Annotated in this window: 53 protein-coding genes and 1 other RNA gene (2 of these 54 only partly in view); 24 read left to right on the top strand and 30 right to left on the bottom strand. The window is 67.9% G+C overall.

Translation table 11 applies throughout. The features are described 5' to 3' along the window. Together ABIC66_RS16695 and ABIC66_RS16690 are read right to left on the bottom strand one after the other, a co-directional pair. On the bottom strand, positions 1 to 845 hold the 5' portion of the coding sequence (locus tag ABIC66_RS16695) for a metal-dependent hydrolase family protein (protein WP_354071404.1). It extends 442 nt beyond the left edge of the window; only the first 845 of its 1,287 coding nucleotides appear in the window; it begins with the start codon at positions 843 to 845; its stop codon lies beyond the left edge, outside the window. A gap of 8 nt (positions 846 to 853) precedes the next feature. Beyond that, positions 854 to 1,936 carry a phosphotransferase family protein gene (locus tag ABIC66_RS16690; protein ID WP_354071403.1) on the bottom strand — a complete coding sequence of 361 codons (1,083 nt, stop codon included), beginning with the start codon at positions 1,934 to 1,936 and terminating at the stop codon, positions 854 to 856. Between the two features lie 226 nt (positions 1,937 to 2,162). Between ABIC66_RS16690 and ABIC66_RS16685 the strand changes: the two genes are divergently transcribed. Next, positions 2,163 to 2,570 (top strand): VOC family protein, encoded by a 408-nt coding sequence (locus ABIC66_RS16685; RefSeq protein WP_354071402.1) that lies wholly within the window; start codon positions 2,163 to 2,165, stop codon positions 2,568 to 2,570. Positions 2,571 to 2,681: 111 nt separating this feature from the next. Here ABIC66_RS16685 and purD read toward each other — a convergent pair whose 3' ends face one another. The 8 genes from purD to ABIC66_RS16645 form a co-directional block, all read right to left on the bottom strand. After that, positions 2,682 to 3,965: a phosphoribosylamine--glycine ligase gene (gene purD / locus ABIC66_RS16680; protein WP_354071401.1), complete on the bottom strand. Its 1,284-nt coding sequence runs from the start codon at positions 3,963 to 3,965 to the stop codon at positions 2,682 to 2,684. A gap of 66 nt (positions 3,966 to 4,031) precedes the next feature. Next, complete coding sequence (locus tag ABIC66_RS16675; RefSeq protein WP_354071400.1) at positions 4,032 to 5,942, bottom strand: HAMP domain-containing methyl-accepting chemotaxis protein; 1,911 nt, start codon at positions 5,940 to 5,942, stop codon at positions 4,032 to 4,034. Positions 5,943 to 6,378: 436 nt separating this feature from the next. Then, a complete protein-coding gene (gene phoB / locus ABIC66_RS16670; protein WP_354071399.1) occupies positions 6,379 to 7,071 on the bottom strand; it encodes a phosphate regulon transcriptional regulator PhoB in 693 nt (230 codons plus the stop codon). A gap of 18 nt (positions 7,072 to 7,089) precedes the next feature. Then, on the bottom strand, positions 7,090 to 7,782 hold the full coding sequence (gene phoU, locus ABIC66_RS16665; RefSeq protein WP_354071398.1) for a phosphate signaling complex protein PhoU: 693 nt from the start codon (positions 7,780 to 7,782) through the stop codon (positions 7,090 to 7,092). A gap of 22 nt (positions 7,783 to 7,804) precedes the next feature. Next, a complete protein-coding gene (gene pstB / locus ABIC66_RS16660; RefSeq protein WP_502910372.1) occupies positions 7,805 to 8,647 on the bottom strand; it encodes a phosphate ABC transporter ATP-binding protein PstB in 843 nt (280 codons plus the stop codon). 59 nt (positions 8,648 to 8,706) lie between these two features. After that, complete coding sequence (pstA, locus tag ABIC66_RS16655) at positions 8,707 to 10,005, bottom strand: phosphate ABC transporter permease PstA (protein WP_354071397.1); 1,299 nt, start codon at positions 10,003 to 10,005, stop codon at positions 8,707 to 8,709. After that, positions 9,998 to 11,431 (bottom strand): phosphate ABC transporter permease subunit PstC, encoded by a 1,434-nt coding sequence (gene pstC, locus ABIC66_RS16650; RefSeq protein WP_354071396.1) that lies wholly within the window; start codon positions 11,429 to 11,431, stop codon positions 9,998 to 10,000. The genes pstA and pstC overlap by 8 nt, the downstream gene beginning before the upstream one ends. Before the next feature lie 156 nt (positions 11,432 to 11,587). Further along, complete coding sequence (locus ABIC66_RS16645; protein WP_354071395.1) at positions 11,588 to 12,997, bottom strand: sensor histidine kinase; 1,410 nt, start codon at positions 12,995 to 12,997, stop codon at positions 11,588 to 11,590. A 164-nt stretch (positions 12,998 to 13,161) separates the two neighbouring features. On the opposite strand from ABIC66_RS16645, the gene ABIC66_RS16640 reads away from it, so the two are divergent. The 9 genes from ABIC66_RS16640 to dapD all read left to right on the top strand — a co-directional run bounded on the left by ABIC66_RS16640 (position 13,162) and on the right by dapD (position 23,895). Continuing rightward, positions 13,162 to 16,419, top strand: coding sequence for an autotransporter outer membrane beta-barrel domain-containing protein (locus ABIC66_RS16640; protein ID WP_354071992.1), 3,258 nt, complete (start codon positions 13,162 to 13,164; stop codon positions 16,417 to 16,419). Between the two features lie 258 nt (positions 16,420 to 16,677). Then, a complete protein-coding gene (locus ABIC66_RS16635) occupies positions 16,678 to 18,135 on the top strand; it encodes an OprO/OprP family phosphate-selective porin (protein ID WP_354071394.1) in 1,458 nt (485 codons plus the stop codon). A gap of 117 nt (positions 18,136 to 18,252) precedes the next feature. Then, positions 18,253 to 19,305, top strand: coding sequence for a sulfate ABC transporter substrate-binding protein (locus ABIC66_RS16630; RefSeq protein WP_354071393.1), 1,053 nt, complete (start codon positions 18,253 to 18,255; stop codon positions 19,303 to 19,305). Positions 19,306 to 19,523: 218 nt separating this feature from the next. Next, positions 19,524 to 20,627, top strand: coding sequence for a photosensory histidine protein kinase LovK (gene lovK, locus ABIC66_RS16625; RefSeq protein WP_354071392.1), 1,104 nt, complete (start codon positions 19,524 to 19,526; stop codon positions 20,625 to 20,627). Between the two features lie 18 nt (positions 20,628 to 20,645). Beyond that, positions 20,646 to 21,113, top strand: a complete 468-nt coding sequence (locus ABIC66_RS16620; RefSeq protein ID WP_354071391.1) for a response regulator — start codon at positions 20,646 to 20,648, stop codon at positions 21,111 to 21,113. Positions 21,114 to 21,126: 13 nt separating this feature from the next. Further along, positions 21,127 to 21,402 (top strand): SemiSWEET family sugar transporter, encoded by a 276-nt coding sequence (locus tag ABIC66_RS16615; RefSeq protein ID WP_354071390.1) that lies wholly within the window; start codon positions 21,127 to 21,129, stop codon positions 21,400 to 21,402. Between the two features lie 71 nt (positions 21,403 to 21,473). Continuing rightward, complete coding sequence (gene argB / locus ABIC66_RS16610; RefSeq protein WP_354071389.1) at positions 21,474 to 22,388, top strand: acetylglutamate kinase; 915 nt, start codon at positions 21,474 to 21,476, stop codon at positions 22,386 to 22,388. Then, complete coding sequence (locus ABIC66_RS16605) at positions 22,385 to 23,050, top strand: pyrimidine 5'-nucleotidase (protein ID WP_354071388.1); 666 nt, start codon at positions 22,385 to 22,387, stop codon at positions 23,048 to 23,050. Before argB ends, ABIC66_RS16605 begins: the two co-directional genes overlap by 4 nt. Beyond that, positions 23,047 to 23,895: a 2,3,4,5-tetrahydropyridine-2,6-dicarboxylate N-succinyltransferase gene (gene dapD, locus ABIC66_RS16600; RefSeq protein WP_354071387.1), complete on the top strand. Its 849-nt coding sequence runs from the start codon at positions 23,047 to 23,049 to the stop codon at positions 23,893 to 23,895. Before ABIC66_RS16605 ends, dapD begins: the two co-directional genes overlap by 4 nt. Positions 23,896 to 24,165: 270 nt before the next feature. Here the strand turns inward: dapD and ABIC66_RS16595 are convergent, their stop codons facing one another. After that, positions 24,166 to 24,720, bottom strand: coding sequence for a Panacea domain-containing protein (locus ABIC66_RS16595; RefSeq protein WP_354071386.1), 555 nt, complete (start codon positions 24,718 to 24,720; stop codon positions 24,166 to 24,168). Positions 24,721 to 24,841: 121 nt separating this feature from the next. Next, the gene (locus ABIC66_RS16590; RefSeq protein WP_354071385.1) at positions 24,842 to 25,198 is read right to left on the bottom strand and encodes a cell surface protein; all 357 of its coding nucleotides are present in this window, start codon (positions 25,196 to 25,198) and stop codon (positions 24,842 to 24,844) included. 98 nt (positions 25,199 to 25,296) lie between these two features. Between ABIC66_RS16590 and fmt the strand changes: the two genes are divergently transcribed. Together fmt and truA are read left to right on the top strand one after the other, a co-directional pair. Next, on the top strand, positions 25,297 to 26,223 hold the full coding sequence (gene fmt / locus ABIC66_RS16585) for a methionyl-tRNA formyltransferase (RefSeq protein WP_354071384.1): 927 nt from the start codon (positions 25,297 to 25,299) through the stop codon (positions 26,221 to 26,223). After that, the gene (gene truA / locus ABIC66_RS16580; protein WP_354071383.1) at positions 26,223 to 26,966 is read left to right on the top strand and encodes a tRNA pseudouridine(38-40) synthase TruA; all 744 of its coding nucleotides are present in this window, start codon (positions 26,223 to 26,225) and stop codon (positions 26,964 to 26,966) included. The genes fmt and truA overlap by 1 nt, the downstream gene beginning before the upstream one ends. A 12-nt stretch (positions 26,967 to 26,978) precedes the next feature. Here the strand turns inward: truA and ABIC66_RS16575 are convergent, their stop codons facing one another. Genes ABIC66_RS16575 through dapE form a run of 3 tightly spaced genes read right to left on the bottom strand, consistent with a single transcriptional unit; the run spans position 26,979 to position 29,521 of the window. Then, the gene (locus ABIC66_RS16575; protein ID WP_354071382.1) at positions 26,979 to 27,374 is read right to left on the bottom strand and encodes a DUF3597 domain-containing protein; all 396 of its coding nucleotides are present in this window, start codon (positions 27,372 to 27,374) and stop codon (positions 26,979 to 26,981) included. A gap of 56 nt (positions 27,375 to 27,430) precedes the next feature. Continuing rightward, the gene (locus ABIC66_RS16570) at positions 27,431 to 28,351 is read right to left on the bottom strand and encodes a glutaminase (protein WP_354071381.1); all 921 of its coding nucleotides are present in this window, start codon (positions 28,349 to 28,351) and stop codon (positions 27,431 to 27,433) included. Positions 28,352 to 28,366: 15 nt separating this feature from the next. After that, a complete protein-coding gene (dapE, locus tag ABIC66_RS16565) occupies positions 28,367 to 29,521 on the bottom strand; it encodes a succinyl-diaminopimelate desuccinylase (RefSeq protein WP_354071380.1) in 1,155 nt (384 codons plus the stop codon). A 106-nt stretch (positions 29,522 to 29,627) separates the two neighbouring features. Here dapE and ABIC66_RS16560 point away from each other — a divergent pair, with 106 nt between their 5' ends. After that, entirely contained in the window at positions 29,628 to 31,208 is a 1,581-nt protein-coding gene (locus tag ABIC66_RS16560) for a peroxidase family protein (RefSeq protein WP_354071379.1), read from the top strand. Between the two features lie 56 nt (positions 31,209 to 31,264). Then, positions 31,265 to 31,744 carry a cupin domain-containing protein gene (locus ABIC66_RS16555; RefSeq protein ID WP_354071378.1) on the top strand — a complete coding sequence of 160 codons (480 nt, stop codon included), beginning with the start codon at positions 31,265 to 31,267 and terminating at the stop codon, positions 31,742 to 31,744. Here ABIC66_RS16555 and ABIC66_RS16550 read toward each other — a convergent pair. Further along, the gene (locus ABIC66_RS16550; protein ID WP_354071377.1) at positions 31,741 to 32,637 is read right to left on the bottom strand and encodes a LysR substrate-binding domain-containing protein; all 897 of its coding nucleotides are present in this window, start codon (positions 32,635 to 32,637) and stop codon (positions 31,741 to 31,743) included. The two genes, ABIC66_RS16555 and ABIC66_RS16550, sit on opposite strands and share 4 nt — an antisense overlap. Before the next feature lie 86 nt (positions 32,638 to 32,723). On the opposite strand from ABIC66_RS16550, the gene ABIC66_RS16545 reads away from it, so the two are divergent. Beyond that, positions 32,724 to 33,422 (top strand): FMN-dependent NADH-azoreductase, encoded by a 699-nt coding sequence (locus ABIC66_RS16545; RefSeq protein ID WP_354071376.1) that lies wholly within the window; start codon positions 32,724 to 32,726, stop codon positions 33,420 to 33,422. A 31-nt stretch (positions 33,423 to 33,453) separates the two neighbouring features. Here ABIC66_RS16545 and def read toward each other — a convergent pair whose 3' ends face one another. The 7 genes from def to ffs form a co-directional block, all read right to left on the bottom strand. Beyond that, on the bottom strand, positions 33,454 to 33,975 hold the full coding sequence (gene def, locus ABIC66_RS16540; RefSeq protein WP_354071375.1) for a peptide deformylase: 522 nt from the start codon (positions 33,973 to 33,975) through the stop codon (positions 33,454 to 33,456). A gap of 8 nt (positions 33,976 to 33,983) precedes the next feature. Beyond that, positions 33,984 to 35,285, bottom strand: coding sequence for a DNA recombination protein RmuC (locus ABIC66_RS16535; RefSeq protein WP_354071374.1), 1,302 nt, complete (start codon positions 35,283 to 35,285; stop codon positions 33,984 to 33,986). Between the two features lie 69 nt (positions 35,286 to 35,354). Next, entirely contained in the window at positions 35,355 to 35,507 is a 153-nt protein-coding gene (locus ABIC66_RS16530) for a hypothetical protein (RefSeq protein WP_082009170.1), read from the bottom strand. 113 nt (positions 35,508 to 35,620) lie between these two features. Further along, on the bottom strand, positions 35,621 to 36,235 hold the full coding sequence (recR, locus tag ABIC66_RS16525) for a recombination mediator RecR (protein WP_354071373.1): 615 nt from the start codon (positions 36,233 to 36,235) through the stop codon (positions 35,621 to 35,623). Positions 36,236 to 36,275: 40 nt separating this feature from the next. Further along, positions 36,276 to 36,605 (bottom strand): YbaB/EbfC family nucleoid-associated protein, encoded by a 330-nt coding sequence (locus tag ABIC66_RS16520; protein ID WP_354071372.1) that lies wholly within the window; start codon positions 36,603 to 36,605, stop codon positions 36,276 to 36,278. Positions 36,606 to 36,755: 150 nt separating this feature from the next. After that, on the bottom strand, positions 36,756 to 38,609 hold the full coding sequence (locus ABIC66_RS16515) for a DNA polymerase III subunit gamma/tau (RefSeq protein WP_354071371.1): 1,854 nt from the start codon (positions 38,607 to 38,609) through the stop codon (positions 36,756 to 36,758). A gap of 105 nt (positions 38,610 to 38,714) precedes the next feature. Further along, an RNA gene (ffs, locus tag ABIC66_RS16510) (signal recognition particle sRNA small type) lies at positions 38,715 to 38,812 on the bottom strand. A 93-nt stretch (positions 38,813 to 38,905) separates the two neighbouring features. Between ffs and nudC the strand changes: the two genes are divergently transcribed. Next, a complete protein-coding gene (nudC, locus tag ABIC66_RS16505; RefSeq protein ID WP_354071370.1) occupies positions 38,906 to 39,847 on the top strand; it encodes an NAD(+) diphosphatase in 942 nt (313 codons plus the stop codon). Between the two features lie 129 nt (positions 39,848 to 39,976). Here the strand turns inward: nudC and ABIC66_RS16500 are convergent, their stop codons facing one another. Then, entirely contained in the window at positions 39,977 to 41,431 is a 1,455-nt protein-coding gene (locus tag ABIC66_RS16500; protein ID WP_354071369.1) for an AMP nucleosidase, read from the bottom strand. Between the two features lie 315 nt (positions 41,432 to 41,746). On the opposite strand from ABIC66_RS16500, the gene ABIC66_RS16495 reads away from it, so the two are divergent. Further along, positions 41,747 to 42,997, top strand: a complete 1,251-nt coding sequence (locus ABIC66_RS16495) for a dicarboxylate/amino acid:cation symporter (RefSeq protein WP_354071368.1) — start codon at positions 41,747 to 41,749, stop codon at positions 42,995 to 42,997. 162 nt (positions 42,998 to 43,159) lie between these two features. Beyond that, positions 43,160 to 43,585 (top strand): DUF6491 family protein, encoded by a 426-nt coding sequence (locus ABIC66_RS16490; protein WP_354071367.1) that lies wholly within the window; start codon positions 43,160 to 43,162, stop codon positions 43,583 to 43,585. Here ABIC66_RS16490 and ABIC66_RS16485 read toward each other — a convergent pair. The 3 genes from ABIC66_RS16485 to ABIC66_RS16475 form a co-directional block, all read right to left on the bottom strand. After that, positions 43,582 to 44,454 carry a 2-dehydropantoate 2-reductase gene (locus tag ABIC66_RS16485; RefSeq protein WP_354071366.1) on the bottom strand — a complete coding sequence of 291 codons (873 nt, stop codon included), beginning with the start codon at positions 44,452 to 44,454 and terminating at the stop codon, positions 43,582 to 43,584. The two genes, ABIC66_RS16490 and ABIC66_RS16485, sit on opposite strands and share 4 nt — an antisense overlap. 53 nt (positions 44,455 to 44,507) lie before the next feature. Next, positions 44,508 to 45,209, bottom strand: coding sequence for a hypothetical protein (locus tag ABIC66_RS16480; protein WP_354071365.1), 702 nt, complete (start codon positions 45,207 to 45,209; stop codon positions 44,508 to 44,510). 167 nt (positions 45,210 to 45,376) lie between these two features. Beyond that, positions 45,377 to 46,414: a ribonucleotide-diphosphate reductase subunit beta gene (locus ABIC66_RS16475; protein ID WP_354071364.1), complete on the bottom strand. Its 1,038-nt coding sequence runs from the start codon at positions 46,412 to 46,414 to the stop codon at positions 45,377 to 45,379. Between the two features lie 141 nt (positions 46,415 to 46,555). Here ABIC66_RS16475 and ABIC66_RS16470 point away from each other — a divergent pair, with 141 nt between their 5' ends. Then, positions 46,556 to 47,224 (top strand): glutathione S-transferase family protein, encoded by a 669-nt coding sequence (locus tag ABIC66_RS16470; RefSeq protein ID WP_354071363.1) that lies wholly within the window; start codon positions 46,556 to 46,558, stop codon positions 47,222 to 47,224. Positions 47,225 to 47,310: 86 nt separating this feature from the next. Here ABIC66_RS16470 and ABIC66_RS16465 read toward each other — a convergent pair whose 3' ends face one another. Beyond that, a complete protein-coding gene (locus ABIC66_RS16465; RefSeq protein WP_354071362.1) occupies positions 47,311 to 48,159 on the bottom strand; it encodes a hypothetical protein in 849 nt (282 codons plus the stop codon). A gap of 441 nt (positions 48,160 to 48,600) precedes the next feature. Then, positions 48,601 to 49,251 (bottom strand): glutathione S-transferase family protein, encoded by a 651-nt coding sequence (locus ABIC66_RS16460; protein WP_354071361.1) that lies wholly within the window; start codon positions 49,249 to 49,251, stop codon positions 48,601 to 48,603. A 330-nt stretch (positions 49,252 to 49,581) separates the two neighbouring features. On the opposite strand from ABIC66_RS16460, the gene ABIC66_RS16455 reads away from it, so the two are divergent. Continuing rightward, entirely contained in the window at positions 49,582 to 50,628 is a 1,047-nt protein-coding gene (locus tag ABIC66_RS16455) for an aspartate-semialdehyde dehydrogenase (protein WP_354071360.1), read from the top strand. A 107-nt stretch (positions 50,629 to 50,735) separates the two neighbouring features. Here the strand turns inward: ABIC66_RS16455 and ABIC66_RS16450 are convergent, their stop codons facing one another. Next, on the bottom strand, positions 50,736 to 51,677 hold the full coding sequence (locus tag ABIC66_RS16450; protein ID WP_354071359.1) for a LysR family transcriptional regulator: 942 nt from the start codon (positions 51,675 to 51,677) through the stop codon (positions 50,736 to 50,738). 97 nt (positions 51,678 to 51,774) lie between these two features. On the opposite strand from ABIC66_RS16450, the gene ABIC66_RS16445 reads away from it, so the two are divergent. The 4 genes from ABIC66_RS16445 to ABIC66_RS16430 form a co-directional block, all read left to right on the top strand. Further along, on the top strand, positions 51,775 to 52,941 hold the full coding sequence (locus ABIC66_RS16445; protein ID WP_354071358.1) for an MFS transporter: 1,167 nt from the start codon (positions 51,775 to 51,777) through the stop codon (positions 52,939 to 52,941). Positions 52,942 to 52,956: 15 nt separating this feature from the next. After that, complete coding sequence (locus tag ABIC66_RS16440; protein ID WP_354071357.1) at positions 52,957 to 53,991, top strand: aldo/keto reductase; 1,035 nt, start codon at positions 52,957 to 52,959, stop codon at positions 53,989 to 53,991. A gap of 92 nt (positions 53,992 to 54,083) precedes the next feature. Then, a complete protein-coding gene (gene rarD / locus ABIC66_RS16435; protein WP_354071356.1) occupies positions 54,084 to 54,989 on the top strand; it encodes an EamA family transporter RarD in 906 nt (301 codons plus the stop codon). Between the two features lie 17 nt (positions 54,990 to 55,006). Beyond that, positions 55,007 to 55,518, top strand: the beginning of a protein-coding gene (locus ABIC66_RS16430) for a serine hydrolase domain-containing protein (protein ID WP_354071355.1). Its footprint extends 775 nt past the window's final position; the window shows 512 of its 1,287 coding nt (coding positions 1-512); its start codon is at positions 55,007 to 55,009; the stop codon falls past the right edge of the window.

The following is a 55,518-nucleotide window of genomic DNA, read 5'->3' as shown; positions in this document are numbered from 1 at the left end:
AGGGCGATGCTGTCGGCGTCCAGATAGGTGCCGTGCTCGATCGAATCGCCGCCGGCCTTCAGGAAGCTGTTGATGCCGTCGACGCCGTGAGCGTGGGCGGTGACCTTGCGGCCCATGCGGTGGGCGGTTTCGACGATCGCCTGCAGCTCACCGTCCGAGAACTGCTGGTTCAGGCCGGCGGCGGTGTTGGACAGCACCCCGCCGGTCGCGGTGATCTTGATGATGTCGGCGCCCAGCCAGACCTGCTCGCGCACGGCGCGGCGGCAGTCGTCCGGACCCGAGCACACCGAGGTCGGCCGCAGCACGTGCATGACCTCCTCGCTGTAGCCGTTGACGTCGCCGTGGCCGCCGTGGACCGACACGGCCGAGCCGGCGGCGATGATCCGCGGGCCCGGCACGTCGCCGCGCTTGATCCCGTCACGGAGGGCGAAGATCGCCTTGTTGTCGGCCCCGAGGTCCGCGACCGTCGTGAAGCCGGCCATCAGGGTCTTGCGGGCGAACCCCGCCCCGACCAGCGCCTCGTCGGCGGACGAACGGGTCACCGCCTGCAACCGGCCGTTCGGATTCTGCTCGTGGGTCAGATGGACGTGGCTGTCGATCAGGCCCGGCAGGACGAAACTGTCCTTCAGGTCGACGACCGTCCCGCCCGGCTCGGCGACATAGCCGTCGACGATGCGCGCGACCTTGCCGTTCTCCAGCACCAGGGTCTTGGCGGTCTCGACCTTGCCGGTGGCGGGATCGGCCAGCAGCCGGCCGGCCTGGACGAACACCGTCTCGGCGCGCGCCGCGCCGCAGAGCGCCCCGGCGATCGCCAGGGCGCAGACGCCCGACAGCAGTTTCCGCATGTCGTTTCCTACGCCCCCGCCTTCTGCGCGAACGCCCAGGCTCCCTTGGCCAGGACCGGCACGCGCGCCTCCATCAGCTGCGCATGGGCGCTGGCGGCGGTGCCGTCACGGACGCGGCCGACGATGCCCTGGCAGATGCCGGCCAGTCTGAAGAGGTTGTAGCTGAAATACCAGTCCAGCTCGGGCAGGCCGTCGCGGCCGGTGGCCTTGCAGTAGCGCGCGACCGCCTGCGGGATGGTCGGCACGCCATAGGCCTCCAGGTCCTTGATCTCGGCGAGCCCCCCGCGCTGGTCGGACGGCATCACCCAGTTCATCAGGAAATAGCTGAAGTCGGCCAGCGGGTTGCCCAGGGTCGACAGCTCCCAGTCCAGCACCGCGACCACGCGCGGTTCGGTGGCGTGCAGGATCATGTTGTCGAGGCGGTAGTCGCCATGGACGATCGAGGTCTGGTCGTCGGCCGGCACGGTCTTGGCCAGCCAGTCGATCAAGAGGTCCATCTCGGCGATCGGCTTGGTCTCGCTGGCCTTGTACTGCTTGGTCCAGCGGTCGATCTGGCGGGCGAAATAGTTCCCGGGCTTGCCATAGTCGGCCAGGCCCACGGCCGCGTAGTCGACATTGTGCAGCGCCGCCAGGGTGTCGATCTCGGCCTCGTAGATCGCCCGGCGTTCGGCCGGCGCGTAGTCGGGCAGGGTCCCGTCCCACAGGATCCGGCCTTCGACATTGTCCATCACGTAGAAGATGGTGCCGATGACCTCTTCGTCCATGCACAGGGCGTAGGCCTTGGCGACCGGGAAGCCAGCCTTGTTCAAACCCGAGATCACCTTGAACTCGCGGTCGACGGCGTGGGCGGACGGCAGCAGCTTACCCGGCGGCTTGCGGCGCAGGACGTACTTCTTGGCCGGCGTGACCAGCTGGTAGGTCGGGTTCGACTGGCCGCCCTTGAACTGGCGCACCTCCAGCGGCCCCGCATAGCCTTCGACATTGGCCTCCAGCCAGGCGGCCAGTTTGCCTTCGTCGATCGCGTGGCGCGGGTCGACCGGCTTGGTGCCCGAGTTCAGGTCCTGGGCGGACTGTTCGGCGGCTTCGGCCATGGCGCTTCTCCCCAACGCTTGTTTGAACCGGGAGTTTAGAGGGAGACGCACCGGAGGCAACCCGCTACAACGGCGGCGTCGAAAAAGGGCCAAGGACCGGAACCAACCTAGGTAAGCCCGGTCGCTCCGCATCGCGGAGAACCTGTACCCCGCCTCCGGGCAGGGACCCGCGACGAGACGGCGGCGCAATTCCGCGCCGTTGGCTCGGCGCGCGTGGATCCTGTCGATGTCTCGAAGCCTTTCGTGCGCCGCGCCCCTCATCAAGGAGAGCGCCATGCGCCTGAACCACCTCGACCTGCCCGTTCCTGACGTCGCCGCGACGCGGGACTTCTTCGAAACCTGGCTGGGCTTCACCCACGAGCGGACCTTGGGCCAGAACGGCCTTTCGATCCTGCGCGACGGCGCCGGCCTGGTTCTGGTCCTCAGCCGGCTACAGAGCCAGGGCGCCCAGAGCTGGCCCTACCCGTTTCACATCGGCTTTCATCTGGAGAGCGAAGCGGCGGTCAGCGACCTGCATCGGCGCATGACCGAAGGCGGCGTCGCGGTCGGCGAGGCCTCGATCCAGCGCGGGGCATTCAGCTTCTACGTCACCGCGCCGGGCGACATCCTGGTGGAGATCGCCCACCGCGCATAGGTCACACCTTGTCATCCCGGCCATAGCGCAGGGGAGAGCCGGGACCACGACAAGCGCGGTGCTTTCGGCGGTCCCGGATAGCCTCTGCGAGGCTTCCGGGATGACAGGGATTTAGCGCGACTGCAGCGCCCGCCAGCCGATGTCGGTGCGGTAGAAACCGCCTTCCAGGCTGATCGTCCCCAGCGCCGCATAGGCGACGTCGCGGGCTTCGTGCAGGGTCGCGCCCAGAGCGCAGACGTTCAGCACCCGGCCGCCCGCCGCGCGCAGGTTCCCCGCCGCGTCGCGGGTCGTACCGGCGTGGAAGACCACCGCCTCGCCGCCGAAATCGGCGTCGGCGTCCTGGATCAGGCCGCCGGTCTTGGGCGCGTCGGGATAGCCCTCGGCGGCCAGCACCACGCAGATCGCCGCCTCCTCGCGCCACTTCGGCGGCGCGACCGAGGCCAGCTCACCCTTGGCCGCCGCCAGCAGGATCGGGACGATGTCGCTGTCCAGGCGCAGCATCAGGGTCTGGCATTCGGGATCGCCGAAGCGGGCGTTGTATTCCACGAGCTTCGGACCGGCTTTCGTCAACATGAGCCCAGCATAGAGTACGCCGACATAGGGATTGCCCTCGGCGGCCATGCCCTCGACGGTCGGGACGATCAGCTCGCGCCAGGCCTGGTCGATCAGGGCCTCCGTCAGGACCGGCGGCGGCGAATAGGTGCCCATGCCGCCGGTGTTGGGGCCCTCGTCGCCGTCATAGGCGCGCTTGTGGTCCTGGGCCGCGCCGAACAGCATGGCGGTCTTGCCGTCGGAAAGGGCGAACAGCGAAGCCTCCTCGCCGTGCATGAACTCCTCGATCACCACCCGCGCGCCAGCCGAGCCGAAGCGGCCGCCCAGCATGTCGACCACGGCGGCGGCGGCCTCGGCCCGCGTCGCGGCGATCACCACGCCCTTGCCGGCCGCCAGGCCGTCGGCCTTGATCACGAAGGGGGCCTCCAAGGTGTCGAGGAAGGCCCCGGCCGAAGCCGCGTCCTCGAACACGCCATAGGCCGCCGTCGGCAGGCCGTGACGCTGGCAAAAGTCCTTGGTGAAGGCCTTGGAAGTCTCCAGCTGGGCGGCGCGCTGGCTGCCGCCGAAGCAGGGGACGCCGACCTCGGCCAGCTTGTCGGCGAGGCCGACCTCCAGCGCCGATTCCGGGCCGACCACGACCAGATCCGCGCCGATCTCCTGGGCCAGGGTGACCAGGCCGTCGGCGTCGGTGACCTTGACGTTGCGCAGCTCGGCGACGGCTTCGATGCCGGGATTGCCCGGGGCGGCCACGAGACGGCCGCACAGCGGCGACTGGGCGATCTTCCAGGCCAGGGCGTGCTCGCGCCCGCCGGACCCGACGAGGAGGATGGTCAGCTTTTCCATGAGCGCGGGGTGTGGCGTGGGCGGCGGGACCGGTCAAGACCGGATACGCGCCGCCCCGCCGCCGCGTCAGGCATATTCGCGGAAGTCGGCGTCGTCGGCGTCCGGGCCGCCGCGGCTCAAGTCCAGGGCGAAACCATTGGCGCGGGCCTGCTGGGCGGCGACGGCGCGGGCTGGGGCTTTGCGATTGATCGCCCCGGCGGCCGGACGCTTGGCGGCGGCCGGCCGAGCCTTGCGTGCCGGCCCGCGCCCATCGTCCGCGATACTAAAGAACGCGATCGACGCCTGGAGTTCGGTGGCTTGGGCGGCCAGCTCCTCGGACGTCGCCGACATCTCCTCGGAGGCCGAGGCGTTCTGCTGGGTGACCTTGTCGAGCTGCTGAATGGCCTCGTTGATCTGCGAAGCCCCGATATCTTGTTCGCGACAGGCGGCGCTGATTTCGGCCACCAGCTCGGCGGTGCGGCGGATATTCGGCACCAGGCTGGTCAGCATGTCGCCGGCCGACTGGGCGGCCTTGACCGTGTCGGACGACACCGCGCTGATCTCGGCGGCGGCGGTTTGGCTGCGCTCAGCCAGCTTGCGCACTTCCGAGGCGACGACGGCGAAGCCGCGGCCGTGCTCGCCGGCCCGGGCGGCTTCGACAGCGGCGTTCAGGGCCAGCAGGTCGGTCTGGCGGGCGATTTCCTGGACGATGGTGATTCTCTCGGCGATCGTCTGCATCGCGTCGACGGCCTTGGCCACGGCCCGGCCCGAGGTTTCCGCGTCGACCGCCGACTGGCGCGCGATCGTCTCGGTCTGGGCGGCGTTGTCGGCGTTCTGCTTGATGTTGGCGGCCATCTGTTCCATCGAGGCCGAGGCCTCTTCGGCCGACGAGGCCTGTTCGGTGGCGCCCTGACTGACCTGCTCCGAGGCCGACGACAGTTCCTGGCTACCGGCCGAGACGTTTTCCGACGCCGAGATCGCGTCGGAGACCACGCCGCGCAGGCGGTCGATCATCCGCTCGAGCGCCAAGCCCATCACGTCCTTGTCCGACAGCGGCTTGGCCTGGACCGTCAGATCGCCGTCGGCGACACTGTCGGCCACATTGGCCGTCGCGCGCAGATTGACGACCATGCCCCTCAAGGACTGACCCAAGACGTCCTTGTCCGACAACGGCTTGATCTCGACCGTCAGGTCACCGGCCGCCACCTGGTCGGCCAGGGCCGCCGTGGCGCGCAGATTGGCGGTCATGCGGTTGACCGTCTCGACCAGATCCTTGATCTCGTCATTGGTCTTGACGGTGACGTTCTGGTCCAGGTCGCCGAGCGCCACGGCCTCGGCCAGGCCGCCGACCTTGGCGAAGCCCTGGGCGATGGTGCGCGCGATCCAGACGGCGGCGGCGGCGGCCAGCAGCATCGAGACGACGATCACCGCGATCAGCGTGTTGCGCGAGGCGGCGTAGGCGCGGTCGCTGGTCGCCTCCGCGGCGACCATGCGACGCTCCTGCACATCCACCAGGTCGTCCACCGTGGCGGTGATGCGGTTGGTCACCTGGCGCTGGCTGGTGCGCATCTGTTCGATCGCCTGCTCGCGACGGCCGGCCAACAGGTCGCGGCGCATGGCTTCGTCGCTCTCGGCGAACAGCGCCCAGTCGCGGGTCAGGGCCTCCCATTTCGGCTTGCCCTCGGCGGAGGCATGGGCAAGGCCGGCTTCCAGCAGCGTGGCGATCTTTTCCTTGCTGGCGTCGGCCTTGGCGTTCTGGCTTTTCAGCTCCTCGGCGTCGTCGGCCAGCGCCATGTTCTTCTGGGCGCGGATTAGCTGCAGCAGCGCCATGCCAAGGCCCTGGCTCCGCTGCAACTGGGCCACTGGCCCGCTGACCATCGCCTTCTGACCGGTGTTCAACGTCCCGAGCTGGCTTACGCCAAACAGGGTGGCGGCGGCCATCATCAGGATAAGCGCCCCGAAGGTCAGGGCGAGTTTGAGCTTGATCGTCATGCGCATGGGAAGGCTCCGGCCCGCGTTCGGCCCTGGACGAGGAATGAAGTAACGACGGAAGGAGGTCCGCTCGCGCCTTGCCGGAACACGACGATTAACCCCCGAGGCATCGCGAACAAGGCGGCGATTACCTGGGAAAATTCGGTGACGGCACCAAATCCTGCACGGACAATCGTCGACTGCTCGAGATCGTACGTATTTCTACGTACGAATACCGTCGCTGACCCGGTCACATGAGCAATACCTTGACCGAAGACCACGACGAATACTATCGAGAGCCTCGTCTGGCACGCTTAATGGGTGGTAAATTTAGCAACCGCTAGGATAGCGACATTCTGTCTCACCACCATCAAGTGAAGTCTCAAAAACGCAAAAGCGCGCGCCGGCGGCGCGCGCTTGAGTCCTCGTGGAAAAGAAGGGCCCTGCGTGGCGACCCGTTTCCTCAGGCCGCGTCCAGGTCCAGAGAGTAGCCGGCCGAGCGGACGGTGCGGATCGGGTCGCCGTCCGTCGCGCCGTTCAGCGCCTTGCGCAGCCGGCCGATGTGGACGTCGACGGTGCGGGCCTCGACATAGACGTCCGAGCCCCAGACGGCGTCCAACAGCTGTTCGCGGCTGAACACCCGGCCCGGATGCTGCATCAGATAGTCCAGCAGGCGGAACTCGGTCGGGCCCAGGTGGATCTCCTTGCCGCTGCGCTTCACGCGGTGGGCGACCCGGTCGATGATGATGTCGCCGACCGTGATGCGGTCGTCGGCCAGGCCCGGGCGGATGCGACGCAGCACCGCGCGGACGCGGGCGGTCAGCTCGACCATCGAGAACGGCTTGACCACATAGTCGTCGGCCCCGGTGTCGAGGCCGCGGATCCGGTCCGTCTCCTCGCCGCGCGCCGTCAGCATGATGATCGGCACGTTGCGGGTCTCGGCCCGACCACGCAGGCGGCGGCAGACCTCGATGCCCGAGACCTTGGGCAGCATCCAGTCGAGGATGACCAGATCCGGGGCCCGCTCGTTGGCCATGATCAGGGCTTCCTCGCCATCTCCGGCCACGCCGACGCGGTAGCCTTCCTTGTCGAGGTTGTAGTGCAGCAGGGTGGCCAGGGCGTCTTCGTCTTCCACCACCAGAACGTAGGGAGTCACTTCTAGGCGCCTCTTGGATTACTGCGACACGACGTCGAGCTTGGGACGTTGGGAGATCAGTTCGTCGCCAGTCAGCTCGAAGTGGATGATCTCGGCGATGTTGGTGGCGTGATCCCCGATCCGCTCGAGGTTCTTGGCCACGAACAGCAGATGAGCGCAGGCGTTGATCGTGCGCGGATCGCCCATCATGTAGGTCAGCAGTTCGCGAAAGATCGAATTGTAGTGCTCGTCGACTTCCTCGTCGCGGCTCCACACGCCGATGGCGCGCTGCAGATCCTTGGTGGTGTAGGCGTCCAGGACGTCCTTCAGGCGGCTCTGCACCAGACGGCCCATGCGCTCGATCGAGCGGGTCAGGGCCGTCATCGGGTCGGCTTCGGTCAGGATCAGCGCCCGCTTGGCGATGTTCTTGGCCATGTCGCCGCAGCGCTCGAGGCTCATCGAGATCTTCAGGGCGGCGACGGCGTGGCGAAGGTCGACGGCCATCGGTTGGCGCAGGGCGATCAGGCGGAACGCCTTGCGCTCGATCTCGGCCTGCAGCGTGTCGAGGCGCTCGTCGCCGGCGACGACGACCTGAGCCAGCGGCCCGTCGCGGCGGGCGATGGCGGCGATGCAGTCGGCGACTTGCGACTCGGCGAGACCGCCCATGCGGGTGACCTCGGCCGTGAGGTGGGCCAACTCTTCGCCGTAGGATTTGACGGTGTGTTCGGTCATCTCGTGTTCCTCCCGCTTCTCGTTAGCCGAAGCGGCCGGTGATGTAGTCTTGGGTGCGGCTGTCGCGAGGATTGGTGAACATCTCCTCGGTCGGGCCGCTCTCGACCAGCTTGCCGAGGTGGAAGAAGGCGGTGCGTTGCGAGACGCGAGCGGCCTGGGCCATCGAGTGGGTGACGATCACGATGCAGAACTGGGTGCGCAGCTCGTCGATCAGCTCCTCGATCTTGGCGGTGGCGATCGGGTCGAGCGCCGAGCAGGGCTCGTCCATCAGGATCACTTCCGGCGACACCGCGATCGCGCGGGCGATCACCAGGCGCTGCTGCTGGCCGCCCGAGAGGCCGGTGCCCGGCTGGTGCAGGCGGTCGGCCACCTCGTTCCAGAGCCCCGCCTTCTTCAGGCTGCTCTCGACGACGGCTTCCAGCTCTGCCTTGGACGAGGCCAGGCCGTGGATGCGCGGACCGTAGGCGACGTTCTCGAAGATCGTCTTCGGGAAGGGGTTCGGCTTCTGGAACACCATGCCGACGCGCGAGCGCAGCACCACCGGGTCGACGCTCTTGGCGTTGACGTCCGAACCGTCGATCTCGATCACGCCGTCGACGCGCGCCGAGGGGATGGTGTCGTTCATGCGGTTGATGCAGCGCAGGAAGGTCGACTTGCCGCAGCCCGACGGGCCGATGAAGGCGGTGACCGACTTGGCGGGGATGTCGATGTTGACGTCGAACAGCGCCTGTTTCTCGCCGTAGAACACCTTGACGTCGCGCGCCTTGATCTTGGGCTCGCCGACCGGAGCGGCGGCGTGGGCGTGCGGCACGGTGGTGTGGATCATCGGCGTGTGGGCGGTGTCGTCTGGGCTTTGGACGGCCATGGCGTGTCCCTTCAGAAGGGGCGAAGCGAGAGGGTTCAGGATCTGGGTCATGGGGGGTCTCACCAGCGGCGCTCGAAGCGGCGGCGCAGGATCACGGCCGCGGCGTTCATGACGATCATGAAGACGAGAAGAACGATGATGGCGGCGGCCGTGCGCTCATGGAAGGCCCGCTCGGAAGCGTTCTCCCAGATGAACACCTGGACCGGCAGCACGGTGGCCGCGCCGGTGAAGCCTTCCGGCACGCCGGGCACGAACGAGACCATGCCGATCATCAGCAGCGGCGCGGTCTCGCCCAGGGCGTGGGCCAACGACAGGATGGCGCCGGTCATCACGCCGGGCATGGCCAGCGGCAGCACGTGGTGGAAGACGGTCTGGGTCTTGCTCGCGCCGACGCCCAGGGCCGCCTCGCGGATCGAGGGCGGCACGGCCTTGAGGGCCGAGCGGGTGGCGATGATCACGGTCGGCAGGGCCATCAAGGCCAGCACCAGACCGCCGACCAGCGGCGAGGACCGCGGCACGTTCAGCCAGTTGATGAACAAAGCCAGGCCCAGCAGGCCGTAGACGATCGACGGCACGGCCGCGAGGTTGTTGATGTTGACCTCGATGATGTCCGTCCAGCGGTTCTTCGGAGCGAACTCTTCCAGATAGGTCGCGGCCATCACGCCGACCGGCACGGCGATCAGGGCGGTGATGATCAGCATCATGGCCGAGCCGACCACCGCGCCCAGCACGCCGGCCTGTTCGGGCTCGGTCGAGTCTGAATTGGTGAAGAAGGCGAAGTTGAAGCCCGACTTGATCGCGCCCGACTTCTTCAGCTGGTCCAGCCAGTCGAGCTGCTGGTTGTCCAGCTTGCGGTCGCCCTCGGCGGTCGAGCGCTTGATCTCGCCCTTGAAGTAGAGATCGGCGTCGGCCTTCAGCGAGCCGGAGACGGTGATCGTCTTGCCGATCAGCGACTTGTCGGCCTTGATCTTGTTCAGCAGCTGGAAGCCGAAGTCGCGCGACACCAGATCCTGGACCTTGGTCGAGACGGTGCCCAGGTCGTCGTCCTGCACGCCCAGCTTCTTCATCACCGCCTCGGCGACGATGTAGTCGTAGTTGACGCCGGTGAGGTCGGACGTGTCGATGCGGTCCGGGTTCAGATAGACCGGCACGCTGAGCGTGTGGGCTTCGAAGGTCGTGTAGCCTTGGCTGACGATCCGGCCGACCAGCACGACCAGGAACACCAGGGCCACGATGATCGCGGCCAGGCCTTGGGCTTTGAAGGTCCGCTCGGCGGCGTGACGCTTCTTCAGCCGGGCTTGCATCGCCGTCGCGGCGGCGGAGCGCGGGGCGGCCGCGCCGAAGGTCGCGTCAGTCATATTGTTCCCGGTACTTCTGGACGATCCGCAGGGCGATGATGTTCAGGCAGAGGGTCACGACGAACAGGGTCAGGCCCAGGCCGAAGGCGGACAGGGTCTTGGGGCTGTCGAACTCCTGGTCGCCTGTCAGCAGGGTGACGATCTGGACGGTCACGGTGGTGACGGTGTCCAGCGGGTTGACGGTCATCTTGGCCTGCAGGCCGGCGGCCATGGTCACGATCATGGTCTCGCCGACGGCGCGGGACACGGCCAGCAGCATGGCGGCCATGATGCCCGGCAGGGCGGCCGGCAGAACGACTTTCTTGACCGTCTCCGACTTGGTGGCGCCCATCGCGTAGCTGCCATCGCGCAGCGATTGCGGCACCGCGTTGATGATGTCGTCCGACAGCGAGGAGACGAACGGGATCAGCATGATCCCCATCACCACCCCGGCCACCAGGGCCATCTGGTTCTGGACTTCCATCAGATAGGTGGCGATCGGACCGGCGGGCAGGGCCGCGCCCAAGGCGTTGAAGCCGGCGCGGAAGATCGGCCCCACGGTCAAGGCGGCGAAGAAGCCGTAGACCACGGTCGGCACGCCGGCCAGAATCTCCAGCAGCGGCTTGACCACGCCGCGCACGGTGCGATTGGCGTATTCCGAGAGATAGATCGCCGAGTAGAGGCCGACCGGCGCGGCGACCAGCATGGCGATCAGCATGATCAGGAAGGTGCCGGCGAACAGCGGCACGGCCCCGAAAGCGCCCGCCGAGGCGACCTGGTCGGCGCGCATGGCGATCTGCGGGCTCCACTCGGTCCCGAACAGGAACGAGATGGGATTGACGCTCTGGAAGAAGCGCCAGCTTTCCCAGACCAGCGACAGCACGATGCCCAGGGTGGTCAGCACGGCCGCGACCGAGCAGCCGATCAGCAGGATGCCGATCCAGCCCTCGACCCGGTTGCGGGCGCGGAATTCAGTGGAGATGCGCGGGAAGGCCAGCAGGAACCCGGCCAGGGCCAGCACCGCGGCGGCGGCCAGCATGCCGACGTTCAGCCAGGTCCCGACGCGCTTGGCCTCGGCCACCTTGGCGTCCAGGGCGACCTTGATGTCGCCTTCATAGGTCACTTCGCTGGGCGCCTGCCCGGCGGCGATCGCGTGGGCGTCGCTGTAGAACACGGCCTGACGGTCCGGCTCCAGGGCCTGGACGGCCGCCGGACGCGTGGACTGCAGGATCGTATCCTCGAGGCGACCGCCGAACATGGCGCCCAGCAGCAGCAGCAGCGCGGCCGGCACGCCTGCCCATAGGGCCGCGTAGGTCCCGTAGTAGTCCGGCAGGGAGTGGAGGACGCGCTTGCGGCCTCCGGTGGCGGCCACGGCGCGACGGCGGCCGGCCACGAAGGCCGCGCCGGAGAACAGCGCCAGGACAAGGAGCGAGAGCCAGGTCAGCATGCGTGAGGCTAATCTTGCGCGAAGGTTGTCGAAGGCGCCGCAGGATCGCGCGCCCTCCCCCGCCCCGATCTATGCCGGGCCGGCGCTGTGCTTATGCGACGGATTGATGACAGTTTGACGACAGCGCCCAGAGCGCCGCCGAAACCTTTGAAAAAATCAGGCCTCGGCCACGATCGGCGGCGGCGAGACGGGTTCGCCGCCGGCCTTGGCCATCGGCAGATAGACGCCGAATGTGGCGCCTTCGCCCTGGACGCTCTCGACCGTCAGCCCGCCCCGGTGGCGGTTCATGATGTGCTTGACGATGGCCAGGCCCAGACCGGTGCCGGACCGCTCGCCGCTCTTCTGACCCTCGACGCGATAGAAGCGCTCGGTCAGACGCGGCAGGTGCTCGCGCGCCAGGCCGGGACCGCGGTCGGTGACCCGCAGGACGGCGTAGCGCTCGGCGGTGTCGTGATCGGGCGTCAGCAGCGACATCCGCGCGGCGGCGGCGTCGCGCGGCGCGCCGGCCGCCTCGGCGGACAGGCCGGGGAAGATCTCGACCCGCACCACCCCGCCCTTGGGGGTATATTTGATGGCGTTGTCGATCAGGTTCTGGATCACCTGGATGATCTGGTCGCGATCGCCGTCGACCACCGCGCCGCCGCGCGGCGGCAGGACGGGATCGAAGCCGACGGACTTCTCGCGGGCCTGGGGCGCCAGGGCGTCGATCACATCGACGGCGGCCATGGCCAGGTCCACGCGGCCCAGCGGCGCGATGTGCTCGTTCAGCTCGATGCGCGACAGGCTCATCAGGTCGTCGATCAGGCGCGACATCCGCTCGGCCTGGGCCAGCATGATCCCCAGAAACCGGTCGCGCGCGCCCGGATCGTCCTTGGCGTGGCCGCGCAGGGTCTCGATGAAGCCCGACAGCGAGGCCAGCGGCGTGCGCAGTTCATGGCTGGCGTTGGCCAGGAAGTCGGCGCGCGTGCGTTCGCTGCGCCGGGCGTCGGTTTCGTCGCGCAGAGCCAGCAGAGCCAGCCGCGAGCGGCCGGGCGCATCCTTCAGCGGCCGGGCGTGGGCCAGCCAGGCCCGGCCCTGGGCGCCGCCGGTCTCGAACTCGACCACGCCCTCGACGCCGCCGAACAGCGCCTCGTCCACCGCCTCCAGCACGCGCGGATTGCGCACGGCGGTGACCAGCAGCGCGCCCTGGTGCTGGATCTTGAACAGCTCGCGCGCGGCGGCGTTGGCGAACAGGAAACGACGGCCCGTCAGGTCGTCGGCCTCCTCGGCGGCGATCACCATCAGGGGATCGGGCAGGCGGTCCAGGATCGCGGCGAACGGCGGGACGTCCTCGACGGCGGCGACCGGGGCCAAGCCGGCGACGGGCCGCTCGACCGGCCGGGCCAGGCGTCGCGACAGCCACCAGCCCGCGCCGCCGGTCGCCAGGGCCGCCACCACGGCCGGCCCCGGCTGCGCCATGCCCACGACCGCCAGGCCCAGAATGACGCCCGGTCCGATCATGGAAGGCCAGAATGCGCGCGCGCCATGGCTTTCGGTTCCGTCCGGGGGCGTGTTCGCCAGCGGCATGGGGAGGCTCACCGATTTAAGCGAGAGGCGATTCGTCGAACCAGATATGGCGCCCCGCCAAGCCATGCGATAGACGGTTGACGCCTTAGTACGTGTCGCGAGCGGAACTCACCGCATTTTCGCCGCATCGTGACCGGAATTAAGTGCCCGGGGTTTCTATCGAGGTGTCGTTCGTAATGCAGCGCAAGGTCCTGGTCGCGACGGTCGCGGCCGCTCCTCTCTTGGCCATGGGTTTCGCCGCCTCGGCGGAAACCTCGGTCTCCACCGCGCGCACGACGCCGATCGCGACCAGCACCGCGACGGGGACGGCGGCGGACGACATCCGCATCACCGCCGACGGCTCGATCAAGCCGACCACGTCGGGCGCGATCGTCACGATCGACAGCAACAACAAGGTCACCAATCTGGGGACCATCGGCACGACGGGCGTCAGCGACGGCGTCGGCGTGCTGATCATCGGCGGCCGGACGGGCTCGCTGAGCAATACGGGCACGATCTCGCTGCTCGAGGACTACACGGCCACCGACACCGACTCGGACGGCGACCTGGACGGCGTGTTCGCCCAGGGCTCGAACCGAATCGGCGTCCGCCTGACCAACGCCGGGACGTTCACCGGCGACATCGTCAACGAGGCGGCCGGCGCGATCAGCATCGAGGGCAACAATTCGGCGGGGATCCTGCTGGAAGGCCCCGTGATCGGCAACGTCACCAATCTGGGAAACATCAGCGTCACCGGCGACAACGCCTATGGCGTACGGATCGCCGCGCCGGTCACCGGCAAGGTGACCATGGGCGGCGCGATCAACGTCCAGGGCCTGGGCGCCGTCGCCCAGGCCGTCGACGCGAACGTCAACGGCGCCCTGGTCCTGCAAGGCGCGACCAGCGCCACCGGCTATCGCTATACCGCGCGCCCGACCACGGTCGACGCGCTGAAGAAGCTGGACGCCGACGACCTGCTGCAAGGCGGCCCGGCCGTGCGCATCGCCGGCGACGTGACCGGCGGGATGCTGCTGCAAGGCGTCAACTACTCGACCAAGATCGGCGCGGACGGCGTCACCACCAACACGACGATCACGTCCAGCACCAGTGGCTCGTCCAGCATCAGCGTCTACGGCTCGGCGCCGGCCCTGCAGATCGGCTCGGCCAGCCAGGACGTCACCCTGGGCGCGGTCGGAACGGCGGACAACGCCTACGGCCTGGTCGCCAAGGGCACGATCGGCGCCAGCGGCGTCTATAATGGCGTCTCCGCCACGGGCGTTTCGATCGGCGGCGGCGGCGGCCGCACGACGACGCTGACGGGCGGCCTGCGCAATGACGGCCAGATCACGGCCACGACCTATGAAGCCAACGCCACCGGCCTGATCCTGAACTCCGGCGCGGTCGTGGGCGAGATCCTGAACCGCGGCACGATCGTCTCCAGCGCCTCGTCCTACGCGGCGTCCGGCGTCACCGCGAGCGCGCGCGGCATCGTGCTTGACGCGGGCTCGACCAACACCAGCATCCGCAACATCGGCGGGATCAGCGCCCAGCGCACCGGCGAGACCGGCGACGCCGTGGCGATCCTCGACCAGGCCGGCACGCTGAAGACCATCACCAACACCGGCACGATCCGCGCCACCCTGGCCGCGCCCACCTTCAAGAGCGACGGGACCGCCGCGACGGTCACGGCCACCGGCCAGACGATCGCCCTGGACCTGCGGGCCAACAATTCGGGCGTGACCTACACCCAGTCGGGCCCGGTCGACTTCACCTCGACCACCACCTATCCCTCGACCGACACCGTCACCAGCGCCGACAGCAGCGCCACCACCGTGGCGCCCAGCACCATCGGCGACGTGCTGTTCGGCGGCGGCAATGACACCCTGAACCTCTGGAGCGGCAGCCTGCTGGGCGCGATGTCGTTCGGCGCGGGCCAGGATCGGCTGTCGATCGACGGCGGCGCCGTGGCCCTGGGCAAGCTGTCCGACAGCGACGGCAAGCTCGACATCGCCGTGGCCAACGGCAGCCTGGGCATCGTCAACACCGACACGATCAACGTCTCCAGCCTGACGCTCGGCAGCAAGGCCAAGCTGCTGTTCTCGGCCGACCCGGCGGCCGGCGCGAACACTAAGCTGGTGGTCTCCGGCGCCACCAACATCGCGACCGGCGCCGAGCTGGGCATCCGCCTGGCCAACCTGGTCAAGCAGCCGACCACCTTCACGGTGATCCAGGGCGGCAACATCAATGTCGGCACGATCGGCAACGGTCTGCTGGCCGAGTCGCCCTACCTGTACGTGGCCACCAGCCGCGCCGACGCCAACAACGTCTATATCGACGTCCGTCGCCGCTCGGCCGCCGAGATCGGCTTCAACAAGTCCGAGACCTCGGCCTATGACGCGGTGTTCGCGGCGCTGGGGGCGGACACCACCCTGGCCGCGAACTTCCTGGGCCAGAACACCCGCGACGGCTTCCGCGACCTCTACGACCAGATGCTGCCCGACCAGGGCGAGGGCCTGTTCGCGGCCCTGCAGTCGGTCAACCAGCAGGTCTCGGCCGCCACGATGATGCGCCCCGACCCGGGCGATCGCTACGGCCCCGACAGCGTGTGGGTGCAGGAGATCAACTCCCTGACCCGCCGCGACACCGACCAGACGCTGGGTTCGGACACTCAGGCCTTCGGCTTCGTGGCCGGCTATGAGGCCATGGGCGACGCGGGCGGCGCCCTGGGCCTGACCCTGGCCTATGTCAGCGTCGAGGAACACGACACCGTCGCCAAGGTCGGCGAGCAGACCACCGCCTCGTTCGTCCAGACAGGCGCGTACTGGCGTCGTTCGGCCGGCGGCTGGCGCTTCAACACCGGCGGCGGCCTGGGCTACGGCTTCTTCAAGGGCGATCGCCGCTTCATCGCGCCGGACAGCAACGGCGACGGCGTGGCCGACCTGCTCCTGAAGAACACCGCCGACTGGAAGGGGCTCACCGCCAACGCCTATGCCGGCGTCGCCTACGAGCAAAAGTTCGGCCGCTTCTTCGCCCGTCCCGAAGGTCGCCTGGACTATGTCTGGCTGCGGGAAGGCAAGCGCGCGGAGAAGGGCGGCGGCGACGGCTTCGACCTGACCGTCGACAAGCGCACCTCCAACAATCTCAGCGGCGAGCTCGGCGTGGTGTTCGGCGCGGATTTCGGCAAGAACGTCTGGTGGCGCCCCGAAGTGCGGGTCGGCTACCGCCAGACCCTGGCCGGCTCGGTCGGCGATACGGTCGCCCGCTTCAAGAACGGCAATCCGTTCACCCTGGCCGCGATGGACGACAAGGACGGCGCCCTGACCGCCGGCTTCGCCCTGCGGGCCGGCACCCCGATGTCGTACCTGGCCATTGAAGGCGGCGTCGAAGCCGCCAAGAAGCAGAAGCGCTACAATCTGCGCCTGGCGGGCCGCGCGATGTTCTAGGGGCCAAAGCCCCTTCGGTTAGCGCTGGAAATACGAAGGCCGCCTCGGGAAACCGGGGCGGCCTTTTCCGTGCACGGATCTTTAATCGTTTAAGCGTCTGATTTGATGGAAGTTTCGCTGCGTTTTTCGCGACATTTCGCCGCGCCTCCAGAAAAACTCAAGGCCGGTTTCCCTAATCTCTATTTCGGAGCTAGGAATAATCGTTTTCCCTAGCTCGGCAGGTCGGCCCCGCACAGCGGCGCCGAGAGGGGACTAAACATGATCAAGACCAAGACCGCCTTCCGCGCCGTGCTGATCGCCGGCGTCTCCCTGCTGGCCACGGCCGGGGCCGCCTCGGCCCAGACCGCGAGTTCGCCTGAAGAGGCCGCCGCGCGCATCGCCGCGCTGGAAGCCCAGCTCAACGCCCTGCAGCAGCAGGTCAATGACCTGAAGGCCGCCACGGCCGCCAGCTTCAAGGATGTCCGCGCCACCCAGAGCGCCACCACCGTCAGCATCGCCGGCGCCAAGCCGACCATCGCCTCGGGCGACGGGGCCTACAGCGCGACGCTGCACGGCGTGATGCAGCTGGACGCCGCCCAATACTACCAGGACAAGGGCCTGCCGGCCGTGATCGGCAACGCCCGCGACCTGAACAACGGCACCAACTTCCGCCGCGCCCGCCTGGGCGTCGATGGCAAGTTCGCCAAGAACTTCGACTACTCGATCCTGCTGGACTTCGGCGGCGCGGGCACGGACGGCGCCGGCCAGCTGCAGGAGCTGTTCGTCCAGTACAACTACGCCCCGTTCAAGATCCGGGTCGGCGCCTACGCCCCGAACCTCGGCCTGGAGGACGCGGCCTCGACCAACGGCTCGCTGTTCCCCGAACGTCCATCCTCGGCCGAAGCCGCGCGCAGCCTGGCCGGCGCCGATCGGCGCATCGCGCTGCAGGGCCAGGTCGTCCGCGAGCGCTGGCTGCTGTCGGCCGCGGTCACGGGCGCCAAGGCCGGCGACGGCCAGACCTTCGACGAGCAGCTGGGCTATCTCGGCCGCTTCGCCTTCATTCCGGCCAAGGGCCAGGACTGGCTGGTCCACGTCGGCGCCAACGCGAGCATCGTGGCCACCCCGGCCCAGAGCGCGGCCCTGACCGGCGCCTATAACGTCACCTTGCAGGACCGTCCGGAACTGCGCGTCGACGGCCAGCAACTAGTCACGACCGGCGCCATCGACGCCGAAGGCGCCCGCCACTACGGCCTGGAACTGGCCGCCCAGAAGAAGAACCTGCTGATCCAGGGCGAGTACTTCGACTACAAGATCGATCGTCGCAACCCGGCCGCCGGGGTCAGCGATCCCAAGTTCACCGGCTGGTACGTCGAAGGCGGCTGGGTGCTGACCGGCGAGGCCCGCAAGTACAACGCCAACAACTTCGCGTTCGACGCCCCGGCCATCGCCCATCCGTTCGATCCCAAGGCCCGTAAATGGGGCGCCTGGGAACTGGCCGGCCGCTACTCGGTTCTGGACCTTAACCACCACGAGAACGCGGCCGTGGCCGGCGATCGCGTGCGTGGCGGCGAGCAGACGATCTGGACGGTCGGCCTGAACTGGTTCCCCAATTCGGTGACCAAGTTCTCGATCGACTATCTGGACGTCGACATCGATCGCAAGGACCCGGCCGGCGGCCTGCTGCCGCTGAGCCAGAGCTATCAGGCCGTCAACTTCCGCAGTCAGTTCGCGTTCTAGTTTCCGGCGCCGCCCGGTCCGAAGCCGAAGCCAAGGACCGGGCGGCTCCCTACATGTCCAAGACCGCCGCGCGCCCGACGCGCCGCTTTGAAAAGACCCTCCAGAAAGGATCGTCCCATGAGCGACATCATCAAGGCTCCGACCCGCCGTGGCCTGCTGGCCGGCGCAGGCGCCGGCGCCGCGGCCCTGAGCGTTCCGACCCTGATGGCGGGGGCGGCCCATGCCCAGGCCGGCAAGACCATCACCCTGCTCAACGTCAGCTACGACCCGACGCGGGAGCTCTACAAGGACGTCAACGCCGCCTACGCCAAGTACTGGAAGGAAAAGGTCGGTCAGACCCTGGTGATCAACCAGAGCCACGGCGGTTCGGGCAAGCAGGCCCGCTCGGTGATCGACGGCCTGCAGGCCGACGTCGTCACCCTGGCCCTGGCCTACGACATCGACGAGATCGCCGCCCGGGCCAAGCTGCTGCCGGCCAACTGGCAGTCGCGCCTGCCGCAGAACTCCACGCCCTACACCTCGACGATCGTGTTCCTGGTCCGCAAGGGCAACCCGTGGAAGATCAAGGACTGGGGTGACCTGGTGAAGCCGGGCATCGACGTGATCACCCCCAATCCGAAGACCTCGGGCGGGGCGCGCTGGAACTATCTGGCCGCCTGGGCCTGGGCTCTGAAGCAGCCGGGCGGCAACCCCGCCAAGGCCGAGGCCTATGTGAAGACCCTGTTCGAGCACGTCCCCGTGCTGGACACCGGCGCTCGCGGGGCCACCACCAGCTTCACTCAGCGCGGTCTGGGCGATGTGCTGCTGGCCTGGGAGAACGAAGCCTACCTCGCCCAGGAGGAGCTGCCGGGCAAGTTCGACATCGTCTATCCGTCGCTGTCGATCCTGGCCGAGCCGCCGGTGGCCCTGGTCGACAAGAACGTCGACCGCCACAAGACCCGCACCGTCGCCGAGGGCTATCTGAACTTCCTGTACAGCCCGCTGGCCCAGGAGCTGATCGCCAAGAACCACTACCGTCCGCGCAACGCGCAGGTGGCGGCCAAATACGCCTCCAGCTTCAAGCAGATCCCACTGGTGACGATCGACGACACCTTCGGCGGCTGGAAGAAGGCCCAGGCCACGCACTTCGCCGACGGCGGCCTGTTCGACAAGATCTATCAGCCGAAATGACGCGCTTCCGGGGTCCGCCCGTTCCGGGAAGTCCGAGCGGATCCTGAAGACAACGCGGCCGCCGCGGTAACGGCCATCTCTCTGGCGCGTCGCGTTCTGCGGCGGGAGTCCCAGCCGGGCTCCCGCCGTTTTCCATGTCCGCAACTCAGCTGTGTTGGGAACCCGACATCATCGGGTACGTTGAGCGTCCACGGGGTGGTGGGAGCTTGGCCATAGGCATGGATGACTATTCGGAATCACGACGCGCCGGCGACCGACTGGCCGCCGGTCACGGGGTCGACGACCCTTTCGCCGCCGCGATCCGCGCCACACGCATGGCGATGCTGGTCACCGACGCCGCCCAGGCCGACAATCCGATCATCTTCGCCAACGACGCCTTCCTGAAGCTGACCGGCTATGACCGCGATGAGGTCATCGGCCGCAATTGCCGCTTTCTGCAGGGCCCCGACACCGATCCCCGGGCGGTGCAGGCCCTGCACGAGGCCGTGGCCGCCGGCCAGGACATCACGGTCGAACTGCTGAACTACCGCAAGGACGGCTCGACCTTCTGGAACGTCCTGTCTTTCTCGCCCGTGCGCAACGACGCCTGCGAGGTCGTCTATTTCTTCGCCCAGCTCGACCCCGCCGACGAGCGGACCGCCGAGACGCGGAGCCAGCAGCGCCGCGACGACCTGGAGCAGCTGATCGAGGATCGCACCCACGCCCTGACCCTGGCGCTCGAGCAGAAGACCGCCCTGCTTCACGAGGTGGACCACCGGGTGAAGAACAACCTGCAGCTCATCTCCAGCCTATTGCTGCTGCAGAACCGGCGGGTGACCGATCCCACGCTGAAGGCCTCGCTGAAGGGCATGCTGGGCCGGGTCAACGCCATCGCCACGGTCCATCGCCGCCTGTTCCAGAGCGAGGATGTCGAGCGCTTCGACGTCTCGGCCTTCATCCGCGACATGGTGGCCGATCTGATGGGCTCGGCCATGCGCGACGATATCGCGGTGCAACTGGACCTGGAGCGGGTCGACATCCCGGCCGCCAAGGCCGCGCCGTTCGCCCTGGTGGTCAGCGAATTGCTGACCAACGCCCTGCGGCACGGCTTCCCGGAAGGTCACGGCGGGCGGATTCTGGTCAGCGTCACTCGCCATGACGGCGAGTTCCGGATCGAAATCACCGACAACGGCGTTGGACTAGACAAGGACACTAACGCGTCGGGTTTCGGTCTCACCATTGTTCAGCTGCTCTGCCAGCAGTTGAAGGCCAAGTGGGAGACCACCGACGCGGAACCTGGCACTCGCGTAGTCGTTCTGCTGCCTGTGAACGGTTCGCACTAGAAAGGTAGAGTTTTCGGTATGAGTGGGCGCGCCCTCGAGGTTCTGATCGTGGAGGATGAGATGCTCCTCGCGATCGAACTCGAATATCTGGTCGAGGAGGTGGGTTGCCATTCTCTCGGCTGCGCCATGAGCTCGGACGAAGCCGTCGACCTCGCCGAAAAGCTCCACCCCGACCTCGCCCTGGTCGACGTCCATCTCAGCGACGGTCCGACCGGCGTCGAGGTGGCCCGCAAGATCTCGCAGGATTGCGGCGGCGTGGCGCTGTTCATGACCGCCAACGTCAAGCGCCTGCCCGACGACTTCGCCGGCGCGTGCGGCGTGATCGGCAAGCCCTATTCCGAGCACGGCGTGAGAACCGCCCTGTCCTACCTGACCCATTGCCTGCAGGAGGGTCACGTTCCCGGCCCGGTTCCGGTGGGCCTGACCCTGGCTCCAGCCTATGCCGAGCTCTGGGGCCTGAACGACATCTTTCCCAAGATCGCTTGATGGGGATCGCCTGATGGCCGTCCCGCCGGTCGCTGCGGTGATCGGAACCGCCGCCGCCCTGCTGTCGATCACCAGCTTCGCCCCGCAGATCGTCAAGATCTGGAAGGAGCAGGACGCCTCGTCCGTCTCGCTGCGAACCTATGTCGTCACCGTCACCGGCTTTTCGTGCTGGATCGTCTACGGCCTGCTGATCCGCGCCTGGCCGGTGGTGGCGTCCAACATCGCCTGCCTGCTGATGTCCGGCGCGGTCCTGGTTCTGAAGTGGCGCCTCGACCGGGGCGCTGGCTGACCCTTTTAGGTGACAGGGGGGACGGGGTCCGCTATCGAGGCGCCGCCTAATTCTGTTGAGGAACAGCCGCCTTGAACGACGCCGCCGAGGAAGCGGGCTGGGCCACCGCCAAGACCCTGGCCGAGGCCCTGCCCTACATCCAGATCTACGACCGTGAGACGGTCGTGATCAAATACGGCGGCCACGCCATGGGCCAGGAAGAGGTGGCCAAGGTGTTCGCCGCTGACGCGGTGCTGCTGAAGCTCTTGGGCGTCCATCCGGTGGTCGTGCACGGCGGCGGCCCGCAGATCAGCCGCATGCTGGACAAGGCGGGCGTCAAGTCGACCTTCGTGGACGGCCTGCGCGTCACCGACGAAGCCACCATGGAAGTGGCCGAGATGGTCCTGTCGGGCGCGATCAACAAGGAAATCGCCAACTGGATCACGCTGGCCGGCGCGGAAGCCGACGTGCGCGGCGTGGGCCTCTCCGGCAAGGACGCTCGGATGATCACCGCCGAGAAGGTGACCCGGACCAAGAAGGACCCCGACAGCAATATCGAGCAGGTCGTCGACCTGGGCTTCGTGGGCGAGCCGACCAAGATCGACCCGCATATCATCCAGGCCCTGCTGACCTCGGAAACCGACTACATCCCGGTCATCGCCCCGATCGGCGTCTCGACCGAGGGCCAGACCTACAACATCAACGCCGACACCGTGGCGGGCGCGCTCGCGGGCGCCTTGAAGGCCAAGCGGATGCTGATGCTGACCGACATCGCCGGCGTGCTGGACGGCGACGGCCAGCTGATCCGCCAGATGACCATCGACGAAGCCCGCGGCCTGATCGCCAGCGGCGTGGCCAGCGGCGGCATGATCCCCAAGCTGGAGAACGCCATCCACGCGGTGGAATCGGGTGTCGAGGCCGTGGTCATCCTGGACGGCCGCCGTCCGCACGCCATGCTGGTCGAGCTGTTCAGCGAACACGGCGCGGGCACGCTCATCTCCCGATGAGCGCTGACCTTTCTCACGTCGACACCTGGCTGTTCGACCTCGACAACACCCTCTACCCGCTGGAAAGCGAGTTCATGGGTCTGATCGAGGCCAAGATGACCGACTTCGTGGCGCGCGAGACCGGCTTGCCCCGCGACGAGGCCCGAGCGCTGCAGCACAGTTATTTCCAGGAACACGGCACCACCCTGGCCGGCCTGATGGCCAACCACGGGATCGAGCCCCAGGCGTTCCTGGACGAGGTGCACGACGTCTCGATGGATCGTCTGGTTCCGGACGAGGCCTTGCGCGCGGCGATCGCCCGCCTGCCCGGTCGGCGGCTGATCTTCACCAACGGTTCGCTGGGTCACGCCGAGCGGGTGCTGACGCACCTGAACCTGCGCGACCTGTTCACCGAGGTGTTCGCGATCGAAACGGCCGACTACCTGCCCAAGCCGGCGCTGGCGACCTTCGACAAGATCTGCAAGCTGCACGCCATCGACCCGCCGATGACCACTTTCTTCGAGGATAGCGAGAAGAACCTGGTCCCAGCCGCGCGCCTGGGCATGACCACCATTCTCGTCGGGCCGCACGCGGCGGCCTCGACCTCCGAACACGTCCATTTCCGCACCAACGACCTGCCCGGGTTCCTGAACTCGGCCCGCCTGCAAGGAAGCCCGCAATGACCGCCGCCGTGAGCCTTTCAGATCTGCGAACCGAGATCGAAGCCGCCTGGGAAGCCCGCGCCGACGTCTCGGCCGCCACCACCGGCCCGGTTCGCACGGCGGTGGAAGAGGCGCTGCTGCTGCTCGACAGCGGCAAGGCCCGCGTCTCCGAGAAGATCGACGGCGAGTGGACCACCCATCAGTGGCTGAAGAAGGCCGTGCTGCTGTCGTTCCGCCTGAACCCCAACACCGTCATGCGCGCCGGCTCGCTCGGTGGCGGCGTCGGCCCGTGGTGGGACAAGGTGGCCAACAAGTTCGACGGCTGGGACGCCCCGCAGTTCGAGGCCGGCGGCTTCCGCGCGGTGCCCGGGGCCATCGTCCGCCGTGGCGCCCACATCGGCAAGAACGTCATCCTGATGCCGTCGTTCGTGAACATCGGCGGCTATGTCGACGAAGGCACGATGGTCGACACCTGGGTGACGGTCGGCTCGTGCGCCCAGATCGGCAAGAACGTCCACCTGTCGGGCGGCGTCGGCATCGGCGGCGTGCTCGAGCCGCTACAGGCCAATCCGACCATCATCGAGGACAACTGTTTCATCGGCGCCCGCTCGGAAGTCGTCGAGGGCGTGATCGTCGGCGAGGGCGCGGTCCTGTCGATGGGCGTGTTCATCAGCGCCTCGACCAAGATCGTCGATCGCAAGACCGGCCAGGTCCATGTCGGCAAGGTGCCGCCCTATAGCGTCGTGGTGCCCGGCGCCCTGCCGGACCCGAACGGCGGCCCCAGCCTCTACTGCGCCGTGATCGTCAAGACGGTCGACGCCCAGACGCGGTCGAAGACGAGCATCAACGACCTGCTGCGGGATTAGGAATCTCGCACCGATAGGTGCCAGAGAAAGACACGTCGTTCGTGGACTTCGTAGAGCACTCGGAAACTCGGCGCTCGCGAGGTTCTTGGAGAAACGGCGATGAAAATGTTCCGCCCTTCAAAGGCGGGACATTTTTCATTTCCGAAAGGTGATCGCCTTAGCATCCATTCAAGATTCTGAACCCCTTCATCGATGAAGGGGAACTGTCCCTGCAAGGCAAAAACCGCTTTTTCGAAGAGCTCGGAATGGCTGATCGAAAACGGCGGCCGGTCAGAAGGGTCGCGCACCCGCATGAGCTTTTGCCGTTTCTAAAGCCCATGTTCTATCGGCGTCCGTGACTTCGACAGGCACCAACTGAAGCGCGGTGAAATAGGGGATGACCTCCCCTAGCTCTGCTGCATCCCAAGCGGCGTTATGGCTGATCTCGCTGATTTGCTTGGCGGTTTTACCCCTCACGAAATCAGCCACCTCTCGCAGGAGCTGCTGTTCGTGCGGAGACAGACGTGCTGGCGCGAAAGGCGCCGTGGGCACATAGTCCTTCTTATAGAAGCCATGATACTCGGCCTCTCGCACTGATAAGCGGCCTTCACGAGCCAGTTCTTCAACCGCCGAGGTCAGATGACGAGCCGTGGGCCCGAACTTTTGCTTTAAATAGTCTACACCAGTCAGCGGCCTTCCCTCTTCGAGGAAAGTCATCATATCGGCAAAGTAAAGCATCTTGTGGAGCTTGACGTTTCCAAGCTCTTCGGAAGGACAGTACGAAGTCAATAGGAGGATCGCCTCCTTGAACTTCTCTCGGTCAAACTGAACTGGGGTGCCGGGCACGATCAATCTCCGAATCGGAGTTGAATCCTCACGACTCTTGACGTCAATAGAACAAATAGGGAACCGTCGACATACGTATCGCCTATCTCGTCCATCAAGTCAACTCCAGCGGTAGCCCGCGCTACTTCGTCGCCTCGTTCAGCTGTTTCTTGCTCTCGGCCGCGCCCTTCTTGGCGTCCTGCTTCAGGTCAGCGCCGGCCTCCTTGGCCTTGTCGCCGGCCTTTTCGCCGAGCTCCTGAGCCTTGTCGGTGGCCTCGCCGGCGGCTTCCTTCAGTTCGCCGGCGGTCTCCTTCGTGCTTTCCTTGATCGCCGTGCCGGCTTCCTTGACGTCCGGATCGTTGGCGATGGTGTGGGCCGCGTCCTTGATGTCGGAGGCGGCCGCCTTGGCGCCTTCCTTGACCTCGGTGGCGTGCTGCTGCGAGCAGGCGGCTAGGGCCAGCGCCACGGCGCAGCTGGCGATGAACGGGATGGAACGCATGGTCGTGCTCCTTGATAAGTCGGCTGGATAACGAAGCGTCAAGGCCAAGGTTCCGAGTTCGGCTTTTCCGAACTTCCCAAGACCGCTAAACCCCCGCCATGCGCATCGCCTTCCTCGGCACTCCCGATTTCGCCGTCGCCTGCCTCGCCGAGCTCGTCGCCTCGGGCCACGAGATCGCCTGTGTCTATTCCCAGCCGCCCGCCCCGCGCGGCCGCGGCCAGGACTTGAAGCCCTCGCCGGTCCACGCCTTCGCCGAGGGCCTGGGCCTGCCGATCCGCACGCCGGTCTCGATGAAGACGCCGGAAGAGATCGCGGCCTTTCAGGCCCTGGACCTCGACGCCGCCGTCGTGGTCGCGTTCGGCCAGATCCTGGTCAAGGCTGTGCTGGACGCCCCGCGATACGGCTGCTTCAACCTGCACGCCTCGCTGCTGCCCCGCTGGCGCGGCGCGGCCCCGATCCAGCGGGCCATCATGGCCGGCGACGCGGTCACCGGCGTCCAGGTCATGCGGATGAGCGAAGGCCTCGACGAGGGGCCGATCCTGATGTCCGAGCAGGTGCGGATCGACCGGCTGGAGACCGCCGGCACCCTGCACGACAAGCTGGCCGCCGTTGGCGCGCGCCTACTGCCCGTCTCCCTGGCCGCCATCGAGCGTGGCGGCGCCCGCGAGACGCCCCAGGCCGAGGACGGCGTGACCTACGCCAAGAAGATCAAGTCGGCTGAGGCCCGCATCGACTGGACCCGTCCGGCCGCCGAGGTCGACGCCCACATCCGTGGCCTGTCGCCCTTCCCCGGCGCCTGGTTCGAGGCGCCATCCGAGAAGGGCCCCGTCCGGGTGAAGGCCTTGCTGTCGCGGCTGGAAGATCATGACGGCGCGCCGGGCGAAGTTCTGGACGACACCTTGCTGATCGCCTGCGGGGACGGCGCCGTGCGCCTGCTGAAGGCCCAGCGCGAGGGCAAGGGCGTCCAGGACGCCGACGTCTTCACGCGCGGCTTCCCGATTCCGGCCGGGACGACGTTGGCCTGATGCCTCGCTATCGCCTCCTCGTCGAGTATGACGGCCGGCCCTATAGCGGCTTCCAGGCCCAGGCCGTGCTGCCGTCCGTGCAGGGCGCGATCGAGGCGGCGGTGAAGGCCTTCAGCGGCCAGGACGTGCGCATCGCCGCCGCCGGCCGCACCGACACCGGCGTCCACGCCACCGGCCAGGTGGTTCATGTCGACCTCGAGCGCGACTGGCCGGCCCAGACCGTGTTCAACGCCCTCAACGCCCATCTGACGCGCGAGGCGGTGTCGATCCTGTCGGCCGAGATCGCCGAGGGCGACTGGCACGCCCGTTTCTCGGCCAACGAGCGCCGCTACCTCTACAGGATCCTCAATCGCCGCGCCCCGCCGGCCCTGGACAGGGGCCGGGTCTGGCACATGAAGAAAGAGCTGGATGCCGAGGCCATGCACGCGGCCGCCCAGCATCTGGTCGGCCTGCACGACTTCACGACCTTCCGCGACATGCACTGCCAAGCCAAGAGCCCGGTGAAGACGCTCGACGTCGCCCGCGTGCGCCAGGTCGGCGAGGAGATCCACCTCGACTTCGAGGCGCGCAGCTTCCTGCATCGCCAGGTGCGCTCGATGACCGGCACCCTGGTCGAGGTCGGGGCGGGCCGCTGGACCCCGGACGACGTGAAGGCCGCGCTCGAGGCCAAGGACCGTCGCGAATGTGGGCCGGTCGCGCCGGCCGATGGGCTGTATCTGGTTGGGGTCGGGTACGGGGACTAGCGCTAGGCTCGCCTAGTCCATCAGGTCCGCCGGGACCTTGCCGCCGTTCTCCGACAGCTTCGTGATCACCTGCTTGTGCAGCCAGATGTTCATCGCGGCGCTGTCGCCCTTGTCACCCGTGTATCCTAGCTCGTCGGCCAGTTCCTTGCGCTCGGCCAGGCTGCTTTCCATGCCGACCAGCTTCATCAGGTCGACGATCGAGTGGCGCCAGTCCAGCTTCTGTGGGTTGTCGGCCGCCAGGTCATCGAGCACGGCCGTGACATCGACGGTCTGCGGCGGAGGCTGGGGCGCGACGGCGGCCGCGGTAGCGGGCGTCGGAGCCGGCGCTGGCTGCGGCGCCGTGGTCGTCGGGGCCGCCTTGGGCTTGTGCCCGAAGATCTTGCCCATGATGTCGCTAAAGATACCCATGTCGCGCTCCTGAACGTTGGACGCGATCAACGCCTCGGAATCCGGCCGGTTCGAAGCTAGAGCACCGAACAGTTGGTGATCTGGCTGAACGCCTCCAGCGCCGCCGTTCCGACCACGGACGTTCCAAAGCGGTCCAGCTCCGGCGACCAGACCGCGACGGTCGCCTTGCCCGGAATCACCGCGACGATGCCGCCGCCCACGCCGCTCTTGGCGGGCAGGCCGACGCGGTAGGCGAAGCTGCCGACGCTGTCATAGATCCCGCAGGTCAGCAGCAGGGCGTTCAGGCGTCGGGTCAGGCGCTCGGGGAACACCGTCTCCTGCGCCACCGGCGAGAAGCCGCCGGCCGCCAGGGGCAGGAAGGCGCGGGCCAGCTGGCGGCAGCTCATGGTCAAGGCGCACTGGCGGCAATAGGCGGCGACCACCGCCTCGGGCTCGTGATGGATCGTGCCCTTGCCGCGCATCAAGTTGGCGATGGCGCGGTTCTGCCAGGCGTGGGCCAACTCCGAGGCCGCCACCGTCGGGTCGATCTCCAGCCGCTCGTCGCAGAGGAAGCCGGCGAAGTCGCGGACCAGGGCCGCCGGATCGCGGGTGACGTCCATCAAGACGTCGGTGACCGCCAAAGCCCCGGCGTTGATGAACGGGTTGCGCGGCACGCCCTGCTCGGCCTCCAGCAGGGACAGGTGGTTGAAGGGTGTGCCCGAGGGCTCCTTGCCGACGCGGGTCCAGGTCTCGTCGCCCAGCCGGTTCAGGGCCAGGCCCAGGGCGAAGACCTTGGTGATGCTCTGGACCGAGAAACCCTCGTCGGCGTCGCCGATCACGTGTTCGCCGCCGTCGACCGTGCGCACGGCCATGCCGAACTTGTTTCCCGGTACGGTCGCCAGTTCCGGAATGTAGTCGGCCGGGCGGCCCTTGCCGAAGTGCGGCTTCACCAGCACCGCCACCTCGGCCAGCACGTCGGGGATCGAGAGCGCCTTCATGCCGACGCCCGCCCCCTACGCGAAGGCCGCGAAATAGCGGTTGATCAGGGCCTCGTAGGCGCCCGCCAGCTGACGGATCTCCTCGACCGGAACCCGCTCGTCGACCTGATGCATGGTCGAGCCGACCAGGCCGAACTCGACCACCGGGCAAAGGCTGCGGATGAAGCGGGCGTCGCTGGTGCCGCCGGTGGTGGACAGCTCCGGCGCGCGGCCGGTGGCGTCGCCGACGGCGGCCACGATCACGTCGGTGAAGGCGCCCGGCTCGGTCAGGAAGGCCTCGCCGCTGATCTTGCACAGCGCCTCGACCCGGCCGGAGAAGCCTTCGGCGGCCTCGCGGCACTCCCGTTCGATCCAGGCGGCCAGGTCCCGGCCCTGATGGGCCGGGTTGAAGCGGATGTTCACCCGCGCCTTGGCCGAGGCGGGAATGACGTTGGTGGCGGCGTTGCCGACGTCGACCGTGGTCACCTCCAGGTTCGACGGCTGGAAGCCGGTATAGCCCTCGTCCAGCACCCGGCTCTGCAGGCGCGAGAGGATGTCGACCAGCACCGGGATCGGGTTGGCCGCCCGGTGCGGATAGGCCACGTGACCCTGTTTGCCGTCGACGGCGATCCAGGCGTTGATGCTGCCGCGCCGGCCGATCTTGACCATGTCGCCCAGCAGATTGGCCGAGGTCGGCTCGCCGACGATGCAGTGGTCGATGACCTCGCCCTCGGCGGCCAGGGCCTGGACGACCTTGACGGTGCCGTCCTCGGCCACACCCTCCTCGTCGCCGGTGATCAGAAAACTGATCGAGCCGGCGTGCTCGGGGACCTTCGACACGGCGGCGACGAAGGCGGCGATGGCGCTCTTCATGTCGACCGCGCCGCGACCGTACAGCACCCCGTCCTTGATCTCGGCCTCGAACGGGCCGGCGGTCCAGGCCGCGTCATCACCCACCGGCACCACGTCGGTATGGCCGGCGAAGCAGAGGTTCGGCCGCGCCGTCCCACGCCGGGCGTAGAGGTTCTCGATCTCGCCGAACTTCATCCGGCGGCAGGTGAACCCGAGGCCTTCCAGCTGGCGCTGCAGCGTATCCATCGCCCCCGCGTCGGCCGGCGTCACCGAGGGTCGGCGGATCAGGGCCTGGGCGAGGTCTACCGGGTCGATAGCGGCGAGGATCGGGGTGGTCATGGCCCTGCCTTTAGGCCGCCGACCGGAGCGACGCAAACCGATCGGTTGAGAATTCCCGTCAGAGCTGTGCTATGGACGATTTCAATCGCCACGGGGAGGCTTGGACATGCTGGCCTGGATCATCGCCGCGCTGGAGCCGGTCGTCGCCTGGCTGACCGAGCGCTGGCCCGCCTTCCATCGCCTGGTCAACGGCCTATTGATCAACGGGATCGTCAGCGAGACCCGGCCGCGCCCGCATCCCTGGAGCACCAAGACCCCGTACATCAGCTGGGCGGCGTTGACCGACCGCACCTACAGCGCCCGGCAACTGCCGGCGAAGGACCCCGGCCCGCTGCCCGACGCGCAGATGACCACCGCGGTGTTCGCGCGTCCGGCCGGGAGGCCGCAGATCTCTTGCGCCAAGTCGACCATGCTGTTCCCGGCCTTCGCCCAGTACCTGACCGACGGCTTCATCCGGACCATGGTGTTCAACGACCGCGAGGATCGCCGCCGCACCACCTCGAACCACGAGATCGACCTCTGCACCCTCTACGGCCGCACCGAGGCCCAGACCAACGCCCTGCGCCTGAGGTCGCCGAGCCAGCGCGGCCGGCTGAAGTCGCAGACGATCAACGGCGAGGAGTATCCGCCCGCCCTCTACGACGCCGAGGGCGGCCTGCTGGCCGAGTTCGTGGCGCTGGACCCGCCACTGGGCGTCGACAACGACACGCCGCTAGCGATCAAGCGCCAGCTGTTCGCCCTGGGCGGCGACCGGGCCAATTCCTCGGTAGGCACGATGATGATGGGGACCCTGTTCCTGCGCGAGCACAACCGGCTGGCCGGCGTGATCGCCGCGGCCCACGCCGACTGGGACGACGACCGGGTGTTCGAGACCGCCCGCAACGTGGTGATCGTCCTCTACATCAAGCTCGTGGTCGAGGAGTACATCAACCACATCTCGCCCTCGCGCATCCGCCTGCTGGCCGACCCGACCGACGCCTGGAAGCGGCCCTGGAACAAGCCCAACTGGATCACCGCCGAGTTCAGCCTGCTCTATCGTTGGCACTCGCTGGTCTCCGAGGACATCACCTGGGCCGGCCAGCCGACCAAGACCGCCACCCTGCGCTTCGCCGGCGACCAGCTGACCCGCCACGGCCTGGCCAGCGCCTACGTCTGGATGAGCGCTCAGCCAGCCGCCCTGCTGGGGGCCGGCAACACCGCCGACTATCTGCAGGATGTCGAGGCGCGGGCGATCAACCAGGCCCGCCTGAACCAGATCGCGCCCTACAACGCCTATCGCGCGGCCAACGGCATGAAGCCGGTCACGACCTTCGAGGAGATCAGCACCCGGCCCGGCGTCGCGGACAAGCTGCGCACGCTGTACGGCCATGTCGACAAGGTGGAGTTCTATGTCGGCCTGTTCGCCGAGGACACCGCCGCCAACGCGCCGCTGCCGCCGCTGATCCTGCGCATGGTGGCCATCGACGCCTTCTCCCAGGCCCTGACCAATCCCCTGCTGTCCCGAAACATCTGGGGCGATCCGGCCAATCGGCTGGCGGCCTTCACCCGCGAAGGCCTGGCGGCGATCGAGTCGGCCAAGACCCTGCGCGACCTGCTGGTCCGCAACGGCGCCGACCCGGGCTCGAACTTCGTGGGCATGACCCGTCCGGAGTGGAAGCGGAACGCCAAGGTGCAGCGGGTCGGTTAGAGTCCCATTGAGACGGGCGGCGGGCGTGCTTAACTGCGCTCGCGGAGGAGACGCCCTTGCCCAAGATCGACCTGACCACGGCCCCGACCCGTCTCGGCACGGCCTATCCCGCGCCGTTCGACACGCCGTGCCTGAACCGCCACCGCACCAAGCTGGGCGACGCCGCCGGCCTCGACCAGTTCGGGGTCAATCTGCTGCGCCTGCCGCCCGGCGCCTGGTCCAGCCAGCGCCACTGGCACACGGCCGAGGACGAGTTCACCTGGGTGGTCGAGGGCGAGGTGGTGCTGGTCGAGAATGAGGGTGAAACGGTGATGCGGGCTGGCGACTGCGCGGGCTTCAAGGCGGGCGTCGCCAACGGCCACCACTTCCAGAACCGCTCGGACCGCGACGCCCTGCTGCTGGAGATCGGCTCGCGCAAGCCGGACGAGGACGGCTGCGACTATCCCGACCTCGACCTGATCCTGCGCGAGGGCGAAGGCGTCTATCGCCACCGCGACGGAACGCCGTACGAGACGGATCAAGGCCGCAAGCGCTAGGCCTTCAGCTCGGCCAGCAGCCAGTCGTGGACCGCGATGACGGCCGGCGAAGCCGTGGGAAGGCGCAGTAGATGATAGGGCCGCCCCTGGATCACCGTCTCGAACGGCTGGATCAGCAGGCCCGAGGCCAGTTCGGCGCGCACCAGGCTCAGGCTGGCCATGGCCACGCCCAGGCCGGCCACCGCCGCCTGGATGGCCTGGCTGTCGTCGGTGAAGGTCAGGCGCGGCGTGGTGTCCAGGTCCGCGAGACCGCTCACCTGCGCCCAGCGCGCCCAGGTCGGGGTGTCGGCGGCGGGATGGCGCCACTCGGCGTGCAGCAGGGGCTGGTCCCGCAAGTCGCCCGGCGAGGCCAAGGCTAGCTTGGGACTGCAGACTGGCGCGAAGCTTTCGACGAACAGGGGCTCGGCGACCAGGCCCGGGAAAGGTCCGTAGCCGTAGCGGATCGCCAGGTCCGCCGCGCCCGAGCGCAGGTCCACCGGATCGTCCGAGGCATGCAGCCGCAGCTGCAGGTCGGGATGCGCCTTTCGAAAGTCCGCCATGCGCGGCAGCAGCAGGTGGGCCGCGAACGCCACCAGGACCGAGAGCGTGACCGTCTTGCCGCCGTCGTCGGGCCTCAGGGTTCGCAGCGCCTCGGCGAACGCGTCGAAGCCGTCGCGGAGCACCGGGAACAGCCGTCGCCCGGACGGGGTCAGGGCGACACGGCGGACGTGGCGCTCGAACAGCTTCAGGCCCAGCGTCTCTTCCAGCTCCCTGATGCGGTGGCTGATCGCCGTTGGCGTCACGCCCAGCTCGTCGGCCGCCAGGCGGAAGCTTTCCAGCCGCGCCGCGGCCTCGAAGGCCCGAAGAGCGCCTAACGGCAGACGACGGCGCGTAAATGAGTTGATCTCATCCATAGCCTGACGATTACGCGTTCGTCAGCGCGCCGTCACGCGCGCAAAACGTCGCCCCAGATGATTTCACATCAACCTTGGAGAGGCTCATGACCACGGTTCTTCAGATCGACGCCAGCGCGCGTTCGGGACGGTCCGGCGAGGCCGCTCATGGCTCGCACACGCGCCGGCTGACCCATCGCTTTGTCCAGCACTGGCGCGCGCTACGGCCCGACGACGAGGTCCTCTATCGCGACGTCGGCGTCCGACCGCCCCGACCGGTGACCGGCGACTGGATCCACGCGGCCTTCACCGCGCCGGAAGCCCGCGAGCCCTGGATGCGCGCGGCGCTCGCCGAGAGCGACGCCCTGGTCGCCGAGCTGAAGACCGCCGACGTCATCGTCATTGGCGCCCCGATGTACAATTTCGGCCCGCCGGCTCAGCTCAAGGCCTGGATCGACAACGTCGCCCGCGTCGGCCTGACCTTCGGCTTCGACCGGTCGCGCGAGGGCGAGCCGTACTGGCCGCTGCTGGCCGGCCAGGGCAAGACCCTGGTCGTCCTGACCGCGCGCGGCGACCACGGCTACGACGCCGGCGGGCGGATCGCCGACCTCGAGCTGGTCACGCCCAGCCTGGCCAAACCGTTGGCCTATCTAGGGATAACCGATCTACGCACGGTGGCGGTCGAATACGACGAATTCGCCGATGAGCGGTTGGCGGCCTCGCTGTGCGAAGCCGAGGCGAGCGTCAGCGCGCTGGCGGAGACGATGGTGCGAGAACGAAGCGAAGAACGGGCGCGGGTCGCCTAGAAAACGGGGCGAAGCCAGAGGCGCGGCGGGCTTAGGCCGCCCGGCGCGCCTTCTTCACCTTGGCCATGGCGCGGTCGCGGCGCAGGCGCGACAGGTGGTCGATGAACAGCACGCCTTCCAGGTGGTCCATCTCGTGCTGGATGCAGACGGCGAACAGGCCCTCGGCCTCCTCGACGACGGTCTCGCCCTGGTAGTTCATGTAGCGGACGGTGACCTTCGACGGGCGCTCGACCTCATCGAAATATTCCGGCACCGACAGGCAGCCTTCCTCGTAGCCCAGCACCTCTTCCGAGGTCGACAGGATCTCGGGATTGACGAAGTAGCGCGGCGCCGGCTCCTCGCCCTCGCGGGCCAGGTCCATGACGATGATCCGCACGGGCTCGCCGACCTGGACGGCGGCCAGGCCGATCCCCGGCGCGTCGTACATGGTCTCCAGCATGTCATCCATCAGCACGCGCAGGTCGTCGGTGACGGTCTCCACCGGGGTGGAGATCTTCTTCAGCGTCGCCAGGTCGGCGGCGTTATCGACGGTGAGGATGCGACGGATAGCCATGATGTTGGTCAGGTAGGCGTCTCATTTCCGAGCGTCAAGGTGGGAGATTGTCCCACCGCGGGCTGGACCGTTCCCAACTTGGTGAGCGGGCGAACCGCCTGTTCCACGGGCGCGGGCTCGGCGATCTCCTTGCCCTCGTGGTCGACCGACAGCTCCTCGAAGCGGCGGGCCTGGGTCAAGACCTGGCTCTCCAGCGAGCCGACGAACTGATTGTACTTGCCCACGGCGCTCTCCAGCGCCTTGCCCATGGCCCCGGCGTGGGCGCCCATCACCGAGACGCGCTTGTAGAGTTCGCGACCGACCTCGACGATGCGGGCGGCGTTCTTGGCCTGATCCTCGGCCCGCCAGCCATAGGCCACGGCCTTGCAGAGCGCGAACAGCGTGGTCGGCGTCACCAGCACCACCCGACGGTCCATGGCCTCGGCCATCAGCTCGGGCAGGCGGTCCAGGGCGGCGGCCAGGAAGCCGTCGCCCGGCACGAACATGGCCACGAAGTCCGGCGAGCCCTCGCCGGCGAACTGGTCCCAATAGGCCTTGGACGACAGGCTCTGCATGTGGCTGCGGACACTGGCGGCGTGGCGAACCATGGCGGCCTCGCGCAGCCCTTCGTCGGCGGCCTCCTGCGATTCCAGGAAGGCATTCAGCGAGCATTTGGCGTCGATCACGAACACGCCGCCGCCTGGCAGGGTGACCTTGACGTCGGGCCGGCGACGGCCCTCCTCGCTGTCGACGCTGAACTGCTCCTGGAAGTCGAAGCGGCTGTTGAGGCCCGCGGCCTCGAGCACGTTACGGAGTGTCTGCTCGCCCCAGCGGCCTTGCACCCCGGCCCCGCGGCGCAGGGCGGCCGACAGCTTGCGGGCCTCGGCCTGGGTGGCGGTCGAGGCCTCCAGCAGGGCGGCGATCTGGGCCTTGAGGCCGCCGGACTCCTCGGCCCGAGCCTTCTCGACGGCGGTGACCTGGGCCTCGAACTTGGCCAGGGTCTCGGCCACGGGCTTCAGCTGGGCCTCCAGGCGGGCCTGGGTCAGCTGGTCCCGGCTCTTGGCGTTCTCGTCGGCGCGCTTGATCAGCTGCTCGGCCACGGCGTTGGCGCTCTGGGCGGCCTGGGCGCGGATCAGCTCGATCTGGGTGGCGGTCTGGTCCTCGAGCAGGCGCGAGCGCTCCTCGGCCTGAGCCACGCGCTCGTTCAACTGCCAGGCTTGCGCCTCGGCCCTGGCCGCCCGGCGCTGCGAGGCGAGCGCCCACAGGGCGCAGGCGGCGGCGGCCAGGGCGAAGACGACGGCCAGGATCAAAAAAGGGTCGGAAAAGTTCATGCTCCGTTCTTAGCCGGAGTCGGCCCGGAGCGGAAGGCGGCCGGGCGAGGCGCCCGGCCGCGGCGCCGTTTACGCGTCGCCGTCCGCGAGGTCGGCGATCAGGCCGTTGATCGGCTCGTCGTTGAAGCTGGTGACGTTGTGACCCTTGTCCACCACGCCGACCTTGGCGACGTGCGGGGCTTCGGTCTCGGCCTCGGGGGCCTTGTCTTCGGGCGTGCTCATAACTTGTGTCCCTCCACTCACGCGCCGACAACCCGTCGAGCGCGATTGGGCGGAGCTTGGCGCGGGAAAACGGCGCTGTCAGCCGGTTTCCGACTCTGTCCCCGCGAAATCCCTCAGGCCGGGCGCCGAGCGCGCAGGGCCTGGGCGATGGTGCCGTCGTCCAGCCAGTCGAGGTCGCCGCCGACCGGCACGCCGCGCGCCAGCATGGTCACCGGGACATTGGTCCCGGCCAGGCGGTCGGCGATGTAGTGGGCGGTCGTCTGGCCGTCGACCGTGGCCGGCAGGGCCAGGATCACCTCCGTCACCGCGCCCCCATCTGGACCATCGCCGACCCGCGAGACCAGCTCGCCGATCCGCAGGGCCTCGGGCCCGACGCCGTCCAGCGCCGACAGCAGCCCGCCCAGCACGTGGTAGCGCCCCTTGAACGCGCCGCCGCGCTCCATGGCCCAGACGGAACCGACCTCCTCGACCACGCAGATCAGGCGCGGGTCGCGGGTCGCGTCCGAGCAGATGGCGCACGGATCGGTGACGTCCAGCGAGCCGCAGACCCCGCAGGCGCGGACCTTGGCCTGGGCCTCGGCCATGGCCAGGGCCAACGGCGCCAGCAGGGTGTCGCGCTTTTTCAGCAGGGCCAGGGCCGCGCGCCGGCCCGAACGCGGTCCCAGTCCCGGCAGCTTGGACAGCAGGGCGATCAGGCGCTCGATCTCGGGTCCGGCGGAGGCGGCCATTGTTTTCCTTAAGAGCCGCTTCCAACGGAAGCGGTGGGCTCTAGAACTTCATCCCGGGCATGCCGCCCATCAGGCCCGCCATCGGACCGGCGGCCTCCTGCATCAGCTGGGCCTGCTTGGCGTCGAGCTTCTTCTTGGCGTCGGCGTGGGCGGCGACGACCAGGTCGGCGATCACCTCGCCCTCGCCCGGCTCGATCAGGCTCTCGTCCAGCGTCACCTTGGCCAGCTCGCCCGTGCCCCTCAGTACGACCGTGACCATGCCGCCGCCCGAGGTCCCCTCGACGGTGCTCTCGGCCAGGCGCGCCTGCGCGTCCGCCAGCTTCTGTTGCATGGCCTGGGCCTGCTTCATCAGGCCGCCGAGGTCTTTCATGTCCAGTCTCCAACTTGAACCTCCCTCCCCCTCGATGGGGGAGGGGTAGGGGTGGGGGTGATGCGGCGGCGGATACGAGCTCCGTCCGGAAACGCTGTCACCCCCATCCCCAACCCTTCCCCCATCAAAGGGGGAAGGGAGAATTCCGCGTTACCCCTCTTCCTCGTCCGGCTCCAGAGGCGGCGCCTCGGGGGTGAGGAGCTTGCGGATCTCGACGATCTCGGCGCCGGGGAAGGCCGACAGCACCGAGGCCACGAACGGATCCAGCTTGATCTCGGCCAGGGCCTCGCGCTCCTCGCGCTTCTGGCGCTCCATCATGCTCTCGGCGCCGCCGCCGCCCTCGGCGGCCACGAGCCAGGGCTGGCCGGTCCATTCCTTCAGCGCGCGGACCAGGCGGCCGGCCAGATTGCCGGGCGCGCCGGGAGCGGCCTCGAAGGTGATGGCGCCGGGCCGGAAGCTGATCGGGCGGACATATTGCTCGACGTCCAGGCGCAGGCCGATGTCGCGCTTCTCGGCGATCAGCTTCAGCACGTCGTCGAACGAGGCCAGTACCGGCATGGCCTGGCCGGCCGGTGCGGCCATGCTGACGGCCTGGGCCGAGACCCCGCCGCCGGACGCCCCGCCGCCCATCGAGACACCGCCGCCCGGACCGCCGCCACCGATCGGGGCGCCGTCGCGCAGGGCCTTCAGCGCCTCCTCGGGACCGGGCAGGTCGGCGGCGTAGCACAGGCGGATCAGGGCCATCTCAGCCGCGGCCATGGCGTCGGGCGCGCGGCGCACCTCGTCGTGGGCCTTCAGCAGCATCTGCCACAGGCGCGACAGCGTGCCGGCCGAGGTGTGGGCCCCGATCGCGGCCAGGCGCGCGGCCTGTTCCTTGGGCATCGACAGGGCGTCGGGTCCAAGAGCCTTGGACACCGCCGCGCCGTGGCAGTGGTCGAGGACGTCGAGCATCACCACCGCCGGATCGGCGCCGAAGCCCCACAGGGCCCGGAAGCCCTCCAGGGCGTCCTTGGTCTTGCCGGCCATGACGTGTTCGAACAGGGCGATGGTCTGGCCGCGATCGGCCAGGCCCAGCATGTCGCGGACGACCGTCGAGGTGACCGTCTGACCGCGATCGGTCTGGACGATGGCCTGGTCCAGCAGCGAGAGGCCGTCGCGCACCGAACCCTCGGCCGCGCGGGCGATCAGCGCCAGGGCGTCCATCTCGATCCGCGCGCCCTCCTTGGCCGCGATTCGATCGAAGTGCTTGACCAGCACGTCGGGCTCGACCCGGCGCAGGTCGAAGCGCTGGGTGCGCGACAGGATGGTCACCGGAACTTTTCGGATCTCGGTGGTGGCGAAGATGAACTTGGCGTGCGGCGGCGGCTCTTCCAGCGTCTTCAGCAGGGCGTTGAACGCCGCCGTCGACAGCATGTGCACTTCGTCGATGATGTAGACCTTGTAGCGCGCTTCGACCGGGGCGTAACGCACCCCGTCCAGCAGCTCACGCATCTCGTCGACCTTGGTGCGCGAGGCGGCGTCCAGCTCCAGCACGTCCATGTGCCGGCCCTCGATGATGGCGCGGCAGTGGTAGCCCTCGGTGGTCAGGTCCACCGAGGGGCCCTTGACGGTGTCGGTCTCGTAGTTGAGGGCGCGGGCCAGCAGGCGGGCGGTCGTGGTCTTGCCGACCCCGCGGACGCCCGTGAGCATGAAGGCGTGGGCGATGCGGCCGGTCGAGAAGGCGTTGGCCAGGGTGCGGACCATGGCCTCCTGGCCAATCAGGTCCTCGAAGGTGCGCGGGCGGTATTTCCGCGCCAGCACCGTATAGGCGTCGCCCTTTTCGTTCTCGGGCGGAGACTCGACCACGGGGCGCGACGCGTCGACCGCCGGCGCGGGCGCGGGCGCGGGCGCGGGCGCGTCGCCGAAGATGTCGGCGGTGTTCTCGTCGCGCTCGGGCAGGTCCTCGGCGGGCGGTTCGTCCCACGGCGGCGCGGAATCGGTCGAGAGGTCGTCGTGGTCGGCCATGGGACGAGTGTAGTGGCCCGGAGCGCGCGGCAAAAGGCCCGGCCCGAACGGACCGACCATCTGCTGACAGATTTTAGGGGAAGGGGAAGGGGAAGGGGAAGGGGAAGGTGGAGACCGGACAGCGACCCAAAGCTGATCTCGTTGTGGCTGCTGCCTCTCGGCCCTGACCAGGTTGGCGAGGACTCCGTCCGCGCCGGTCTCCGAGGCCTATATCGCGACTCATCGCGGCGGATGCAAGGCGCAAGACGCGCGTGCGACGTCGTGACGAGCGATCATACCCGCGCTAGAGAGTCGCCATGCCTCTGTCGATCATCACCAACACCTTCGCCGGCAACCCCTTGAACCGCGCCAGCGAGCGACGCGGCGACGAGTCCTGGCTGGCCGAAAAACTGGCCGACGCCGAATCCCTGGCCGTGGCGCTGTGGAACGGCAAGCCGCTGGTCGAGGACATCCTGGACGAAGACGGCCAGCCGACCGGCGTCCAAATCGCCTATCTGCGCGCCGACATGGCCCAGGACCTGGCCGGGAGCAGCGAGAAGCTGCTGTTCCTGGGCCTGTGGAAGGACATCGCGGTCTTCGCCGTCGACATCGAGGGCGCGGCCGATCCGGCCGAGGGTCCGCTACAGGGTTTGGGCCGGTTCGAGGAGTTGCGCGGCGTGGCCGCGACCATGCCGCCTGCCGACGCCGGCATCCTGGCCACCGCCAAGTCGATGTTCGAATGGCGCCGCCGCCATCGCTGGTGCAGCACCTGCGGCCAGAAGAGCGAGGTCGCCGACGGCGGCTGGAAGCGCGTCTGCCCGTCCTGCGAGGCCGAGCACTTCCCGCGCACCGATCCCGTGGTGATCATGCTGGCCGTTCACGACGGCAAGTGTCTGCTGGGTCGTCAGGCGGCTTGGCCGGCCGGGATGTTCTCGGCCCTGGCCGGCTTCCTCGAGCCCGGCGAGACCATCGAGGAGGCCTGCGCCCGCGAACTGAAGGAGGAGGCGGGCCTGAACGCCACCGCCGTTCGCTACCACTCCAGCCAGCCCTGGCCGTGGCCATCCTCGCTGATGATGGGCCTGATGGCCGACGTCGACAGCGCCGAGGCCGCGCCGGACCAGACCGAGCTGGAAGAGGTGCGCTGGTTCACCAAGGAAGAAGCCGCCCAGCTGCTGAAGGGCGAGCTGGACGGGCTGTTCATGCCCCCGCCCCTGGCCATCGCGCACCAGCTGATCAAGAGCTGGGCGGAGGAAGGCTAAGCCACTTGCCCCCTCCGGGCCTGCGGCCCTCCTCCCCCGAAGGGGGAAGAGGAGTCACCATCCGCCCCCTCCGGGGGCGGACGACCTGCGGCGCAGGTCAGGTGGGGGCCAGCGGCGCTTGCCGATGGATCACCTAAACGGCGGCTCGTCGAACGCCCGGAGCTTGCGCGAGTGCAGGTTCGGGCCTTCGGCGTGCAGCAGCTTGCAGGCCATGATGCCGATCTGCAGATGCTGGCTGATCGCCCGCTCGTAGAAGGCGTTGGCCTGGCCGGGCAGCTTGATCTCGCCGTGCAGCGGCTTGTCCGACACGCACAGCAGCGTCCCGTACGGCACCCGGAAGCGATAGCCCTGGGCCGAAATCGTCGCCGACTCCATGTCGATGGCCACGGCCCGACTCTGGTTGAAGCGCAGGGCCGAGAGGCTGTGGCGCAGTTCCCAGTTGCGGTCGTCGGTGGTGACGACGGTGCCGGTGCGCAGGCGGCGCTTCAGCTGATCGCCGCTGTCGCCGCTGATCGCCTTGGACGCGTCGTAGAGGGCGCGCTGGACCTCGGCGATCGACGGCACCGGGATTTCCGGCGGCAGCACCGCGTCCAGCACGTGGTCGTCGCGCAGATAGGCGTGGGCCAGGACGTAGTCGCCGATGGTCTGGGTGTCGCGCAACCCCCCGCAGTGGCCGATCATCAGCCAGGCTTGCGGACGAAGAACGGCCAGGTGATCGCAGATCGTCTTGGCGTTGGACGGGCCGACGCCGATATTGACCAGCGTCACGCCCGAGCCGCCCGGCGCCATCAGGTGGTAGGCCGGCATCTGGTGCTTGCGCCAGGTCGACTCCGCCACCGCCAGTTCCGGATTGGCCGTGTTGGCGGTGATGGTCAGGCCGCCCGAGCACGACAGGGCCGTATAGGGGCTGTCGGGCGCCTTCAGTTGGTCGATGCCCCAGCGGACGAACTCATCGACATAGCGGTGGTAGTTCGTGAACAGGATGAACTGCTGCACGTCCTCGGCCGGGGCGCCTGTGTAATGCTTCAGGCGGGCCAGCGAGAAGTCGGTGCGCAGGCCGTCGAACAGCGACAGCGGGCGCGTCTCCTCCAGGGCCGGGTTCCAGACCCCGTCGGCGATCTCGTCGCCGATGAAGGCCAGGTCGGTCGTCGGGAAGAAGCGGGCGATGTCCTCGCTGCGCACGTCGGCCTGGTTCAGGTCGATCGTGGCGTCCAGCACGTAGGGGTACGGGATTTCCTGGCGCGAGCTCTCGACCTCGATCTCGACCTCGAAGTCGTCCATCAGCAGGGTCAACTGCTCGACCAGATAGTCGCGGAACTGGGCCGGCTTGGTTACGGTGGTCGAATAGACGCCGGGGCGGCTGACGCGGGCGTAGGAGCGGGCCAGCTTGGGCGGCAGGGCCTCGGGATCGTAGGTCAGGCGCAGCTCGGGATAGGCGAAGGTCCCGTCGAACCGCTGTTGCGGGTCGGGACGCGTTCCATGTTCCAGATAGGCCTTCAGGGCGGTCCGGAGGGCGCCCACGGCGCGCTCGTATTCGTCATTGAGCCGTTCGACGACGGCGATTGCTTTTTCTTGGTTTGACATGGGTCCTTATAGCGGCGTTTCGCGACATTGGCGAGACGTCGGTCCGTCAAAAAGAGAATGATTTATTACTTAGCGAGGCCGCCCGCCGGACGGCCCTCCTTCGCCGCAGGCTGAGCCTGTTTATCCGGCTTGGCGCGCGCCAAGCCGCGCCGAACGTCGCAAGGGCATGGACGAACCCGCGTTCGTCGGCCACAAGGGCTGAAATGCTCAAGGAACGAGCGGATAGCGGCGCGGGCGTCCCCGCGCGTCATTCCATCGTACTTCGAAGAACCAAAACAGGCCGTCGACGCCACATCCGCGGCGCCAGGGGGATACATGAACAAACGCTTCGCCTTTTTGATCGTCGCGGCCATGGTGCTGGGCGTCGCGGTCGGCTGGGGGTGCAACCAGTACCTCGACGCGGATCAGGCCAAGAAGGCCGCCGAGCTGGCCTCGCTGCTGCCCTATATTTTCCTGCGGCTGATCAAGATGATCATCGCGCCGCTGGTCTTCACCACCCTGGTGGCTGGCATCGCCCACATGGAGGACGCCGCCGCCGTCGGACGCGTCGGCGTCAAGGCCATCGGCTGGTTCCTGACCGCCTCGATCCTGTCGCTGCTGATCGGCATCGGCATGTTCCACCTGCTGGACCCCGCCCACGGCGTGGTGCTGAAGGAAGTGGCCGAAGCCGGCGCGCCGCCGTCGGCCGCCGGCGCCTTCACGGTGAAGAGCTTCATCGACCACCTGATCCCGGCCTCGCTGTTCGAGGCGATGTCGAAGAACGAGATCCTGCAAATCGTCGTCTTTTCGATCTTCGTCGGCACGGCTGTCGCCACCCTGGACGACAAGGCCCCGGCCGTCCTGCAGGTCACCGAGCAGGCGGCCTCGATCATGCTGAAGGTCACCGGCTTCGTGATGGCGCTGGCCCCGCTGGCCATCTTCGGCGCCCTGGTCAACACCGTCGCCAAGGAAGGCCTGTCGATCCTGGGCGTCTACGCGCGCTTCATCGGCTCGTTCTACGCCGGCCTGGGCGTGCTGTGGCTGCTGCTGTTCCTGGCCGCCTTTGCCTTCCTGGGCAAGCGGACTCTGAAGCTGTTCGGCTTCATCCGCACCCCGGTTCTTCTGGCCTTCTCGACCGCCAGCTCCGAGGCGGCCTATCCGCGCCTGCTGGACGGCCTGCCGACCGTGGGCGTGCGCCGCAAGATCGTCAGCTTCGTCCTGCCGCTGGGCTATTCGTTCAACCTCGACGGCTCGATGATGTATTGCACGTTCGCCACCCTGTTCATCACGGCGGTGCACGGCGTCCACCTTACCTTCGAGCAGCAGGCCTCGATGCTGCTGCTGCTGATGGTGACCTCCAAGGGCATGGCCGGCGTCCCCCGCGCCTCGCTGGTGGTGATCATGGCCACCCTGACCTATTTCGGCCTGCCGGAAGCCTGGATCGCGCTGGTCCTGGGCGTCGACCACCTGCTGGACATGGGCCGCAGCGCCACCAACGTCGTCGGCAACAGCGTCGCCGCCGCCGTGGTCGCTAAGTGGGAAGGCGAGCTCGACCCGATCGAGCCCGAGCCCGCCCCTCAAGCCTAAAGAGGGGCCTGAGCCCTTACCGCATAACGCCTTCGAGACAGCCCGCCTCCCACCCGGAGGCGGGCTTTTTCGTGTACAGTTTCAAATGTACAGTAAAAACTTGACAAGCTCCGGAAGAGGCCCAATCTCTTGATACGAGGGGCTTTTTAGGACGACGACGTCATGAGCAAGATCATCGCGCGCGCCGGGCTGATCGCGCTGGCCCTGGCGAGCCTAGCCGCCAGCGGCGCTTCGGCCCAGGGCGACGCCCAGGCCGCGACGGCTTCCAAGGCCATCAAGCCCGCCCGGCAGTGCTTCTACCTGTCCGACTGGCGGGGCTGGACCGCCCCCGACAAGAACACCCTGTACATGAAGGTGCGTGGCCGCGACGTCTATCGCGTCGACCTGGCCTACGGCTCCAACCAGCTGACCTGGCCGGGCACGCATCTGGTCTCGGTGGTGCGCGGTCCCGACAGCATCTGCCATCCGCTGGACCTGGATCTGCGGGTCGCGGACGACATGGGCTTCGCCATACCGATCCGCGCCAAGACCATCACCAAGCTGACTCCGGACGAGATCAAGGCGATCCCGAAGAAGTATCAGCCCTAACTGGCCGCGGCGTTCAGCAGGGCGACGATCATCGCATTGGCCGGCGTCGCGATCCCGTGCGCCGCGCCCTTACGGACGATGACGCCGTTGCGGGCGTCCAGCTCCATCGGCCGGCCGGCGGCGCGGTCGGCGTGCAGCGAGTTCATCGACTCGGGAACCTGGGCCCGATAGCCCGCGATCACCTGGTCGGGCAGGTCGTCGGAGAGGTCCGCGCCCTCGGCCCGGCCCACCGCCACGCACTCGCGGACCAGCGTCCGCATGACCTCCGCCGCGCCCTCGTCGTGGGCGACGATGGCGGTCTTCAGCACCAAGGCGTTGACCGCCCCGGCGCAGTTCAGGGCCAGCTTCTTCCAGGCCTGGGTCGTGAAATCGTCGACGACCAGCAGGTCGATCGGAGTGTGGGCGAACAGGGCCGCGAACGCCTCGCCGGCCGCGCCCGCCGGAACCTTGATCCAGCCGTTCAGCCGCTGCAGCACCCGCCCTGGCGCCGAGCGCTCGGCCGGAATGTCGACCACCGCCGGGACCAGGGCCTCGGCCGCGACCTTGCCCTCGAACGGGACGGTGTGCTCGACGCCGTTGCGCAGGATGGCGACGCGGGTCCCCGGCCCGACCAGCGCGGCCAGCCAAGCCATGGTCCCGTCGCTGTCATAGGTCTTGGTCGCCACCAGCACCCAATCGACGGCCTCCAGGCCCTCGGGCGAGGTCGCCACGCGCGGGCTGGCGGTGATCGGGCCTTCTGGCGTTTCGACCGCCAAGGTCTCGAACGGCGTGCGGACGCAGGCCGTCACCGCGTGGTCGGGGTTCTGGGCCAGCCAGGCGGCCACCGTGCCGCCCACGGCGCCCGGGCCAATCACCGCGATGCTGGTCATGCTGAAGCTCCCGACAGATTTGCGCCTGTCCTAGAACGCGTTCGCGACGGCTTCTAGCGCTTTCGCACACTGGCCTCGGGCGTGAAGAAGCTGCCCTGGAGGGGGATCGAGCACGGTGTCCGGCTCAGCCGCACCTCTCCTTGCCGATCCTTGGACTTGCGCCCGCCGCCGAACTTGATCGAGCAGTTGAGGACGCGGAAATAGTCGCCATCCGGCTGGGCGCCCCCAGGTTTCGGATCGCCGTAGGTTCGCCCCGACGGGCCCGCCGCGGCGACCGCGTCGTAATAGGCCCGCTTGCCCGGATCCATCGGCGCGTCGTAGCTGGGCGTCGTGGCGTCCAAGCGCCCGAAGCGCTCCTCGCAGGCTTCGCGCTCCTCCCGCGACCGGGACGCCGCCCGCGCGCAGCCGACGCCGGCGCGCAGCGCCGCCTGCAAACCGCCCGGCGCGACCGCCGGCGGCGCGGGGATTGTCGCGACACCCTCGGGAACGGGTGCGGCCGGTCGAGGCGCGTAGGCGGCCGCCTCTGGCGGTGACGCAGCCTCGGGGCGCGTCGTCGCCCGTCTGGCCAAACTCGACCGCGAAGGCCGTTCCGGCCTGGCGGGCCTCATCAACTCGACGGACATCAACGAGAGGTCAGGACCGTTCGCGTACAGGTTCGGCGCCTGGGGCCAGGCCAACCAGATCAGCACAGCCGCGTGCAGCGCCAGCGACAGCCCCGCGATCAGTCCCAGCCGCGCTCGTCGCGAGATCGCCATCCCACCGCCCCCAACCTCAGGCTGCGAGACTGCGCTTCGCGCTGTGTCCGAAGCGGGGCCGCACCAAGGCGACGGTCAGGCTTTCGGGACCGCGCCTGGACGGCCGAAACGACGAAGGGCGGGACCTCGCGGCCCCGCCCTTCACCTACGCCCCTTGAAGACGCGCCCTATTCCGCCGGCAGGTTCTCGCCGCGCTTGCTCAGCATGGTGTCGAAGCTGGACCACACGCCCTCGGCGCCGTGCCATTGGCCCTTGGTCGCGGCCTTGGAGTATTCGGTCGCCCGGGCCTCGAAGAAGTTGGCGTGCTCGACGCCCGACAGCAGCGACTGCAGCCAGGGCAGCGGGTTTTCCTTGATGCCGTACACTTCCGGCAGCTGCAGCTGGCGCAGGCGCCAGTCGGCGATGAAGCGGATGTACTGCTTGATGTCGTCCGGGGTCATGCCCTGGATCTCGCCGGCCTCGAAGGCCAGGTCGATGAAGTTGTCCTCCATGCCGACCACGGTCTTGCAGCAGTCGACGATATCGTCGGCCACGGCCTTGGTCACCGCGCCCGTCTCCTTGTTGAAGGCGTGGTACAGCTTGATGATGCCTTCGCAGTGCAGGCTCTCGTCGCGGATCGACCACGACACGATCTGGCCCATGCCCTTCATCTTGTTGAAGCGCGGGAAGTTCATCAGCATCGCGAACGAGGCGAACAGCTGCAGGCCTTCGGTGAAGCCGCCGAACATGGCCAGGGTGCGGGCGATGTCGGCGTTGGTCTCGACGCCGAACTTCTGCATGTAGTCATGCTTGTCGCGCATGGCCTGGTATTCCATGAACGCGCCGAATTCGCTCTCCGGCATGCCGATGGTTTCCAGAAGCAGCGCGTAGGCCGCGATATGGATGGTCTCCATATTGGCGAACGACGACAGCATCATCTTCACTTCGGTCGGTTTGAACACCCGGCCGTAGCGCTCCATGTAGTTGTCGGCCACTTCGATGTCCGACTGGGTGAAGAAGCGGAAGATCTGCGTCAGCAGGTTCCGTTCCTTGTCGTTCAGCTTGACGGCCCAGTCCTTGAGGTCCTCGCCCAGCGGCACCTCCTCGGGCATCCAGTGGACCTGCTGCTGCTTCTTCCAGAAGTCGTAGGCCCACGGATAGCGGAACGGCTTGTAGGCGCCGGACGGGGTCAGGAGGCCGGGCGTGGCGATCAGCTTGGCGGACATGGCGAACCCTGGAGGCGAGAATCGTGAGGCGGCGATAAGGTAGTCTCACCCTACCAAAGCCTTCGGGTTCATCTAGTGGTTCCGGTGTCGCAGCCACACAAGATGTTGTGAGTGCGTGTGGATAAGTCAGGAAGCTTGACCATGAATTCGTACCGGATTTTCAGCGCCCTGGGCTCGGGCGGCGTACCCGTCGAGGCCGCTATGTCCTTGATCGGCCTGCCCTATGAGGTGATCGAGGCGCCGACCTGGGAAGGCGAGGCGCAGCAGGCCAAGGTCGCGACGGTCAATCCGCTGAGGCAGATCCCGGCCTTGATCACCCCCGAAGGCGAGACGATCACCGAGAGCGCGGCCATCCTGATCTGGCTGGCCGACCGCCATCCGGAAGCGAAGCTCTCCCCCGCCCTCGACGCGCCCGAGCGGGCTCAGTTCCTGCGCTGGATGACCTTCCTCCCGGCCTCGATCTATTCGCTGTTCTGGGTGCGCGACGAGCCCGCGCGGCTGGGCGGCGATGATCCGGAGGTCCAGGCCAGGATCAAGGCGGCGACGGCCGAGCGGATCGTCGACTGCTGGGCGATGATGGAGAGCCAGGTTTCGCCGGGGCGGTACCTGCTGGGCGACACGCTGACGGTGCTGGACCTCTACGTCACCGTTCTCAGCCGCTGGGGGCCGAGACGCGTGCGGTTCTACGAGGCCGCGCCGCGGATGGCCGAGGTGGTCAAGCGGGTGGACGCCGATCCGAGGCTGGCCGAGTTCTGGGCGCGGCGGTTCCCGTTCTTTGACGGGTGGGAGCGGCTGGGGCAGCAGGGGTGAGGGAAATCACTTGAGCGCCTCGACACGATCTTCCCACACGACCATATTACTGGCAGGCGATTACACACACCCAATATCAGAACACCTCACATGCAATCATATTTTGGCTCAAAGAAAATTACAAAAAGCCCCGCTTCATCCCTGTACTTTCGAGTGAACGCTCCTTTGGGAATTTTTTTACCTTCACTGAGATTCTCAATGCCAAACATCACACTCGCATAGTAGCTTGATCTAAAAGCCTTCTTCAGTATGCGCCCGTGAACGTCAAAGAAGCTCAAAAAAGCAACCAATTCTTCCTGCCCCCATCGCGTCCGAATGTCGTATCGCGGCTCAGTCGTGATTCCATGGACGAGCAAGTTTCTATTCTTCAAAAATAGATCAATGTTATCCCTTAAAAGAGGCTCTATTACCCAAGCCTCCTCTATACTTTTTATCATATTTCCTAGAGTTTTTCGCCTCCACCCCATCTTTAAATCATTTATTGTTTCGTATTTTTCTTTTTGCCTCCTGGACAATCCTAGAATGAATGAGTTTGATATGTAAAATTCTATAAGCTGACACATCGCCAAGCACATACCGAGCATTGTTATGATGTGCTGAGTTCCACCGTCCCAAATATCCTCATCTTCATACTCCATGCCCGAAAGAAGGGGGTCCGACCTCAACGCGGCAACCGCAGCCATGCCGATGCGCCGAACTCTCGTTATACCGCATGGGTAAAAATCATCGACTTCATACACAAAATCTTCGATTAACATCTCCGCAGTTTTGTCAATTACTCTAAATTTTGCACCTAATTTTTCAAATAAATACTTTCCATAAACATATCCAGGCCATTTTCTGTCGGGATTATTCCGCAAATAATACCGACCAATACCATCTGGTATTTTGCAAATTCTCGTCGCAACGACCTCATCCGGATAAAATCCATTCATGTGGATTTCTACGCTACATGCGCTCCGGGAATTTCGAGCGACCACAAAGCAGTCTTCGAATCCGTCTGACTCCACCCAATACAGGTGCCACGACCTATTAGATTTTTTCTTAGGGCGCTCGCGGTGCATTTTGTTAGCCGGGCTCATTCATTCAATGCTCGCACATGATTGCCATCCGCTATCAAGTAACACTGCACTCCAAGGAGTTAGCCGCCACCCGACCTCGCAGGTCGGTGCGATCCTTTCATCTCTTGGAGGCTGCAGCGTGCAGGGCTGATCAGGTCAGTCAAGGACCGCTCTCCGAGCGGCCGCTGCGCGGCGGCGAAGCCGTCCTTGAGTGACCTGATCAGCCCTGCGATCGTCTCGCCGTGAGATGTAAGGAAGGCTCCATCCTGAAGATGGATCTTCACTCAAACTCGGGATGACGGAGCTAAGGCAGTCTCACCCCGCCTGCGCCGCCGCGAACACCGCCGCCTGATCGTCATAGGCGCGTTGGAAGGCCGGACGCGCCTCCGCCCGCGCGACATAGGCCGCCAGGTTCGGATAGTCTTCCAGCAGGCCGGAGCTGCCCAGCCGGCGCAGCACGCCGACCATCAGCAGATCGCCGGCGCTGAAGTCGCCGTCCAGCCAGTCGGCGTCGCCCAGGCGGTCGGAGAGTTGGCTCAGCCGTGTGCGGACCGCCTGTTCGAGGCCCGCGAGACGGTCGGCGAACCAGGGCTTGTCGCGTTCGAACATCGAGGCCATGCCGTGCTCGACGATCGGCGGCTGCATCGTGGCGTGGGCGGCGAACATCCAGGCGATCGCGCGGGCCCGGGCGTCCGGATCGGCCGGCAACAGGCCCGGATGGCGTTCGGCCAGGTGCAGCACGATGGCGCCCGACTCGAACAGGGCCAGGTCGCCGTCTTCGTAGGTGGGGATCTGGCCGAAGGGCTGGAGCGCCAGGTGCGCGGGCGCCTTCATCTCGGGAAAGGTCACCAGCCGCACGTCGTAGGGAACGCCGAGCTCTTCGAGCGCCCAGCGAACCTGCATGTCGCGCGCGAGGCCCCGGCCGCGGTCGGGGGAGGCTTTGAAGGCGGTGATGGTCGGGGTCATTTTCGGGTCTCCAGCCGCTTGATGTCCCCAGGACGAATGACCCAGGCGCGTCCCGACATTCGGCCGCAATTCTTTCCGAGGCGGAAGCCATCGGCGCCCAGATGAGTCCGTCCATCTTTACGCGGCGCCGCTTCCCCGCTAGAAGCCCCGGCGATGACGTTCCGCGCCACCACGATTATTACCCCGAAAACGACCCGCCTCGGCGGGGCGTGGTCGGGTGCGTGCGCGAACTAGCGAGCATCCCACCAGCCCCGCCGATGCGCGGGGCGGCTCTCACACTCAGAGACCTTCAGCTCCCGCGCCTCCGCACTTTTGAGGAGACGTAGACCCGTGAGCTTCAAGTTTTCCCGATCCAACCCGCCCCGCGTCGGCGTCGTCGGCGCCACCGGCCTCGTCGGCGGCATGATGCGCGAGCTGCTGGCCGAGCGGGACTTCCCGCTGACCGAGCTGCGCCTGTTCGCCTCGGCCCGCTCGGCCGGGACCAAGGTCGACTTCAAGGGCGCCGAGGTCGTGGTCGAGGACGCCTCCACCGCCGACTTCGCCGGCCTGGACATCGTGTTCTTCTCGGCCGGGGGCGGCACGTCGCTGGAGCTGGCCCCGCGCGCGGCGGCGGCGGGCGCGATCGTGATCGACAACTCCTCGGCCTGGCGCGGCGACCCCGACGTCCCGCTGGTGGTGGCCGAGGTCAATCCGCACGCCCTGGCCAACATCCCCAAGGGCATCGTCGCCAATCCCAACTGCACGACCATGGCCGCCATGCCGGTGCTGAAGCCCCTGCACGACCGCGCGGGCCTGAAGCGCCTGACCGTCAGCACCTACCAGGCCGCCTCGGGCGCCGGGGTCGCGGGCATCCAGGTGCTGGCCAGCCAGCTGAACGCCGGCCTGGACGGCGATCTGGAGGGCCTGGCCCGCTCGCCGGACGCCGCGCCCCTGCCCGCGCCGGTCAAGTGGGCGGTTCCCCTGGCCTACAATGTCGTGCCGCTGAACTACCGCGTGGTCGAGGACGGCTACACCGAGGAGGAGGTCAAGCTGCGCGACGAGAGCCGCAAGATCCTCGAGATCCCCGGCCTGCCGGTCAGCGGCACCTGCGTGCGCGTGCCGGTGTTCACCGGCCACTCGCTGTCGATCAACGCCGAGTTCGAGCGTCCGATCTCGGTGGCCGAGGCCACCGCCCTCTTGGCCACCGCGCCGGGCGTGGTGCTGGACGAGGTTCCCAACCCGCTGGCCGCGACGGGCCAGGATCCGGTGTTCGTCGGCCGCCTGCGGCCCGATCCGACCGTCGAGCACGGCCTGGCCCTGTTCGTGGTCGGCGACAACCTGCGCAAGGGCGCGGCGCTGAACGCGGTGCAGATCGCCGAGGTGATGCTGGACCGCTAAAACCTGTCATCCCGGCCAAGCGCGTAGCGCGCCGAGCCGGGACCGCGGCAAGCTCGGAGCTTTCTGCGGTCCCGGCTCTCCGCTTCGCTGCGGCCGGGATGACACGCCTATTTGCGTTTTGAAGTGGGCTCTCGCCCCATCGGCCAGTCCACATCCACCTCCGCCGCCAGGAAGTCGATGAACGCCCGCACCCGCGCCGGCAGCGGCCCGGCGTGGCCGACATAGACGGCGCTGATCGTCTCCAGGTCGCCGGCGTTGAAATCCTCCAGCACCGGGACCAGCCGGCCCGCCACGATATCGTCGGCGATGTGGAAGATCGACAGCCGGGTGATCCCCTGGCCGGCCATGGCCAGACGCGCCGCGCTCTCGCCGTCGCCGACCATGGCCCGGCCGTGGGCGGGATAGCAGACCCGCGCGCCGTCGATCATGAACGGCCACTCGTCGCAGTGACGGGCGAAGTTGAAGACCACCAAATCATGGGCGGCCAGGTCGTCCGGATGGGCCGGCGTCCCGCGCCGGGCCAGGTAGCCCGGCGAGGCGACCAGGGCCATGCGGCTGTCGCCCAGCTTCCTGGCCACCAGCTGGGAGGGCCGCAAGGGCCCGACGCGGATCGCCAGCTCCGCACGTTCGTCCAAGAGATCGATCACCTGGTCCGTCAGGGTGACATCGACCTGCACCTGCGGGTTCAGGTCCATGAACCGCGGAACCAGGGGCAGAAGATGATGCAGGCCGAACGGCACGTTGGAATTGATCCGCAGCCGGCCGCGCGGCACGGCGCAGGCGCTGACCGCGCGCTCGGCCTCGTCCAGATCGGCCAGCACCCGCAAGGCCCGTTCGTGGAAGGTCAGGCCCTCGGCGGTCAGCTGCAGCTTGCGGGTCGAGCGATTGACCAGCCGCGAGCCGAGCCGGGCCTCCAGCCGCGCCACCAGCTTGCTGACCGCCGACGGCGTCATCGACAGGGCCTTGGCGGCGGCCGTGAAGCCGCCCTCCTCCACCACGCGGGCGAAGACCTCCATCTCCCCCGACCGGTTGACGTCCGCCCGCGCCATGATGCCCTCAGATCACAAGTGAAGTTCCTGGCCGCAATCTAATTCATCGAACCGCGCGACGCCATCTGTCGGTCCGCACGCTTCAACGGAGGCCGCCATGCCCCTCGCCCTCTATGCCCTGACCGTCGGCGCCTTCGGCATCGGCGTCACCGAATTCATCATCATGGGCCTGCTGATGCAGGTCGCCGCCGACCTCGGCGTCTCGATCCCCACCGCCGGCCTCTTGATGACCGGCTACGCCCTGGGCGTCTTCGTCGGCGCGCCGATCCTGACCCTGGCCACCCGCCGGCTTCCGAGGAAGACGACCCTGCTGGTGCTGATGGCGATCTTCACGCTCGGCAACGTCCTGGCCGCCATCGCCCCGACCTATGCGGTCCTGATGGGCGCACGGCTGGTCACGGCCCTGGCTCACGGAACCTTCTTCGGGGTCGGCGCGCTGGTCGCCGTCTCCCTCGTCACGCCCGAGCGCAAGGCTTCGGCCATCTCGATCATGTTCACCGGCCTGACCCTGGCCACGCTGCTGGGGGTGCCGTTCGGCGCCTGGCTGGGCCTGGCGTTCGGCTGGCGGGCGGCGTTCTGGGCCGTGGCGGGCGTGGGCCTGCTGGCCTTCGCGGTGCTGGCCGCCCTGGTCCCCCGCGACCACGACAAGATCCAGCCCGCCCCGCTGCGCGAGGAGTTCGCCGTCCTGGCCCGCCCGCAGGTGCAGCTGGGCCTGGCCATGACCGTTCTGGGCTTCGGCGGCGTGTTCGCGGTCTTCACCTATATCCAGCCGATCCTGACCCAACTGGCCGGCTTCTCGAAGGAAGCGGTCTCGCCGATCCTGCTGGTGTTCGGCGCGGGCCTGGTGGCCGGCAACCTGGCGGGCGGCCGTTGGGCCGACAAGGGGCTGAACGCGGCCCTGGTCGGGACCCTGGTGCTGCTGACCCTGGTCATGGGCGCCTCGGCCTTCGCGTTCCACAGTCAGGTCGGAGCCGTGGTCGCCGCCTTCCTGCTGGGCGCGGCCGCCTTCGCCACCGTCTCGCCGCTGCAGATGCGGGTGCTGAGCCAGGCCGGCGGCGCGGGCCAGGGCCTGGCGTCCAGCCTGAACATCGCCGCCTTCAACCTCGGCAACGCGTTCGGCGCCTGGCTGGGCGGGGCGGTGATCGCCCACGGCCCGGGCCTGTCGGCCGTGCCCCTGATCGCCGCCGCCGTGCCGCTGTCGGCCCTGGCCCTGGCAATCCTCAGCCTCTCCCTCGAGCGCCGCGCGCGTCTCGCCCTCGCCTGATCACGGAGCACATCCATGGAATATCGCACGCTGGGCCGCTCCGGCCTGAAGGTCCCCGCCCTGAGCTTCGGCGCCGGCACGTTCGGCGGCCAGGGCCCGCTGTTCAGCGCCTGGGGCGACACCGACGTCGCCGGCGCCCGGCGGATGATCGACATCGCGCTCGACGCCGGCCTGACCCTGTTCGACACCGCCGACGTCTATTCGAACGGCGCGTCGGAAGAGATCCTGGGCGCCGCGCTGGAAGGCCGCCGCGACCAGGCATTGATCTCGACCAAACTGGGCCTTCCGATGGGCGATGGCCCACTGGACGCCGGCGCCGCGCGTCACCGGCTCGCGCGGGGCGTCGAAGCCGCCCTGAAGCGCCTGAGGACCGACCGCATCGACCTGCTGCAACTGCACGCCTTCGACGGGACGACGCCGGTCGAGGAGACCCTGGCCGCGCTGGACGACCTGGTCCGGGCCGGCAAGGTGCTCTATGTCGGCGCGTCCAACTTCGCCGGCTGGGAGCTGATGAAGTCCCTGGCCGCCGCCGATCGCCACGGCTGGCCGCGCTATGTCGCCCACCAGGCCTACTATTCGCTGGTCGGCCGCGACTACGAGTGGGAGCTGATGCCGCTGGGCGCGGACCAAGGCGTCGGGGCCATGGTCTGGAGTCCGCTGGGCTGGGGCCGCCTGACCGGCAAGATCCGCCGCGGCCAGCCGCCGCCGCAGACCAGCCGCCTGCACGAGACCGCCGACTTCGGTCCGCCCGTGGACCAGGAGCGGCTCTACCGCGTCGTCGAAGCCCTCGAGGAGGTCGCCGCCGAGACCGAGAAGACCGTCCCGCAGGTCGCCATCAACTGGCTGCTGCGGCGCCCGACCGTCTCCAGCGTCATCATCGGCGCGCGGACTGAGGACCAGCTGCGCCAGAACCTCGGCGCGGTCGGCTGGAGCCTGACCGCCGACCAGGTCGCGCGGCTGGACGCCGCCAGCGCGGTCACGCCGGCCTATCCCTACTACCCCTACTGGCGGGAAGGCGGCTTTCGGCAGGTCAATCCACCACTGGTCTAGACCTCGGAAACGGCCAAGTTTCCAGCTTCCCGCAAGATGCGGGCGGACGGCGGGCTTCCTATCTGCGAGAACCCGCCCGAAAGGTTTGGACAATGCCGCCCAGTCCCTCGACCGAGAGTCGCTCCGCCTACGCCGCCGGCATCGGTTGCTACGCGCTGTGGGGCTTTCTGCCGCTGTATTTCCACCTGCTGTCGAACCTGGGCGTCACCTCCTGGGAGATGATCGCCCACCGTTCGCTGTGGTCGGTGCTGTGGGCGGCCGGCCTCGTCTTGATCGCCAAGCAGGGCGGCCAGGTCGCGACGGTGCTGCGCCAGCCCAAGACCGTCGGGATCCTGGCGCTGTCGACCCTGGCGATCTTCAGCAACTGGACGATCTACGTCTTCGCCGTCAACGCCGGCCACGTGATCGAGGCCAGCCTCGGCTACTACATCAATCCGTTGATGAACATGGCGGCCGGGGCGCTGCTGTTCCGCGAGCGGATGTCGACCGAGGGCAAGGTCGCGATCGGCTTCGCCGTGGTCGGCGTGGCCATCCAGACCATCGCCCTGGGGCATCTGCCGATCGTCTCGCTGGGCCTGGCCCTGACGTTCTGCGCCTACGGCATCCTGCGCAAGCAGGTCAAGGCCGACGCCCAGACGGGCCTGTTCGTCGAATGCGCCTTCCTGGCCCTGCCCGGCCTGTTCTACGTACTGCACCTGCAGATGAGCGGCCAAGGTCACTTCGGGGCCGGCGCCGGGGTCACCGGGCTGCTGGCCCTGGCGGGGCCCGCCACCGTGGTTCCCTTGGCCCTGTTCGCCTGGTCGGCCCGTCGCCTGCCGCTGTCGGCCGTCGGCTTCCTGCAGTTCATCGCCCCGACCTTGCAGTTCCTGCTGGGCGTGGCGTTCGGCGAGCCGTTCACGCCGCTGCGGGCCCTGTCGTTCGTGTTCATCTGGCTGGGCGTCGCGGCCTTCGCCTATGGCGCGTGGAAGAAGACGCGAGTGCTGGCGCCCGCGACTTAAGGCGCTAGGGTCGTCGCATGACGACCCGACGCTCCGTCCTCGCCGCCGGCGCCGCGTTCGCCTTGGGCGGCGCCACGCCCGATCCCTATGGCGCGCTAGTCGGCGGAGACGGCAACCCGAGCGCGGCCCTGCCGGCCCTGGCCGGCGCCGCGTTCGATCGACGCGGTCCGCGGGTCCAGGTCGCGCGCGGCCAGGCCGACATCGCGACCGGCCGCGCCATGAGCGCCGCCTCGCCGGCGCGCATCGCCTCGATCTCGAAGCTGGTCGCGTCGATGGGCTTCATGACCCTGGTCGAGGGCGGCAAGGTCGGACTGGACGACGACGCCGGCGAGATTCTGGGCTTTGTCTTGCGCCATCCGCGCTTCCCACGGGCGCCGATCACGCCCCAGCGGCTGCTGTCCCATACCAGCGGCCTGCGCAACGGGCCCAGCTATCCCGTCGCCTTCGGCCGCCCGCTGAGCGCGGCCCTGACGCCCGGCGGCGTCCAGTGGGACGATGGCGCCTGGTTCGGGCCGGCCAGCGAGCCGCC

Origin of the sequence: Caulobacter sp. 1776 (assembly GCF_040545685.1) — a bacterium.
Lineage (GTDB): Bacteria > Pseudomonadota > Alphaproteobacteria > Caulobacterales > Caulobacteraceae > Caulobacter.
This window is presented reverse-complemented; position numbering and strand designations above follow the sequence as displayed.

Excerpts from the sequence above, each read along its gene's own strand:
- ABIC66_RS16520 (WP_354071372.1), bottom strand. The coding sequence starts at position 36,605 with ATGAAAGACCTCGGCGGCCTGATGAAGCAGGCCCAGGCCATGCAACAG.
- ABIC66_RS16535 (WP_354071374.1), bottom strand. The coding sequence starts at position 35,285 with ATGAACTTTTCCGACCCTTTTTTGATCCTGGCCGTCGTCTTCGCCCTG.
- nudC (WP_354071370.1), top strand. The coding sequence starts at position 38,906 with ATGCCTCTGTCGATCATCACCAACACCTTCGCCGGCAACCCCTTGAAC.
- ABIC66_RS16630 (WP_354071393.1), top strand. The coding sequence starts at position 18,253 with ATGAGCGACATCATCAAGGCTCCGACCCGCCGTGGCCTGCTGGCCGGC.
- ABIC66_RS16605 (WP_354071388.1), top strand. The coding sequence starts at position 22,385 with ATGAGCGCTGACCTTTCTCACGTCGACACCTGGCTGTTCGACCTCGAC.
- ABIC66_RS16515 (WP_354071371.1), bottom strand. The coding sequence starts at position 38,609 with ATGGCCGACCACGACGACCTCTCGACCGATTCCGCGCCGCCGTGGGAC.
- ABIC66_RS16550 (WP_354071377.1), bottom strand. The coding sequence starts at position 32,637 with ATGGATGAGATCAACTCATTTACGCGCCGTCGTCTGCCGTTAGGCGCT.
- ABIC66_RS16570 (WP_354071381.1), bottom strand. The coding sequence starts at position 28,351 with ATGAAGGCGCTCTCGATCCCCGACGTGCTGGCCGAGGTGGCGGTGCTG.
- truA (WP_354071383.1), top strand. The coding sequence starts at position 26,223 with ATGCCTCGCTATCGCCTCCTCGTCGAGTATGACGGCCGGCCCTATAGC.
- ABIC66_RS16615 (WP_354071390.1), top strand. The coding sequence starts at position 21,127 with ATGGCCGTCCCGCCGGTCGCTGCGGTGATCGGAACCGCCGCCGCCCTG.
- ABIC66_RS16545 (WP_354071376.1), top strand. The coding sequence starts at position 32,724 with ATGACCACGGTTCTTCAGATCGACGCCAGCGCGCGTTCGGGACGGTCC.
- ABIC66_RS16685 (WP_354071402.1), top strand. The coding sequence starts at position 2,163 with ATGTCTCGAAGCCTTTCGTGCGCCGCGCCCCTCATCAAGGAGAGCGCC.
- ABIC66_RS16500 (WP_354071369.1), bottom strand. The coding sequence starts at position 41,431 with ATGTCAAACCAAGAAAAAGCAATCGCCGTCGTCGAACGGCTCAATGAC.
- ABIC66_RS16560 (WP_354071379.1), top strand. The coding sequence starts at position 29,628 with ATGCTGGCCTGGATCATCGCCGCGCTGGAGCCGGTCGTCGCCTGGCTG.
- ABIC66_RS16485 (WP_354071366.1), bottom strand. The coding sequence starts at position 44,454 with ATGACCAGCATCGCGGTGATTGGCCCGGGCGCCGTGGGCGGCACGGTG.
- ABIC66_RS16480 (WP_354071365.1), bottom strand. The coding sequence starts at position 45,209 with ATGGCGATCTCGCGACGAGCGCGGCTGGGACTGATCGCGGGGCTGTCG.
- ABIC66_RS16490 (WP_354071367.1), top strand. The coding sequence starts at position 43,160 with ATGAGCAAGATCATCGCGCGCGCCGGGCTGATCGCGCTGGCCCTGGCG.
- phoU (WP_354071398.1), bottom strand. The coding sequence starts at position 7,782 with ATGACCGAACACACCGTCAAATCCTACGGCGAAGAGTTGGCCCACCTC.
- ABIC66_RS16470 (WP_354071363.1), top strand. The coding sequence starts at position 46,556 with ATGAATTCGTACCGGATTTTCAGCGCCCTGGGCTCGGGCGGCGTACCC.
- ABIC66_RS16690 (WP_354071403.1), bottom strand. The coding sequence starts at position 1,936 with ATGGCCGAAGCCGCCGAACAGTCCGCCCAGGACCTGAACTCGGGCACC.
- dapE (WP_354071380.1), bottom strand. The coding sequence starts at position 29,521 with ATGACCACCCCGATCCTCGCCGCTATCGACCCGGTAGACCTCGCCCAG.
- ABIC66_RS16460 (WP_354071361.1), bottom strand. The coding sequence starts at position 49,251 with ATGACCCCGACCATCACCGCCTTCAAAGCCTCCCCCGACCGCGGCCGG.
- pstC (WP_354071396.1), bottom strand. The coding sequence starts at position 11,431 with ATGCTGACCTGGCTCTCGCTCCTTGTCCTGGCGCTGTTCTCCGGCGCG.
- ABIC66_RS16465 (WP_354071362.1), bottom strand. The coding sequence starts at position 48,159 with ATGAATGGATTTTATCCGGATGAGGTCGTTGCGACGAGAATTTGCAAA.
- ABIC66_RS16675 (WP_354071400.1), bottom strand. The coding sequence starts at position 5,942 with ATGCGCATGACGATCAAGCTCAAACTCGCCCTGACCTTCGGGGCGCTT.
- ABIC66_RS16445 (WP_354071358.1), top strand. The coding sequence starts at position 51,775 with ATGCCCCTCGCCCTCTATGCCCTGACCGTCGGCGCCTTCGGCATCGGC.
- pstA (WP_354071397.1), bottom strand. The coding sequence starts at position 10,005 with ATGACTGACGCGACCTTCGGCGCGGCCGCCCCGCGCTCCGCCGCCGCG.
- purD (WP_354071401.1), bottom strand. The coding sequence starts at position 3,965 with ATGGAAAAGCTGACCATCCTCCTCGTCGGGTCCGGCGGGCGCGAGCAC.
- ABIC66_RS16575 (WP_354071382.1), bottom strand. The coding sequence starts at position 27,374 with ATGGGTATCTTTAGCGACATCATGGGCAAGATCTTCGGGCACAAGCCC.
- def (WP_354071375.1), bottom strand. The coding sequence starts at position 33,975 with ATGGCTATCCGTCGCATCCTCACCGTCGATAACGCCGCCGACCTGGCG.
- ABIC66_RS16530 (WP_082009170.1), bottom strand. The coding sequence starts at position 35,507 with ATGAGCACGCCCGAAGACAAGGCCCCCGAGGCCGAGACCGAAGCCCCG.
- recR (WP_354071373.1), bottom strand. The coding sequence starts at position 36,235 with ATGGCCGCCTCCGCCGGACCCGAGATCGAGCGCCTGATCGCCCTGCTG.
- ABIC66_RS16440 (WP_354071357.1), top strand. The coding sequence starts at position 52,957 with ATGGAATATCGCACGCTGGGCCGCTCCGGCCTGAAGGTCCCCGCCCTG.
- pstB (WP_502910372.1), bottom strand. The coding sequence starts at position 8,647 with ATGGCCGTCCAAAGCCCAGACGACACCGCCCACACGCCGATGATCCAC.
- ABIC66_RS16450 (WP_354071359.1), bottom strand. The coding sequence starts at position 51,677 with ATGGCGCGGGCGGACGTCAACCGGTCGGGGGAGATGGAGGTCTTCGCC.
- ABIC66_RS16635 (WP_354071394.1), top strand. The coding sequence starts at position 16,678 with ATGATCAAGACCAAGACCGCCTTCCGCGCCGTGCTGATCGCCGGCGTC.
- ABIC66_RS16495 (WP_354071368.1), top strand. The coding sequence starts at position 41,747 with ATGAACAAACGCTTCGCCTTTTTGATCGTCGCGGCCATGGTGCTGGGC.
- ABIC66_RS16645 (WP_354071395.1), bottom strand. The coding sequence starts at position 12,997 with ATGCCGCTGGCGAACACGCCCCCGGACGGAACCGAAAGCCATGGCGCG.
- dapD (WP_354071387.1), top strand. The coding sequence starts at position 23,047 with ATGACCGCCGCCGTGAGCCTTTCAGATCTGCGAACCGAGATCGAAGCC.
- ABIC66_RS16590 (WP_354071385.1), bottom strand. The coding sequence starts at position 25,198 with ATGCGTTCCATCCCGTTCATCGCCAGCTGCGCCGTGGCGCTGGCCCTA.
- ABIC66_RS16475 (WP_354071364.1), bottom strand. The coding sequence starts at position 46,414 with ATGTCCGCCAAGCTGATCGCCACGCCCGGCCTCCTGACCCCGTCCGGC.
- ABIC66_RS16620 (WP_354071391.1), top strand. The coding sequence starts at position 20,646 with ATGAGTGGGCGCGCCCTCGAGGTTCTGATCGTGGAGGATGAGATGCTC.
- rarD (WP_354071356.1), top strand. The coding sequence starts at position 54,084 with ATGCCGCCCAGTCCCTCGACCGAGAGTCGCTCCGCCTACGCCGCCGGC.
- lovK (WP_354071392.1), top strand. The coding sequence starts at position 19,524 with ATGGATGACTATTCGGAATCACGACGCGCCGGCGACCGACTGGCCGCC.
- fmt (WP_354071384.1), top strand. The coding sequence starts at position 25,297 with ATGCGCATCGCCTTCCTCGGCACTCCCGATTTCGCCGTCGCCTGCCTC.